Origin of the sequence: Verrucosispora sp. WMMA2044, assembly GCF_027497155.1 — a bacterium.
Lineage (GTDB): Bacteria > Actinomycetota > Actinomycetes > Mycobacteriales > Micromonosporaceae > Micromonospora > Micromonospora palythoicola.
In genome coordinates, this window is sequence record NZ_CP114913.1 from 4477471 (window position 1) to 4535141 (window position 57671).

General features: G+C 71.5%; 52 protein-coding genes, 1 tRNA gene and 1 other RNA gene (2 of these 54 only partly in view). 19 read left to right on the forward strand and 35 right to left on the reverse strand.

The window, feature by feature from the left end; all coding sequences use genetic code 11:
• The 4 genes from mgrA to O3597_RS20330 all read left to right on the forward strand — a co-directional run.
• Positions 1-698, forward strand: the 3' portion of a protein-coding gene (gene mgrA, locus O3597_RS20315; protein WP_281602087.1) for an L-glyceraldehyde 3-phosphate reductase. Its footprint begins 298 nt before the window's first position; 698 of the gene's 996 nt are visible here — the last part of the coding sequence; the start codon falls outside the window, past its left edge; the stop codon is at positions 696-698.
• Between the two features lie 61 nt (positions 699-759).
• The gene (locus O3597_RS20320) at positions 760-1761 is read left to right on the forward strand and encodes a 2-hydroxyacid dehydrogenase (protein WP_281602088.1); all 1002 of its coding nucleotides are present in this window, start codon (positions 760-762) and stop codon (positions 1759-1761) included.
• Between the two features lie 195 nt (positions 1762-1956).
• Positions 1957-3012, forward strand: a complete 1056-nt coding sequence (locus O3597_RS20325) for a trypsin-like serine protease (protein WP_281602089.1) — start codon at positions 1957-1959, stop codon at positions 3010-3012.
• Between the two features lie 111 nt (positions 3013-3123).
• Positions 3124-3522: a carboxypeptidase-like regulatory domain-containing protein gene (locus tag O3597_RS20330; RefSeq protein ID WP_281602090.1), complete on the forward strand. Its 399-nt coding sequence runs from the start codon at positions 3124-3126 to the stop codon at positions 3520-3522.
• Positions 3523-3582: 60 nt separating this feature from the next.
• Here O3597_RS20330 and O3597_RS20335 read toward each other — a convergent pair whose 3' ends face one another.
• On the reverse strand, positions 3583-4236 hold the full coding sequence (locus O3597_RS20335) for a hypothetical protein (RefSeq protein ID WP_281602091.1): 654 nt from the start codon (positions 4234-4236) through the stop codon (positions 3583-3585).
• 287 nt (positions 4237-4523) lie between these two features.
• On the opposite strand from O3597_RS20335, the gene O3597_RS20340 reads away from it, so the two are divergent.
• Positions 4524-8453: a ThuA domain-containing protein gene (locus tag O3597_RS20340; protein WP_281602092.1), complete on the forward strand. Its 3930-nt coding sequence runs from the start codon at positions 4524-4526 to the stop codon at positions 8451-8453.
• A gap of 93 nt (positions 8454-8546) precedes the next feature.
• On the opposite strand, the gene O3597_RS20345 is transcribed toward O3597_RS20340, so the two are convergent.
• Positions 8547-8619 (reverse strand) — tRNA-Ala (locus O3597_RS20345).
• Positions 8620-8709: 90 nt separating this feature from the next.
• Positions 8710-9300 carry a YqgE/AlgH family protein gene (locus tag O3597_RS20350; protein WP_164449939.1) on the reverse strand — a complete coding sequence of 197 codons (591 nt, stop codon included), beginning with the start codon at positions 9298-9300 and terminating at the stop codon, positions 8710-8712.
• Positions 9301-9524: 224 nt separating this feature from the next.
• On the opposite strand from O3597_RS20350, the gene mdlC reads away from it, so the two are divergent.
• The gene (mdlC, locus tag O3597_RS20355; protein WP_281602093.1) at positions 9525-11120 is read left to right on the forward strand and encodes a benzoylformate decarboxylase; all 1596 of its coding nucleotides are present in this window, start codon (positions 9525-9527) and stop codon (positions 11118-11120) included.
• A gap of 72 nt (positions 11121-11192) precedes the next feature.
• On the opposite strand, the gene O3597_RS20360 is transcribed toward mdlC, so the two are convergent.
• From O3597_RS20360 to pruA, 8 genes are all read right to left on the reverse strand, one after another.
• Positions 11193-12140: a hypothetical protein gene (locus tag O3597_RS20360; RefSeq protein WP_281602094.1), complete on the reverse strand. Its 948-nt coding sequence runs from the start codon at positions 12138-12140 to the stop codon at positions 11193-11195.
• 90 nt (positions 12141-12230) lie between these two features.
• Positions 12231-12606: a transfer-messenger RNA gene (ssrA, locus tag O3597_RS20365) on the reverse strand.
• Between the two features lie 105 nt (positions 12607-12711).
• Positions 12712-13191: an SsrA-binding protein SmpB gene (gene smpB, locus O3597_RS20370; RefSeq protein WP_164449937.1), complete on the reverse strand. Its 480-nt coding sequence runs from the start codon at positions 13189-13191 to the stop codon at positions 12712-12714.
• Between the two features lie 131 nt (positions 13192-13322).
• Positions 13323-14198, reverse strand: a complete 876-nt coding sequence (gene ftsX / locus O3597_RS20375) for a permease-like cell division protein FtsX (protein WP_164449936.1) — start codon at positions 14196-14198, stop codon at positions 13323-13325.
• A 67-nt stretch (positions 14199-14265) separates the two neighbouring features.
• Positions 14266-14946 carry a cell division ATP-binding protein FtsE gene (gene ftsE, locus O3597_RS20380; RefSeq protein ID WP_093406596.1) on the reverse strand — a complete coding sequence of 227 codons (681 nt, stop codon included), beginning with the start codon at positions 14944-14946 and terminating at the stop codon, positions 14266-14268.
• Between the two features lie 118 nt (positions 14947-15064).
• Positions 15065-16186, reverse strand: a complete 1122-nt coding sequence (prfB, locus tag O3597_RS20385) for a peptide chain release factor 2 (RefSeq protein WP_164449935.1) — start codon at positions 16184-16186, stop codon at positions 15065-15067.
• A gap of 151 nt (positions 16187-16337) precedes the next feature.
• On the reverse strand, positions 16338-16853 hold the full coding sequence (locus O3597_RS20390; protein ID WP_164449934.1) for a PadR family transcriptional regulator: 516 nt from the start codon (positions 16851-16853) through the stop codon (positions 16338-16340).
• Positions 16854-17064: 211 nt separating this feature from the next.
• On the reverse strand, positions 17065-18696 hold the full coding sequence (gene pruA, locus O3597_RS20395) for an L-glutamate gamma-semialdehyde dehydrogenase (RefSeq protein WP_281602095.1): 1632 nt from the start codon (positions 18694-18696) through the stop codon (positions 17065-17067).
• Positions 18697-18982: 286 nt separating this feature from the next.
• Between pruA and O3597_RS20400 the strand changes: the two genes are divergently transcribed.
• Positions 18983-20026, forward strand: coding sequence for a hypothetical protein (locus tag O3597_RS20400; RefSeq protein WP_281602096.1), 1044 nt, complete (start codon positions 18983-18985; stop codon positions 20024-20026).
• A 26-nt stretch (positions 20027-20052) separates the two neighbouring features.
• Here O3597_RS20400 and O3597_RS20405 read toward each other — a convergent pair whose 3' ends face one another.
• Positions 20053-20571, reverse strand: coding sequence for a hypothetical protein (locus tag O3597_RS20405; RefSeq protein ID WP_164449931.1), 519 nt, complete (start codon positions 20569-20571; stop codon positions 20053-20055).
• A 210-nt stretch (positions 20572-20781) separates the two neighbouring features.
• Between O3597_RS20405 and O3597_RS20410 the strand changes: the two genes are divergently transcribed.
• Together O3597_RS20410 and O3597_RS20415 are read left to right on the forward strand one after the other, a co-directional pair.
• A complete protein-coding gene (locus O3597_RS20410) occupies positions 20782-21015 on the forward strand; it encodes a helix-turn-helix domain-containing protein (RefSeq protein ID WP_099847443.1) in 234 nt (77 codons plus the stop codon).
• A gap of 102 nt (positions 21016-21117) precedes the next feature.
• Complete coding sequence (locus O3597_RS20415; protein ID WP_281602097.1) at positions 21118-21798, forward strand: Rv3235 family protein; 681 nt, start codon at positions 21118-21120, stop codon at positions 21796-21798.
• A gap of 142 nt (positions 21799-21940) precedes the next feature.
• On the opposite strand, the gene secA is transcribed toward O3597_RS20415, so the two are convergent.
• Complete coding sequence (secA, locus tag O3597_RS20420; RefSeq protein ID WP_281602098.1) at positions 21941-24868, reverse strand: preprotein translocase subunit SecA; 2928 nt, start codon at positions 24866-24868, stop codon at positions 21941-21943.
• Positions 24869-25037: 169 nt separating this feature from the next.
• Here secA and O3597_RS20425 point away from each other — a divergent pair, with 169 nt between their 5' ends.
• Together O3597_RS20425 and O3597_RS20430 are read left to right on the forward strand one after the other, a co-directional pair.
• Positions 25038-26183: a GNAT family N-acetyltransferase gene (locus O3597_RS20425; protein WP_164449929.1), complete on the forward strand. Its 1146-nt coding sequence runs from the start codon at positions 25038-25040 to the stop codon at positions 26181-26183.
• On the forward strand, positions 26180-27349 hold the full coding sequence (locus tag O3597_RS20430) for a GNAT family N-acetyltransferase (RefSeq protein WP_281602099.1): 1170 nt from the start codon (positions 26180-26182) through the stop codon (positions 27347-27349). The genes O3597_RS20425 and O3597_RS20430 overlap by 4 nt, the downstream gene beginning before the upstream one ends.
• 87 nt (positions 27350-27436) lie before the next feature.
• On the opposite strand, the gene raiA is transcribed toward O3597_RS20430, so the two are convergent.
• The 5 genes from raiA to mtrA form a co-directional block, all read right to left on the reverse strand.
• Complete coding sequence (gene raiA, locus O3597_RS20435; protein ID WP_281602100.1) at positions 27437-28087, reverse strand: ribosome-associated translation inhibitor RaiA; 651 nt, start codon at positions 28085-28087, stop codon at positions 27437-27439.
• Between the two features lie 248 nt (positions 28088-28335).
• Complete coding sequence (locus O3597_RS20440) at positions 28336-28998, reverse strand: ComF family protein (protein ID WP_281604599.1); 663 nt, start codon at positions 28996-28998, stop codon at positions 28336-28338.
• 41 nt (positions 28999-29039) lie between these two features.
• Complete coding sequence (locus O3597_RS20445) at positions 29040-30839, reverse strand: LpqB family beta-propeller domain-containing protein (protein WP_281602101.1); 1800 nt, start codon at positions 30837-30839, stop codon at positions 29040-29042.
• Positions 30836-32605: an MtrAB system histidine kinase MtrB gene (mtrB, locus tag O3597_RS20450; protein WP_281602102.1), complete on the reverse strand. Its 1770-nt coding sequence runs from the start codon at positions 32603-32605 to the stop codon at positions 30836-30838. The genes O3597_RS20445 and mtrB overlap by 4 nt, the downstream gene beginning before the upstream one ends.
• 13 nt (positions 32606-32618) lie before the next feature.
• Positions 32619-33308 (reverse strand): MtrAB system response regulator MtrA, encoded by a 690-nt coding sequence (gene mtrA / locus O3597_RS20455; protein ID WP_164449927.1) that lies wholly within the window; start codon positions 33306-33308, stop codon positions 32619-32621.
• A 208-nt stretch (positions 33309-33516) separates the two neighbouring features.
• On the opposite strand from mtrA, the gene O3597_RS20460 reads away from it, so the two are divergent.
• Genes O3597_RS20460 through O3597_RS20480 form a run of 5 tightly spaced genes read left to right on the forward strand, consistent with a single transcriptional unit; the run spans position 33517 to position 38597 of the window.
• Complete coding sequence (locus O3597_RS20460) at positions 33517-34359, forward strand: hypothetical protein (RefSeq protein ID WP_281602103.1); 843 nt, start codon at positions 33517-33519, stop codon at positions 34357-34359.
• The gene (locus tag O3597_RS20465; RefSeq protein WP_281602104.1) at positions 34356-34931 is read left to right on the forward strand and encodes a DUF4129 domain-containing protein; all 576 of its coding nucleotides are present in this window, start codon (positions 34356-34358) and stop codon (positions 34929-34931) included. Before O3597_RS20460 ends, O3597_RS20465 begins: the two co-directional genes overlap by 4 nt.
• Positions 34928-36307 (forward strand): DUF4350 domain-containing protein, encoded by a 1380-nt coding sequence (locus tag O3597_RS20470; RefSeq protein WP_281602105.1) that lies wholly within the window; start codon positions 34928-34930, stop codon positions 36305-36307. The genes O3597_RS20465 and O3597_RS20470 overlap by 4 nt, the downstream gene beginning before the upstream one ends.
• On the forward strand, positions 36304-37290 hold the full coding sequence (locus tag O3597_RS20475) for a MoxR family ATPase (RefSeq protein WP_281602106.1): 987 nt from the start codon (positions 36304-36306) through the stop codon (positions 37288-37290). Before O3597_RS20470 ends, O3597_RS20475 begins: the two co-directional genes overlap by 4 nt.
• Positions 37287-38597: a DUF58 domain-containing protein gene (locus O3597_RS20480; RefSeq protein ID WP_281602107.1), complete on the forward strand. Its 1311-nt coding sequence runs from the start codon at positions 37287-37289 to the stop codon at positions 38595-38597. The genes O3597_RS20475 and O3597_RS20480 overlap by 4 nt, the downstream gene beginning before the upstream one ends.
• Before the next feature lie 51 nt (positions 38598-38648).
• Here the strand turns inward: O3597_RS20480 and O3597_RS20485 are convergent, their stop codons facing one another.
• Entirely contained in the window at positions 38649-39674 is a 1026-nt protein-coding gene (locus O3597_RS20485) for a stage II sporulation protein M (protein WP_281602108.1), read from the reverse strand.
• 41 nt (positions 39675-39715) lie between these two features.
• On the opposite strand from O3597_RS20485, the gene O3597_RS20490 reads away from it, so the two are divergent.
• Entirely contained in the window at positions 39716-40609 is an 894-nt protein-coding gene (locus O3597_RS20490; RefSeq protein ID WP_281602109.1) for an RDD family protein, read from the forward strand.
• Entirely contained in the window at positions 40606-40758 is a 153-nt protein-coding gene (locus O3597_RS20495) for a hypothetical protein (protein ID WP_166458139.1), read from the forward strand. Before O3597_RS20490 ends, O3597_RS20495 begins: the two co-directional genes overlap by 4 nt.
• 130 nt (positions 40759-40888) lie before the next feature.
• On the opposite strand, the gene ahcY is transcribed toward O3597_RS20495, so the two are convergent.
• The 8 genes from ahcY to O3597_RS20535 form a co-directional block, all read right to left on the reverse strand.
• Complete coding sequence (gene ahcY / locus O3597_RS20500) at positions 40889-42388, reverse strand: adenosylhomocysteinase (RefSeq protein WP_281602110.1); 1500 nt, start codon at positions 42386-42388, stop codon at positions 40889-40891.
• Between the two features lie 292 nt (positions 42389-42680).
• Positions 42681-43838 carry a mannose-6-phosphate isomerase, class I gene (gene manA / locus O3597_RS20505; protein ID WP_281602111.1) on the reverse strand — a complete coding sequence of 386 codons (1158 nt, stop codon included), beginning with the start codon at positions 43836-43838 and terminating at the stop codon, positions 42681-42683.
• A 3-nt stretch (positions 43839-43841) separates the two neighbouring features.
• Entirely contained in the window at positions 43842-44795 is a 954-nt protein-coding gene (locus tag O3597_RS20510; protein ID WP_164446019.1) for a cation diffusion facilitator family transporter, read from the reverse strand.
• Positions 44792-45988 carry an SIS domain-containing protein gene (locus O3597_RS20515; protein ID WP_099847458.1) on the reverse strand — a complete coding sequence of 399 codons (1197 nt, stop codon included), beginning with the start codon at positions 45986-45988 and terminating at the stop codon, positions 44792-44794. The genes O3597_RS20510 and O3597_RS20515 overlap by 4 nt, the downstream gene beginning before the upstream one ends.
• Positions 45985-46167 (reverse strand): Trm112 family protein, encoded by a 183-nt coding sequence (locus O3597_RS20520; RefSeq protein WP_164446020.1) that lies wholly within the window; start codon positions 46165-46167, stop codon positions 45985-45987. The genes O3597_RS20515 and O3597_RS20520 overlap by 4 nt, the downstream gene beginning before the upstream one ends.
• A gap of 62 nt (positions 46168-46229) precedes the next feature.
• Positions 46230-47609, reverse strand: coding sequence for a phosphomannomutase/phosphoglucomutase (locus O3597_RS20525; RefSeq protein ID WP_281602112.1), 1380 nt, complete (start codon positions 47607-47609; stop codon positions 46230-46232).
• 69 nt (positions 47610-47678) lie between these two features.
• Entirely contained in the window at positions 47679-48848 is a 1170-nt protein-coding gene (locus tag O3597_RS20530) for a hypothetical protein (RefSeq protein ID WP_281602113.1), read from the reverse strand.
• 123 nt (positions 48849-48971) lie between these two features.
• Positions 48972-49199, reverse strand: coding sequence for a hypothetical protein (locus O3597_RS20535; RefSeq protein WP_164446022.1), 228 nt, complete (start codon positions 49197-49199; stop codon positions 48972-48974).
• 146 nt (positions 49200-49345) lie between these two features.
• Here O3597_RS20535 and O3597_RS20540 point away from each other — a divergent pair, with 146 nt between their 5' ends.
• A complete protein-coding gene (locus O3597_RS20540) occupies positions 49346-50557 on the forward strand; it encodes an SUKH-3 domain-containing protein (RefSeq protein ID WP_281602114.1) in 1212 nt (403 codons plus the stop codon).
• Between the two features lie 80 nt (positions 50558-50637).
• Here the strand turns inward: O3597_RS20540 and O3597_RS20545 are convergent, their stop codons facing one another.
• From O3597_RS20545 to O3597_RS20580, 8 genes are all read right to left on the reverse strand, one after another.
• Entirely contained in the window at positions 50638-51321 is a 684-nt protein-coding gene (locus O3597_RS20545; RefSeq protein ID WP_281602115.1) for a hypothetical protein, read from the reverse strand.
• 119 nt (positions 51322-51440) lie between these two features.
• Positions 51441-52076: a M15 family metallopeptidase gene (locus tag O3597_RS20550; protein WP_281602116.1), complete on the reverse strand. Its 636-nt coding sequence runs from the start codon at positions 52074-52076 to the stop codon at positions 51441-51443.
• Positions 52073-53197 carry a D-alanine--D-alanine ligase family protein gene (locus tag O3597_RS20555; protein ID WP_281602117.1) on the reverse strand — a complete coding sequence of 375 codons (1125 nt, stop codon included), beginning with the start codon at positions 53195-53197 and terminating at the stop codon, positions 52073-52075. The genes O3597_RS20550 and O3597_RS20555 overlap by 4 nt, the downstream gene beginning before the upstream one ends.
• On the reverse strand, positions 53194-54282 hold the full coding sequence (locus O3597_RS20560) for a pyridoxal-phosphate dependent enzyme (protein ID WP_281602118.1): 1089 nt from the start codon (positions 54280-54282) through the stop codon (positions 53194-53196). Before O3597_RS20560 ends, O3597_RS20555 begins: the two co-directional genes overlap by 4 nt.
• Before the next feature lie 20 nt (positions 54283-54302).
• On the reverse strand, positions 54303-55271 hold the full coding sequence (locus O3597_RS20565) for an acyltransferase (protein ID WP_281602119.1): 969 nt from the start codon (positions 55269-55271) through the stop codon (positions 54303-54305).
• Between the two features lie 370 nt (positions 55272-55641).
• Positions 55642-56700: a HAMP domain-containing sensor histidine kinase gene (locus O3597_RS20570; RefSeq protein ID WP_164446028.1), complete on the reverse strand. Its 1059-nt coding sequence runs from the start codon at positions 56698-56700 to the stop codon at positions 55642-55644.
• Positions 56697-57362 (reverse strand): response regulator transcription factor, encoded by a 666-nt coding sequence (locus O3597_RS20575; RefSeq protein ID WP_281602120.1) that lies wholly within the window; start codon positions 57360-57362, stop codon positions 56697-56699. The genes O3597_RS20570 and O3597_RS20575 overlap by 4 nt, the downstream gene beginning before the upstream one ends.
• 240 nt (positions 57363-57602) lie before the next feature.
• Positions 57603-57671 carry the 3' portion of a type IV toxin-antitoxin system AbiEi family antitoxin domain-containing protein gene (locus O3597_RS20580; protein ID WP_164446030.1) on the reverse strand. Its footprint extends 786 nt past the window's final position, so 69 of the gene's 855 nt are visible here — the last part of the coding sequence; its start codon lies beyond the right edge, outside the window; the stop codon is at positions 57603-57605.

A 57671-nucleotide genomic window follows, 5' to 3' on the forward strand; every position in this document is an offset into this window, starting at 1 on the left:
CCGGCTACCTGATGTGGCCGGGCCCGTACGGCGAGTGGGGTTCCCGCAAGAACCTGATCGCCTCGCTCGACCAGTCGCTGCGCCGGCTCGGCCTGGACTACGTCGACATCTTCTACAGCCACCGGTACGACCCGGACACGCCGCTGGAGGAGACGATGGGCGCTCTCGACGCCGCCGTCCGCTCCGGCAAGGCCCTCTACGTCGGCATCTCCAACTACACCTCCGAGCAGACCGAGCGGGCCGCGGCGATCCTGCGCGACCTGGGCACGCCGCTGCTGATCAATCAGCCCGCGTACTCGATGTTCAACCGGTGGACCGAGCAGGACGGGCTGCTCGACACGTTGGAGCGGGTCGGTGCCGGCTGCATCGCCTACAGCCCGCTGGCCCAGGGACTGCTCACCGACCGCTACCTCGACGGCATCCCGACCGACTCCCGGGTGCGCACCAGCGTCTTCCTCAACGAGAGCGACGTGAGTGAGCAGCGGCTGGCCACCATCCGTGGACTGGCCGCCATCGCCGAGCGCCGGGGCCAGTCCCTCGCCCAGCTCGCGCTCGCCTGGGCGCTGCGCGACCCCCGGATGACCAGTCTCATCATCGGCGCCAGCAGCGTTTCCCAGTTGGAGGCGAACATCGCGGCCGTGGACAACCTCGACCTGACCGCCGAGGAGCTGGCCGACATCGACGCCCAGTTGAGCTGACGGGCCGAGGACCCTGCCCCCGGTCGGTGTCCGGCTCTAGCGTGAAGGGTGGAGGTGGGCCATGCGAGTGACAGTGTTCAGCACCAAGCCGTACGACCGGACGTTCCTCAGCGAGGCGAACGCCGCAGCCGGTCACGAGTTGACCTTCCTGGAACCTCGGCTCACCGCGCAGACCGCCCGGCTGGCCGAGGGGTCGGACGCGGTCTGTGCCTTCGTCAACGACGACCTCTGTGCCGAGGCGCTCGGCCAGCTCGCCGACGTCGGCGTCCGGGTGGTGGCGTTGCGCTCGGCCGGCTTCAACAACGTCGACGTGGTCGCCGCCCGCAAACTGGGGCTGACCGTGGTGCGGGTGCCGGAGTACTCACCGCACGCGGTGGCCGAGCACACCGCCGGCCTGATCCTCTCGCTGAATCGTAAGATCCACCGCGCCTACAACCGGGTACGCGAACACAACTTCGCCCTCGCCGGCCTGCTCGGCTTCGACCTGCACGGCCGTACGGTCGGCATCGTCGGCACCGGGCGGATCGGCGTCTGCGTCGCCCAGATCATGGCGGGTTTCGGTTGCCGGGTGCTGGCCAGCGACCCGTACCCGAACGAGGCGGCCGTCGCCGCCGGGGTGGAGTACGTCCCGCTGGAGCGGTTGCTCACCGAATCGCACATCGTCACCCTGCACTGCCCGCTCACCCCGGACACCCGGCACCTGATCGACGCCGACCGGATCGCCCTGCTCCGCGAGGGCGTCATGCTCATCAACACCGGCCGGGGGGCGCTGGTGGACACCCGGGCCGTGATCGACGGGCTCAAGAGCGGCCGGATCGGCTACCTCGGCCTCGACGTGTACGAGGAGGAGAGCGAGCTGTTCTTCGAGGACCGCTCCGAACGGGTCCTCGGCGACGACGACTTCGCCCGACTCACCACCTTCCCCAACGTGCTGATCACCGGTCATCAGGCGTTCTTCACCGAGGACGGCCTGCACAACATCGCCGAGACCACCCTCACCAACCTGACCACCGTGCAGAACGAGGGCCCCGACGCCGTCCCCGCCCCGGCCCGGGTCTGCTGACCCCATCCAACGCGCGAACCTCGCACTTCCGGTCGCCGAGATGCCGTGATCGGCGTGGCGACGCGCCGACACATTGAGTGATCTGTCCGAAACTAACCGTTGAGCTGTCGATGGACAGACACACACGAGAGTGGATCAAACTGGTCGATATAGCTTGCCCATCGGAAGCGTCCAGCTTCGATGAGGAGGGCTCTCGTGACGTCCGTACCGACCAGCAGAACCCGACCGGGGATCATCCTCGCGATCGGGATCACCACCGTCCTGGCGGCGGCGCTCGCCGCCGCGCCGGCCACCGCCGCGCCGACCGCCGAGGCTCCGACCACCGCCGCCCGCACCGAGGCGCACGGCGCGATCGCCGACTCGGGCGCCGTACCCGCCGCCGCCGCGCTGCCCGCGGCGCAGCGTGGCCTCGACGGCGTACGGGGTTCCGGCACCTCCGCATCGGTCGGCACCGGCAAGGCCGGGCCGGGCGGCAGCCGCTTCGACGTCGGCGCTCGCCCGGTCGCGTCCGACGGCGACTCGATCGGCATCCAGAGCGTCATCGGCACCGACAACCGGGTCCGGGTCGACCCGACCACCGTCTTCCCGTCCAGCGCCATCGTCCAGATCGTCCGCACCACCAACGGCACCACCTGGGGCTGCACCGGCTGGCTCTACGGTCCGAGCATCATCGCCACCGCCGGGCACTGCGTGCACCCGGGTGGCGGCCAGAACGGCGGCGGTGGCAACAACTTCTACCCGCGCGGAGACTTCCAGATCATCCCGGGCCGCAACGGGACGTCCACGCCGTACGGCACCTGCACCGCCACCCAACTGCTGTCGGTCAACGGCTGGACCCAGAACGGCGACGAGACGTACGACTACGGAGCCATCCGGCTGAGCTGCGCCGCCGGCAACAGCACCGGCTGGTTCGGCATGTGGTGGCAGAGCGCCTCGCTCACCGGCACCGCGACCACCGTCAGCGGTTACCCGTGCGACAAGACCTTCGGCCAGCAGTGGCGGCACGCCGGGCAGACCGTCACGGCAACCCACACCCGGCAGGTGTTCTACCAGAACGACACCTTCGGTTGCCAGAGCGGCAGCCCGGTCTACCAGACCCGGGCCGCCGGCAGTTCCTGGTGCGTCGGGCAGTGCGTGATGGCGATCCACGCGTACGGCCTGCACGGTTCCTCGCCCCACTCCACGAACAACCACGGCACCCGGATCACCGAGAGCGTCTTCAACAACCTGATCACCTGGCGTGACAGCTGACCCGAGTCACCCGTGCGGGTGGGTGTGCGTCCTGCCGCCCACCCGTACGGAACCGACGGCATTCCGAACACGTCCCAGCTACTGTCCGTCATCACACGTGAGGGGGCAGTCATGAGCAGGACGCGTCTCGGGGTGCTCGCTCTCCTGATCGCCGCGCCGTTGCTGATCGGGGCGAGTCTGCTGGTCTTCGGCGGCGACGACCCGGTCTCCGACGACGGGCCGCCACCGCCGCCGGGCAGCACCAGCCCGGCCGGAACCGTGACCGGCACCGTCACCACCCCGGCGGGCGAACCGGTACGCCAAGCGCCCGTGCAGGTCACCGCCCTCGACGAACCGGCTCCGGCGATCCCCGAGATCGGCGTGCTTACCGGCGACACCGGCCGGTACGAGTGGCGACTTCCACCCGGCCGCTACGAGATCACAGTCAGCGTTGGCGAGCAGCACAGCACTACGCAGACCACGACCGTGACCGCCGGCCAGGTCACCCGACTCGACTTCACCCTTCCCTGAAACAGCGTCCAGCGTGGCCCGAGCACCCGCCCGGTTGCTTCGGGCACCAGGCCAAAGCGGTCAGGGGTAGAGACTGGGCGTCAGGCAGCTGGCGAAGATCAGTGCGAGCACCCAGTCGAGGTTCGACGGCAGGCACAACCGGACCAGAAAGCCCGGCCGCCGCCGGACCGGGCGCGGATCACGACGGCGGGGCGGCCCGAGGTGGCGATCCAGGTCCGGTCTGAAGTACTGCGACAGCGCGCACTTGAGGGCACTCACCAGAAACATTCCCAGCGCGAACATGCCCACCGTCACGGCGACCGTCATGACTGCCTCGTGCCCGGGATTGCTGGCGGTGGGATCCGATCGAAGCAGCGACGCGACGATGTACACCGCCAGCGGGACCATGCTCAGCCCGAACCACGCCTCGAAGCGGAAGAGGTTCGCCATCTCGGCGTCCCCACCGGAGGGCGGCCAGTCCCGGGCATGGCCGCGCACCTCCTCCACCGTCCAGACAAACCGCTTGTCGCGGTTGGCCAGACGCACCAGCAGCGGCGCGACCAGGACCACAAGCGGCCGCCCCAGATCCCGCAACTGCCGGCGCGCCGGCCCACGCTCGTGCGTGAGATTGTCATCCATCAGCCCAGCAACCAGCCACCCGGCACCTTGAGATTCTGGCCCCTCGCCGTGGCGCGGGGCGGCCCCGCCGGCCCTGCGCGACACCGCAGCGGCCACGTCGTCCGATCCGACAGATTCTCAGCCGTTCCGTCAACCAATCCGAGCAGGCGAGCGGCCCGGTTGGCAACCTCGAACCGCCCACGACGGGCTGAGCTGCCGAGATAACGCTCTCACGAATCGGGCTGGAGTGCTTGACGCGCCGTTCGAGCAACCGCAACGATGTATGCACATGCCTCACGCTCGCACCGGCGACGGCGCGTTGAGCGGGCCACGAGCATGCTCGGCACACCACCTTCACCCCCACCAGGCGTGATCGGCGCACGCCGTCCTCGAAAGGACCCACCGTGCGCAGATCTCTGCGATCGTGGCTCGGCGCCGTAGTGAGCGCGATCCTCGTGGCGGGCGGCATCGTCGTCGCGCCCCCTGCGGCCAGTGCCGCACCGTTCACCGTGCTGGTCTTCAGCAAGACCGCCGGATTCCGGCACGGATCCATCGTCCCCGGCATCGCCGCCATCCAGCAGCTCGGCGCGGCGAACGGGTTCACCGTCGAGACCACCGAGGACGGAGCCCAGTTCACCGACGCCAACCTGGACCGCTTCGCCGCGGTGATCTGGCTGTCCACCACCGGTGACGTACTCAACGCCAGCCAGCAGGCCGCGTTCGAGCGGTACATCCAGGGCGGTGGCGGATACGTGGGCGTGCACGCCGCCGCCGACACCGAGTACGAGTGGCCCTGGTACGGCGGGCTCGTCGGGGCGTACTTCGCCTCGCACCCAGCCAACCAGACCGCGACCATCAAGGTCGCCGACCAGGTGCACCCGTCCACCGCCGCGCTGCCGCAGCGCTGGAACCGGTTGGACGAGTGGTACAACTACCGCACCAACCCCCGGGGCAGCGTGCACGTGCTGGCCACCCTGGACGAGAGCACCTACAGCGGCGGTGGCAACGGGTACGACCACCCGATCTCCTGGTGCCACAACTACTCCGGCGGCCGGGCCTGGTACACCGGCCTCGGGCACACCGACGAGTCGTACGCCGAGCCGAACTTCCGTACCCACCTGCTCGGCGGCATCCTGAGCGCGGCCGGCGCGGCCGAGGCCGACTGCGGCGCTACCGTGACCAGCAACTTCCAACAGGTCGAGCTGGCGAAGGGTGCGGCCGAGACGGGCGAGCCGATGAGCCTCACCGTGCTGCCGGACCGGGGCGTGTTCCACACCTCCCGCAACGGCGTCATCCGGCACACCGACGCGGCCGGCAACACCAAGGTCGCCGCCACGCTGCCGGTCTACACCGGCGACGAGGAAGGCCTGCAGGGCATCAAGGCCGACCCGAACTTCGCCACCAACCGCTGGGTGTACGTGTTCTACGCGCCACCGCTGGACACCCCCGGCGGCGGGGCGCCGACCACCGGTACGCCGGCGGACTTCGCCCGGTGGAACGGCGTCAACCGGCTGTCCCGGTTCACCGCCAACGCGGACAACACCATCAACCTGGCCAGCGAGACACTGATCCTGGACGTGCCGACCAGTCGTGGCATGTGCTGCCACGTCGGCGGCGACATGGACTTCGACGCGGCCGGCAACCTGTACCTGTCCACCGGTGACGACACCAACCCGTTCGAGTCGAGCGGCTTCACCCCGATCGACGAGCGGGCCGGCCGCAACCCGGCCTTCGACGCCCAGCGCACCGCGGGCAACACCAACGACCTGCGCGGCAAGGTGCTGCGGATCAGGCCGAGCGCAGCCGGCGGGTACACCATCCCGGCCGGGAACATGTTCGCGCCGGGCACCGCGCGGACCCGCCCGGAGATCTACGCGATGGGCTTCCGCAACCCGTTCCGGATGAGCGTGGACAAGGAGACCGGCGTCGTCTACCTGGGTGACTACGGTCCGGACGCGGGCACCGCCGACCCCAACCGGGGCCCGGCGGGCAACGTGGAGTTCGCCCGGATCGACCGGCCCGGCTTCTACGGCTGGCCGTACTGCACCGCCCGCAACGACGCGTACAACGACTACACCTTCCCGTCCGGTCCGTCCGGCCCGAAGTTCGACTGCGCCAACGGGCCGGTGAACAACTCGCCCAACAACACCGGTCTCACTCAGCTGCCGCCGGCCATCCCGGCCTGGCTGCCGTACGGCGGTTCCGGGTCCCCGCCGGAGTTCACCGGTGGCGGTCTGTCCCCGATGGGCGGCCCGGTGTACCGGTTCGACCCGGACAGCACCTCGGACGTGGCCTTTCCGGAGTACTACGACGGGACGTACTTCGCCGGCGAATTCGGCCGCCGCTGGATCAAGAACATCAAGCTCGACCCGGCCGGCCAGCCGCTGAAGATCAACCCGTTCCCGTGGACCGGCACCCAGGTCATGGACATGGAGTTCGGCCCGGACGGCGCGCTCTACGTGCTCGACTACGGCACCGGCTGGTTCAACGGCGACGCCAACTCGGCCCTCTACCGGATCGAGTACGCCCGCGAGGGCAGAGCCCCACGCGCGGTGGTCTCGGCCACCCCGACCAGCGGCGTCGCACCGCTGACCGTGCGGTTCTCGTCGGCCGGCACGCTCGACCCGGACGGCGACCCGTTCACCTACGCCTGGGACTTCGACAACAACGGCACCACCGACTCGACCGCGACGACCCCGACGTTCACCTACACCGCGAACGGCACCTTCAGACCGACCCTGACCGTCCGGGACAGCACCGGCAAGGTCGGTACCGCGAGCACCGTCATCACGGTCGGCAACAGCGCCCCGGTGGTCACCGTGAACATGCCGCTGAACGGCTCCACCTTCACCTTCGGCGATGCCGTACCGTTCAGCGTCACGGTCACCGACGCGCAGGACGGCCCGATCGACTGCGCCCGGGTGAAGGTGAACTACGTCCTCGGTCACGACTCACACGGCCACCAGATCAGCAGCGTGCAGGGCTGCTCCGGGGTCATCCAGACCTCGGTTGACGGCGAGCACGACACCGCGGCGAACATCTTCGGCATCATCGACGCCGAGTACACCGACCTTGGTGGCGCCGGTCAGCCACCGCTCACCACGCACACCCAGGCCGTGCTCCAGCCCCGGGTGCGTCAGGCCGAGCACTTCGGCGACTCGTCCGGCATCCAGGTCGTCACGCCGGGCAGCGCGAACGGCGGCGCGGCGATCGGGTACGTCGACAACAACGACTGGATCTCGTTCCACCCGTACAACCTCACCGGCATCCAGTCGTTCAGCGCCCGGGTCGGTGCCCCGGCGGGCGGCGGTGGCACCCTCGAACTGCGGGTCGACTCCCCCACCGGACCGCTTGTCGGCCAGGCGACGGTGGTACCGACCGGCGGGTACGCCACCTTCGCCACGGTCACCGGCGGGATCACCGCCCCGACCGGTACCCGCACCCTGTTCCTGGTCTTCAAGGGCACCGGACCGTACTTCGACATCGACGAGTTCACCCTCTCGACCGGCCCCGGCGGCGGCCCCGGACCCGGCCCGGACCCGGGCACCAACCTGGCCCGGAGCAAGCCGGCCCGCGCCTCCAGCATGCAGGACGCCTTCGTCGCCGCCAACGCGTTCGACGGCGCTCTCGGCACCAGGTGGGCCAGCGCGTTCAGCGACCCGCAGTGGATCGACGTGGACCTCGGTGCCACGTACAACATCAACCGGGTCAAGCTGACCTGGGAGGCGGCGTACGGCAGCGGGTACCAGATCCAGACCTCGCCGGACGGGGTCAACTTCACCACCATCCGCACCGTGACCGGCGGCGACGGTGGCGTGGACGACCTCACCGGCCTGACCGGCTCCGGCCGGTACGTCCGGCTCACCGGCACCACCCGGGGCACCGGCTGGGGCTACTCCCTGTTCGAGTTCGAGGTGTACGGCGGCACCAGCGGGCCGCCGCCGGGCACCAACCTGCTGTTGAACAAGCCGACGCTGACGTCCAGCAGCGAGGGAGCCGGCATGTCCGGCGCCCAGGCGGTGGACGGCAGCCTCACCACCCGCTGGTCGTCGGCGTTCGCCGACCCGCAGTGGATCCGGGTCGACCTCGGCAGCCCGACCGCCATCGGCCGGGTCAAGCTGAGCTGGGAGGCGGCGTACAGCAGTTCGTACCGCATCCAGACCTCCAACGATGGCACCACCTGGGTCGACGTGAAGACGGTGACCGGGGCCGATGGCGGGGTGGACGAGCACACCGCACTCGGTGCCAATGGCCGCTACCTGCGGATCTACGGCACCGCCCGGGGCACCGCGTGGGGTCACTCGCTCTGGGAACTGGAGGCGTACGCCAGCTGAATCGCACCACCACCGACGTGGCGATGCCCCCGTCCAACCCGGACGGGGGCATTCACGTCGAACAACCACCGGTTCGCACAGTGGTGCGGTCGGTGGAGCCGAGGGGACTCGAACCCCTGACCCCCACACTGCCAGTGTGGTGCGCTACCAGCTGCGCCACGGCCCCTTGTCGTCGCACCCGGTCCCCCGGGCACTGGGAGAACTATACACACGCCCGTCGGCATGGTCATCTCGCGGGGGTGCCCGCCGACGCCGGTCAGTTCAGCGCAACGTCGGGCGGGAAGTGCGCGACCGCGGCCATCATGCCGCCCTGGCGGCGCAGCACCATCGGCCAGAGATCATCAGGTCGGTCGACGAACGCGTCACCGGGCAGCGCGTCGAGCACGAACCAGGACCCGTCCTCGATCTCCTGCTCCAGTTGGCCGGTGCCCCAGCCCGCGTAGCCGGCGAAGACCCTGATGCTCTGCACGTTCTCCCGTAGCCGTTGCGGGTCCACCGACAGGTCGAGCGTGCCCACCGCGCCGGAGACCTGGTGGAAGCCTTTGAGGCGGCGCACCGGCGACCGCAGCCGGGCCAGGCAGATCGCGGAGTCGGGCTGCACGGGGCCGCCCTCGAACAGCACCGCCGGGTGGCGAGCCAGGTCACCCCAGTCGCGCAGCACGTCCGCCACCGGCACCTCGGTGGCCCGGTTCAGCACCACCCCGAGCGCGCCGCCGGGCTCGTGCGCGACAAGCAACACGACGGTACGGTCGAAGTTCGGGTCCTTCAGCGCCGGTGTCGCCACCAGCAGCTTCCCGGTCATCGACTCCGTCGCCTGCCCGCCGATCGCCTGCCCCTCTCCCTGCATCACGCCTACCCGTCAGTCCTGCACGGGGAGGCGCAACCGGTGACACTCGTCGACGGTTAGCCCAACCGGTGACATCCGCGCTGTCATCGCCATGCCTGGCACCATAGCTTGCGCCCCCGATCCAGGCGAAGGTCTGACGGTCGGGTGATCGACAGACGGTCGGCTGGGCCGGGCCATGGCGAAATGCCCTTTGCTCCCGAGTCACCCCGATACATTCAGAAGCGATGGCAACGGTCCGCGACACCACCTACGACCTGCTCCGGGCCCTGGGCATGACCACCGTCTTCGGTAACCCCGGCTCCACCGAGGAGCCGTTCCTGCACGCCTTCCCGGACGACTTCCACTACGTGCTCGCGCTGCACGAGGCGTCGGCGGTGGGCATGGCCGACGGCTACGCGCAGGTCACCGGGGCACCGGCACACGTCAACCTGCACACGGCACCGGGCACCGGCAACGCCATGGGCAACATCGTCACCGCCTGGCACAACCGGACCCCGTTGATCGTCACCGCCGGACAGCAGACCCGGGAGATGCTGCTGCTCGAACCCCGCCTGACCGCCCGCCATCCCACCGAACTGCCCCAGCCCTACGTCAAGTGGGCCCACGAGCCGGTCCGGGCCCAGGACGTCCCCGCGGCGCTCATGCGGGCGTACGCGACCGCGATCCAACCACCGACCGGGCCCGTCTTCCTCTCGCTGCCGCTCGACGACTGGGCCCAGCCCGCCGACCCGCCGCCGCAGACCCGCACGGTGGCCACCCGGTTCGCTCCCGATCCCGAGCGGCTACGTCAGTTCGCCTCGGCACTGGCGACGAGTCGGTCACCGGCCCTGGTGTTCGGGGCCGCCGTGGACCGGGCCGGTGCCTGGGAGGCCGGGGTCGCCCTCGCGGAGCGGCTGATCGCCCCGGTCTGGTCGGCGCCCGCACCCGAGCGGACCGCCTTCCCGGAGAATCATCCGCACTTCCGGGGCGTGCTGCCCTTCGCGATCGGTCCGTTGGCCGAGCAGCTCCGGGGGTACGACACCGTGCTGGTGGTCGGTGCCCCGGTGTTCCGGTACTACCCGCACGTGCCCGGTGAGACGCTGCCGGACGGTGCCCGGCTGCTGCATGTCACCGACGATCCCGAGGAGGCGGCCCGGGCCCCGGTCGGTGACAGCCTCCTCGGCGACGCCGGGCTCACCCTCGCCGCGCTGGCCGACCTGATGCCACCGGCCGACCGGCCACCACCGCCCACCCGGCCCGTGCCGGCGCCGGTGGAGGACTCGTCTCCGCTCAGCGCCGACGGACTCTTCGCCGCGTTGGCCCGGCACTGGCCCACCGATGGGGTGCTGGTGCAGGAGTCTCCGTCGAACCTGTCGGCGCTGCGTCGCCGCCTGCGGTTCGACACTCCCGGGTCGTACTTCACGATGGCCAGCGGTGGTCTCGGCTACGGCCTGCCGGCGGCCGTCGGCATCGCGCTGGCGCAGCGGGACACCGGCCGCCACCGCCCGGTGATCGCGGTGATCGGCGACGGTTCGTTCCACTACTCGGTCCAGGCGCTCTGGACCGCCAGCCAGTTGCGGTTGCCGTTGGTCGTCGTCGTGCCGGTCAACCAGCAGTACGCGATCCTCAAGGCGTTCGCGGAACTCAAGCAGACGCCGGGCGTACCCGGGCTGGACCTGCCCGGCATCGACGTCACGGCGATAGCCCGCGGCTACGGGTGTGCCACCACCGTCGTCGACGATCCGGACCAGCTCGGCGAGGCACTGGCCACAGCGTTGCGGGCCGACGGGCCGACGGTGCTGCCGGTGCCGATCCGCACCGACGTGCCGCCGATCCTCTGAACCGGGTGACAGACGAGACAGGCGGGCGCCGGCCGATGTCGCCCCGGGACCGGACGGCGTCGGCCGGCGCGGTCAGCCGACGGTGAAGCGCAGTGGCGTCGCGCTCACCACGTCGAGGACCGGTCGATCCGCCAACGGCTCCCGCAACGTCACCGTGACCGGCTCCAGCCTGAGCATGTCGTCGCAGACGCCGGTGCTCCGCACCACCGTGCCGCCGACCACGACCACATGATCGTGCTCCTGCACCAGTGGGGTGATCCCGGTGTCGCAGCTACCGACACCGAGCCGGAAGGTCAACGTCGTACCGTCGGCGGACTCGACGTCCTGCGCGCTGACCAGGTCCTGCGGTGCGGGCGCGGACGGCACGACCGGCTCGGGCAGGGCGCCCACGGCGTCGGGTGCCACCGCGAGCCGGGCCACCACGGCGTCGATCTCCTCAACGGTGAACAGCCAGGCCGGCACCCGCGCCTCACCCCGGCTGGTGTGCACCGGCGCGGCACCCAGCTCGACGCCGGTGACGGTGAGCGGGATGCAGGCGGCCTGCGGGCCGCTGCTCACCGGGGCGTCCGGCCCGTCCGGCGGGTTGGCCGGCGGCGGTGTGCCGGGGTCCTTCGGCCGCCCGGGACAGGGCGGCGGATCGCCCTGGTCGATCTGCCGATACGCCTCGGCGGCGCTGACCAGTGGTACGTGGAGTTCCCCGTCCGGGAAGCGGACGGCACCGTCGGCTGGCCGCCCCGGCGGCAACGGCACCTGCTGCCGGTACCAGCCGGCGTGGAAGGCGAGCTTGGTGTCCTCGGTGAACGCGGGCTCGCCGACGAGCACCGTGGGCTCCTGGAGCGGCACGTAGCCGGTGGCCCACGCCGCACCCGGGCGCCACGCCTGCGCGACCGCCGTCGCACGCTGCTCGAACGCCTCGTGCCGGTCGCTCGGGATTCCCGGGCCGGTCGGTTCGGTGCCTGGACGGGCGCAACCGGCCATCATCAGCAGTGGCAGGCCCAACAGGGCGAGGACTCGGCGCATACCGTTCCGACGGCCCAGCACGGTGGCTGGTTCCCTGGCCGGAACAACGACTGCGCGCCCCGGTCAGGGTGACCGGGGCGCGCAGTCAGGTGGTGGAGGTGCCGGGAATCGAACCCGGGTCCTTCGCCGCCTTGTCAGGGCTTCTCCGAGCGCAGCTCGCTGTGCCTCTACTCGGCCCCTCCGATCACGCGAGCGAGTCGGTGTGACGGGCCCAGTCGCTGATTGATCTCGCCGCACGGACCCCGCGACCGGGTCCGGTTGGCCAGCCTTCTAGCTGATGCCGGCTAACTGGGTCGAAGGCGCTCCCAGGCCGACAGACTTGCTACTCGCCTCAGGCGGCGAGAGCGAAGTCAGCGCGATTGTTCTTGGCGCTTATTGGTTTCCGACGAACGATTCTCGAGACGACGTCGGCTTCCTCGGCTCGCTTCCCCTGCCGCAACGTACGAAGTCGAAACCAGTCACCCCCTCGACAGGCCGCCGATCTCCGGCGGCTCCGACAAGCGTAACGCCTGCCGCAACCGGATTCATCCCGAGCCCGGAGCGGCGCACCGGGCGGAATAAACCGGACAAATCAGTCGGCCATCCCCTTGCCGCGCCGACCCACCGCGCGCTGGATCTCCCGGTCGGCGTCCCGCTTGGCGAGGTCCTGGCGCTTGTCGTACGCCTTCTTACCCTTCGCCAAGCCGATCTCCACCTTGGCCCAGCCGTCGGAGAAGTAGACCTGAAGCGGCACCAGGGTCAGCCCGCTCTCCCGGAGCTTGCCGATCAGCCGGTCGATCTCCAGCCGCTTGAGCAGCAGTTTGCGGGTGCGCCGGGGCTCGTGGTTGGTCCAGGTGCCCTGCGTGTACTCGGGGATGTGCATGCTGTGCAGATAGAGCTCGCCGTCCCGTTCCTGCGCGAACGCGTCGACAAGCGAGGCCCGTCCGGCCCGCAACGACTTCACTTCGGTGCCGGTCAGCGCCATGCCCGCCTCGTACGTGTCGAGGATGGCGTAGTCGTGCCGCGCCTTCTTGTTGGAGGCGACGACCTTACGCCCCTTCTCCCGTGGCATCGCCGCGCCACCTCCCTTTCGTTGCCGCCCGTGACCGACCTGGCCGGCCGCCGAGCGAAGATCATGCTACCCGAACGACAAGGGCCCTCCCGCGCCGTTTATTCCGGCGTGGAAGGGCCCTCGGGCGACAACTAGACCCGCAGGTAGAAGCGCAGGGTGACCCAGGCGGTGACCGCGCTGATCAGGCCACCGACGCCAGCCATCACCGGGAAGGTCAGGAACACCTCGCCCCAGCTCACCGGTGCGAAGAGCCCTTGTAGGGCGCTGAGCGCACCGTCGAAGAGGAATATCTTGAGGGCGATCAGGGCGCCGAGGCCCAGGATCGAGCCGATCAGGCCGGCGACCACCGCCTCCAGCACGAACGGCGCCTGGATGAACCAGTTCGACGCGCCGACCAGCTTCATGACCGCAACCTCACGCCGCTTGCTGTACGCGGCGACCTGAATGGTGTTGGCGACCAGCAGCAGCGCGGCGACCGCCATCGCGATCGCGGCGACGAGCGCGATGTTCTGCCCGGCGGTGAAGAGGTTGAAGATCTTGTCGAGCACCTGACTCTGGTCGACGACCTGGTCGACGCCCTCGACCGCCGTGTACTGGTCGGAGATGGTCTTGTACTCCTCCGGGTTGACCAGCTTGAGCCGGTACGACTCCGGAAGCTGGTCGGCCTTGACCGCGCTGAGCAGGTCCGGCGAGTCCCGGAACATCTCCTGGAAGCGCTGGAAGGCCTCGTCCTTGTTGACGTACGTGACCTGTGAGACCAGCGGGTCGGACTCCAGCTGCGTGGCGATCGCGCTGCGCTGCTCTTCCGTCACCTCGGCGTCCAGGAAGATCGAGACCTCGATGTTCTCGAAGTACAGCTGCTTCATGTCGGCGACCTTGGTGTAGATCAGGCCGCTGGCACCGAGCATGGTCAACGAGACCGCCATCGTGATGATCATCGCGACGGTCATGGTCACGTTGCGCCACAGTCCGACCAGTACCTCGGACATGACGTATTTCATCCGCATCGGGATTTCCTCCGGCTCTCCGGCGTGAGGTGTTCGTCGTCAGATCGGGGTGCGGTGGGTAGGGCCGTCACCCGTAGACGCCGCGGGCCTGGTCGCGAACGATACGGCCGCTCTCGATCTCGATGACGCGACGGCGCATCTGGTTCACGATGTTGGAGTCGTGCGTGACCATCACGACGGTGGTGCCGGTGCGGTTGATCCGGTCCAGCAGGCGCATGATCTCGATGGAGGTGTCCGGGTCCAGGTTTCCGGTCGGCTCGTCCGCCAGCAGGATCAGCGGCCGGTTCACGAACGCCCGGGCCACCGCCACGCGCTGCTGCTCACCACCGGAGAGCTCGTGCGGGTAGCGGTGCTCCTTGCCGCCGAGGCCGACCAGTTCCAGCACCTCCGGCACGACCCGGCGGGCCACCGCCTTGGTCTTGCCGATCACCTCCAGCGCGAAGGCCACGTTCTCGTACGCGGTGCGGTTGGGCAGCAGCCGGAAGTCCTGGAAGACGCAGCCGATCGAACGGCGGAAGTGCGGGCGCTTCCAGGACCGCATCGACGTGACGTCCTTGCCGTTGACGACGACGCGTCCCTTGTTGGGGACCACCTCGTGCAGCAGCATCTTGACGATGGTGGACTTGCCGGAGCCGGATGGGCCGATGAAGAAGACGAACTCGCCCTTGTCGATCGACACGGACACGTTGTCGAGCGAAGGCCGCGACGCCTTCGGGTACGTCTTCGTCACTTGCTCAAGCTGAATCACGGGTGGTGAGTCTACGCCGTGTAACTGTCGTGCCAAGTCCCACGCCCCGCCGTTGCGGGGCAAGTCATCAAATCAGCACGTCAGGTGGAGATCGACGGCGCGCTCCGCCCACGATCGATCACGCACGGTCGCCGGCCAGTTGCTGCTGCTTGCGCCACCGGATGCCCGCCTCGATGAAGGAGTCGAGATCACCGTCGAAGACCGATCCCGGGTTGCCGGTCTCCTGCTCGGTACGCAGATCCTTCACCATCTGATAGGGATGCAGCACGTACGAACGCATCTGGTCGCCCCACGACCCGGCGGCGTCGGTCTTGAGCCCCTGAAGCTTGGCCTGTTCCTCCTGGCGCTTGCGCTCCAGCAGCCGGGCCTGGAGCACCCGCAGCGCGGAGGCCTTGTTCTGCAACTGCGACTTCTCGTTCTGACAGGTCACCACGATGCCGGTCGGGATGTGGGTGATCCGTACGGCCGAGTCGGTGGTGTTGACGCTCTGCCCGCCCGGGCCCGAGGAGCGGTAGACGTCGACCCGCATCTCGTTCTCGGGGATGTCGATGTGGTCGGTCTGCTCGACCACCGGCAGCACCTCGACCCCGGCGAAGCTGGTCTGCCGCCGCCCCTGGTTGTCGAACGGGCTGATCCGCACCAGCCGGTGGGTGCCGGACTCCACGCTGAGCGTGCCATAGGCGTACGGGACCTTGACCGTGAAGGTGGCCGATTTCAGGCCGGCCTCCTCGGCGTACGAGGTCTCGTAGACCTCGGTCGGGTAGCCGTGCCGCTCGGCCCAGCGGAGGTACATCCGCAGCAGCATCTCGGCGAAGTCGGCCGCGTCCACGCCGCCGGCACCGGCCCGGATGGCCACCAGCGCCTCCCGGGAGTCGTACTCACCGGACAGCAGCGTGCGGACCTCCATCTCCTGGATGGCCTTGGTCAGCCCGGTGATCTCGGACTCGACCTCGGTGAGCACCCCCGAGTCGGATTCCGCCTCGGCGAGTTCCAGCAGGACGTGCGCGTCGTCCAGCCGCGACCGCAGGCTGCCGAGCTTGTCGATCTCGCCGTTGACGTACGACAGCTGCGAGGTCACCTGCTGGGCACGGGCCTGGTCGTCCCAGAGATCCGGGGCGGACGCCTCCTGCTCCAGGCGGGCCTTGTCCGCGCGGAGACGGTCGAGGTCGAGCACCGCCTCGATGTTGCGCAGGGTGGCGTCGAGTTCCTTGAGCTGTTCGGCGAAGTCGGCAGCGGTCACGACAGACAAGGGTACTGCGCGGACGAGGAGTGAGCTTGCGAGCCCCGCAGTCCGGGCCAAACAAACCCTGCGCGGACGAGGAGTGAGCTTGCGAGCCCCGCACTCCGCGCCAAACAAACCCGCGGACGAGGAGGCGAGCCCGGCATCCGCCTCAGCCGGCAGCGGCGCTCTTGAGCCAGGACAGGGCGGCACGGTGGTACGCCACGGCGAACTCCAGCGCGCTGGCGTCGTACGTGTCGCCTTCCTTCTTGGCGTTCTTGACCTGCTCGCGGACTCGGGCCAGCGCGTCGGTGTGGTACTCGTTGGCTGCGGCCTGGAGGTTCTTGAGCTGGTTCGGGGAGTGCAGGTTCCCGAAGGCGATGCGCAGGGCGATCGGGTTGCGGATGGTGTCCCGCCCCGGATCCTCGGCGAGCCATCGGGAAAATGTCCGTTTTCCGGCTGCGGTGATCGCGTACGGCTGACTCATCCGCGGGCCGGGTTTACCCAATCGGACGAAACCCCGCTCGGCCAGCACCGGCAGCTCGCGGTAGACCTGGCTTCGGGTCATCGACCAGTACGGCGCCAGCCGGCGCTCGGCGGCGGCCATCAACTGGCCACCTGTCATGGGGCCCTCATGGAGCAGCCCGAGCAGGGCCGCCGCCGTGGGGTTCACTCCGGATTCCGCCATGCCCCTTACGCTGCCACTTTGCCGGGCCAGCGTCCAGGATTTCCCCTTTTCGCCACCGATTGGGGTTTCCTATGTGCACTGTCGGCGCGCGACGGTCCACCGAAGCCGGCCACCTGCCGCCTCCGGTCGTCCTCGACCGGCGACCGGAGGCGCGTACGGAAGGGCCCTCTCCCACACACGAGGCGTCGGTTGAGGGCCCTTCGTTACATCGTCAGCCCATGTGGGGATAGGTGTGGTCGGTCGGGGGGACGAAGGTTTCCTTGATCGTCCGGGGGGACGTCCAGCGGACCAGGTTGTGCCAGGATCCGGCCTTGTCGTTGGTGCCGCTGGCCCGGGCACCGCCGAACGGCTGCTGCCCGACCACGGCACCGGTCGGCTTGTCGTTGATGTAGAAGTTGCCGGCCGCGTACCGCATCTTCTCGGCCACCGCGTCGACCACCCGCCGGTCGGTGGCGAAGATCGACCCGGTGAGCGCGTACGGGGCGATGGCCTCGGCCTGCGTGACCACCTCGTCGAAGCGGGCGTCGTCGAAGACGTGCACGCCGAGGATCGGACCGAAGTACTCGGTGGTGAAGGTCTCGTGTGCCGCGTCTTCGCATTCGAAGATCGTCGGGCGGACGAACCAGCCGACGGAGTCGTCGGCGGTGCCGCCGGCGATGATCCGGCAGCTGGCGTCGGAGGAGATCAGGTCCAGTGCGGCGGTGTGCCGGGAGTACGCCTTGTCGTCGATGACCGCACCGCCGAAGTTGCGGAAGTCGGTGACGTCGCCGTAGGCCAGCCCGTCGGCGGTCGCGGCCAGCCGGTCGCGCAGGCCGCCGCCCTCCCAGAGCGAGCGCGGGACGTACGCGCGGGAGGCGGCCGAGCACTTCTGCCCCTGGTACTCGAAGGCACCCCGGATCAGCGCCGTGTGCAAGGCGTCGACGTCGGCACTGGAGTGCGCGACCACGAAGTCCTTGCCCCCGGTCTCGCCGACCAGCCTCGGGTATCCCCGGTAGCCGGCGATGTTCTCCCCGACGGTGCGCCACAGGTGCTGGAAGACCTTGGTGGACCCGGTGAAGTGGATGCCGGCGAGGTCGGGATCGGCCAGCACCACGTCGGAGACCTCCTCGCCCCGGCCGGTCACCATGTTGATCACACCGGGCGGCAGGCCGGCCGCCTCGAACAGGCGCATGGTGAAGTGTGCGGCGAACTGCTGGGTCGGGCCCGGCTTCCACACCACCGTGTTGCCGAGCAGGGCCGGCGCCGAGGGCAGGTTCCCGGCGATGGCGGTGAAATTGAACGGGGTGACCGCGTAGACGAATCCCTCAAGCGGCCGGTGGTCGAAGCGGTTCCACACACCCGGCGACGACATCGGCTGCTCGGCCAGCAGGTTGCGGGCGAAGTGCACGTTGAACCGCAGGAAGTCGATGAACTCACAGGCCGAGTCGATCTCGGCCTGGACGGCGGTCTTCGACTGGCCGAGCATGGTGGCCGCGTTGAGGGTGTCCCGCCACGGCCCGGAGAGCAGTTCGGCGGCGCGTAGGAAGATCGCGACGCGCTCCTCGAAGGGCAACGTGCGCCAGCCAGGTGCGGCGTCCTTGGCGGCCTTGACCGCCGCTCGCGCGTCGTCGTGGGTGGCGTGACCGGTGACCCCGAGTACGTGCGCGTGCCGGTGCGGCTGCACCACCTGGATCGGCTCGCCGCCGGCCATCCGCTGTTCGCCCGCGATGGTCATCGGCAGGTCGATGCGCTCGGCGGCCAGCTCGGTGAGCCGCCGCTGGAGACGTTCTCGGTCGGTGCTGCCCGGCTCGTAGCTACGCACCGGCTCGTTACGTGGCTCGGGTACGGAGAACACGGCGTCCATCAGGGCTCCTGGCGATCTCGGCGGCGATGGCGAAACCGGCCCCGCGCTGGCGGGACCCGTGCCAATCCTCCCACGGCCAGCATCGGTCGATGACACCCCGGGCGCGCGTGGACCATTGATCACGAGGTGTTTCACGTTCACCGGAACCGATTCGTTCCCCCTTGCGAAACCTGACCGAAGAAATGCAGGCCGTGCGGGCTTGGGGCGCACCCGCGTCCCGGCCGCGTACGCTGGGTTGCCGGTGACGGTTGCGGCCCGGTCGGGCCCGGCGGCGAAGGGAAGACGATTGAGCAACGAGCCCGGTGGGCCGACCGCCGCTCAGCCCGACCAGTCCGACGCCGTCGATCCGGAACCGAGCGACCGGACCGCGGCCACCGACCCGGACCTCGGCGAGCACTCCGACGCCGCCGACCCACGCGCGGGCGACGACGTCGGCCGCCCGGCACCCGCACCGGCAACGACGGTGCTGGCGTTGCTGGCGACCGGCTGGCTGGCCGCGATGCTCTGGTCGACCCGGGAGGCGATCAGCTCGGCGACGGCCGGGGTGACCGCGGTGAGCCTGTCCGCCTTCGCGCTGCCCGGCGTGATCTCGGCCGCACTGGTGGCCGGGGCCGCCGTCGGGCTGGCCGCCGGCGAGCCGGTGGCCCGCCGGACCGAGCGGGTGACCCTGCGCTTCGCGGTGGCGATCGGCGCCGGGCTGCTGGTCGGGCTGCTCGCCGCACTCGCGATCGATCTCACCTACGCGGGTGACGTCACCACCCGCACGATCGCCGGCACCACGGCCGCCGCGGCCGTCATCGGTGGCGCGCTCGCCGGGGCCCGCGACGGTGCCGTGGTGGGTGCCGTAGCCGCCGCCGCACTGGGCACCCTGGTCTTCGTGGTGGCCTTCAGCGTGGCCCGGGACCCGCTGTTCAACCTCTTCGGTGCCGGCGACAGCCAGCAGTCGCTTGTCGACGCGGCCAGTTGGGTCTCCCGGACCGAGTCCCTGCTGGCCGGGCTCGTCGCCGGGGGGTTGGCCTTCGGCTACCTCACCTGGGCCCGGCGACGAGCCGTACGGGACGGTGGGGCGGCTGGACCGCGCTGGCCAGCGTACCTGGTGGCGGGTGCCGGGCCCGGGCTCCTGCTGCTGCTCACCGAGGTGATCATCCGGATCGGTGGGCGTTCGCTCATCGACCTGGCCGCCGCGCTCAGCGAGGCGGACGCGGTCGCGCAGACCTCACTCGGTACGTCACGGGTGGACAACGCCATCTGGGTGCTGTTCGTCGGCGCGCTGACCGCCGTGGTCAGTTTCGGCCGCACGCTCGGCGCTCCCGCCGACGACGAGGCGTAGCCGACGACCGGTGACCCGGACCGCGGTCAGCCTTCCGTGGTGGTGGCGCGCAGCAGCGACTCCAGTTCGCTGGGGTCGTACCACTCCAGCTCGTGGTCCTCGGCACCGTCGACGGTGAACTGGGCGTCCGGGTCACCGGCCAACGCCTCCAGCACCACCTCGACGGCGGCGGCCACGTCGTCCGCGGCGTCCACCCCGTCCACGTGCACGGCCGCGACGGCCGCGACCGGCACCGGGGCGAGCAACTCCACCACGCTGGAGCCGAGTTCACCGTCGCCCCGACCGATCGCCGTCGCGGGCAGGTCCGCCGAGACCACCACCCGTCGGCGCGGCGCGGCCGGGTCGTGCCGGATCAGTTGCAGCGCGTCCTGGGCGGCGCGGGTGAAGGCGACGTACTCCAACTCCTCCTCGTCGCCTTCGGCGTACCACTCGCGCAGCGTCGGGGTCACCGCGTGCGCCTGCGTCGCGGCGAGGCCGTGCTCCGGCAGCCTGGTCAGCATCGGCACGGTCGCCGGCACATAGACCCGGACAAGCTTGTCGGTCACCGTGGTCTCCCCGCTCTGCTCCGTCCGGCGGCGACACCGCCGGTTCGGCGTACGGTCCTGCCCGTTCGCCCTGACCGTCATACACCTCGTGGCGCCTCCGTGGAAGTTCCGGCGACGGGCCGGTGTGTCCCGCCGGGCGGGCGACGGATTGGTCGGCGGTCGGCCGCCGGTGGCAAACTGAGGCGAACGACGTCAACCAGGGGAGTTTCGGTGGAACCGAGGTTCCTGCTGCTGTCCGACGTGGCCACCGAGCTGAACGTGTCGGATTCGCAGGTCTACCACATGGTACGCAGCGGCGAGCTGCCCGCGATCAAGATCGGCGGCCGGGGACAGTGGCGGGTGGAACGGGCCCGCCTGGAGGAGTACATCGAGCGCAAGTACGCCGAGACCGCCGAGTGGGTGCGCGGGAACCCGTTGGCGGAACGCGATCCCGAGGAGCGGTAGGAGCTGCCACGGCATTGACCGTGGGCTCTGCCGTGCCCGACAATCGAAGCTGTCGAAGGCAAACGAAGGCAAACGTAAGCTTTGCTGGTTGGAGGCACCGCGATGACCGACCTCCGGCGACCCGGGCCGGCGCGCCCGCCCGTGCGGCTGCGACCGGCGCCCGCCTTCGAGCCGCCGTCCGTCGACGAGGACGCCGCCGGTTGGCCCCGCCCGGCCGACGGCCAGCTCGCACTCGACCTGTTCGCCACCGGCCGCCAGTGGCCCCGCAGCCGTAACCCCGAGGGGCAGCAGTTGCCGCAGGGGGCCGCGCGCCCCGGCAGCCGACCGGTCAACCCGGGCATGCCGTGGTCGGGCGAGGCCGGGCGGCCCGCCGGTCCGGGTGCCGCCTGGTCCGGCCGCGAGCCGGCCCGGCAGCTACCTCCCGAGGCACTGACCACGGCCACGCCCGGGGCCACCCGGGTTGCCCACCGCTTCGTCGCCACCTGCCTGGAGGTGTTCAACGGGTTCCGGCCGCCGGTGCAGCTACGTCGTCAACTCGATCCGGCTCGGGTCGCGGTGCTGCTGCCCGAGCTCGCCCGGGCCACCGCTCGCGGGGCTCCGACCCGGCGGCGATCGCCGCGCCCGGGGGTGCGGCTGCGCCGGCTGCGCGTCTGCGAGCCTCGCCCCACCGCAATCGAGGCCGCCGCCGTGCTCACCGGTGCCGGCGGTCGTAGCTGGGCGATGGCGCTCCGCCTGGAGCAACGCTGCGGCAACTGGTTCTGCACCGACCTGCGGGTGCTCTGACCGGCGCGCCCACGACCCGACGTCCACGGACGGGAGCCCGGACGAGATCGCGCCCGGATCTCGAGCGGATGGCCGTGTCCGCGCGGGGCGGTGGCCACCCGATCCGGGATCGGGCGCGATCTTCCGGAGTCGGGCCGGATCCCTAGCCGGCCGAGGTGCCGCCGGGCGCACCGTGGCAGCGCTTGTACTTGCGACCCGAGCCACAGGGGCACGGCGCGTTGCGGGACGGTCCGTTGCTGGCGGTCGCCTGCCCCGGTGCGGGCTGGCGGGAGTTGCCGACCGGGACCGCCGGACCACGCAGGCCACCGGCTGGACGCTGCGGCGCGGCAGGTGCCGTCCGCCCCGGCGCCGCCGGGGCGGCCTGGTCCGGGCGGCCGATGCCGAGCGCGGGAGCCCGCTGCTCCTCACGCTGCACCGCGATGCCACCGGAGCCGGCCTCACCGTCGATGGTCGGCGCGGAGTACTGAAGCCCCTGCTGCTGCGGCGCACGACCCAGGCCCTTGGCCCGGATCTCCACCGGCTTGTCCAGCAGCTGGACCTCCTCGGCCTCCGGCTCCGGCTCGTTGACCTGCACCTCGAGGTTGTAGAGGAAGCCGACCGTCTCCTCCTTGATGCCGTCCATCATGGTGGCGAACATGTCGAAGCCCTCACGCTGGTATTCGACCACCGGGTCGCGCTGGGCGTACGCCCGCAGCGTGATGCCCTCCTGGAGGTAGTCCATCTCGTAGAGGTGCTCACGCCACTTGCGGTCGATGACCTGGAGCAGCACCATCCGCTCCAGCTGTCGGGTGCCCTCGGCGCCGAGCTGCTCCTCCCGCCGGTCGTACGCGGCGTTCGCGTCCTCCTTCAGCCGGGCGAGCAGGAAGTCGGCGTCGATGCTGGCCCGCGACCCACCGGCCTCCTCCTCCAGCTCCTCGATGGTGATGCCCACCGGGTAGAGCTGCTTGAGGCTGGACCACAACTGCTCAAGATCCCAATCCTCGGCGTAGCCGTCCGAGGTGGCCCCCCGCACGTACGCCTCGACGGTGTCGTCGATCATGTTGCGCACCTGTTCGGAGAGATCCTCACCGTTGAGTACGCGCAGTCGCTCGGCGTAGATCACCTGGCGCTGCTTGTTCATGACCTCGTCGTACTTGAGGACGTTCTTCCGGATCTCGGCGTTCTGCCCCTCGATCTGGGTCTGGGCACTCTTGATCTGGCGGGTGACCATCTTCGACTCGATGGGCACGTCCTCCGGGATGTTGAAGCGGTCCATGACCGCCTCCACCGCACCGGAGCGGAACCGCTTCATCAGCTCGTCCTGCAGGGACAGGTAGAACCGCGACTCGCCCGGGTCACCCTGCCGGCCGGACCGGCCACGCAGCTGGTTGTCGATCCGCCGGGACTCGTGCCGTTCGGTGCCCAGCACGTAGAGCCCACCGGCGGCGGCGACCTCCTCGGCCTCCGCGTCGCAGGCCTGCTTCCACTTCGGCAGCACCTCTTCGAGGGCCTTGTCGTACTCCTCGGCGTTCTCCAGCGGATCCAGTCCACGCTGGCGCAGCTCGTTGGCCGCGAGGAACTCGGGGTTGCCGCCGAGCAGGATGTCGGTGCCCCGGCCGGCCATGTTGGTGGCCACCGTGACCGCGCCCTTGCGACCCGCCTGCGCGACGATCTCCGCTTCCCGGGCGTGGAACTTCGCGTTCAGCACCGAGTGCGGGATGCCCCGGCGGGTCAGCAGCCGGGCCAGGATCTCGGAATTCTCCACCGAGACCGTGCCGACGAGCACCGGCTGACCTGCCTGGTGCCGCTCGGCGATGTCCTCGATCACCGCGTTGAACTTGGCCTGCTCGGTCTTGTAGATGACGTCGGCGCGGTCCTCGCGGATCATCGGCCGGTGGGTCGGGATGGTCACCACGCCGACCTTGTAGACCTTGTTGAACTCGCCCGCCTCGGTCTGTGCCGTACCGGTCATGCCGGCGAGCTTGTCGTAGAGGCGGAAGTAGTTCTGCAGGGTGATGGTGGCCAGGGTCTGGTTCTCCTGCTTGATCTCCACCCCCTCCTTGGCCTCGATCGCCTGGTGCATGCCCTCGTTGTAGCGGCGACCGTGCAGGATGCGACCGGTGAACTCGTCGACGATCAGGACCTCGCCGTCGCTGACGATGTAGTCCTTGTCGCGCTTGTACAGCTCCTTGGCCTTGATCGCGTTGTTCAGGTAGCCGACCAGCGGAGTGTTCACCGACTCGTAGAGGTTGTCGATGCCGAGCCGGTCCTCGACCTTCGCCACGCCCCGCTCGGTGACCGCGATGGTGCGCTTGGAGTAGTCGACCTCGTAGTCACCCGCGCCGTCCTTGCCCGCCTGGAGACGGGCCACCACCGCGGCGAACTCGCCGTACCAGCGGGCGGAGTGTTCGGCCGGGCCGGAGATGATCAGCGGGGTACGGGCCTCGTCGATCAGGATCGAGTCGACCTCGTCGACCACGGCGAAGTTGTGGCCGCGCTGGACCAGCTCCTCCTTCGACCAGGCCATGTTGTCGCGCAGGTAGTCGAAACCGAACTCGTTGTTCGTGCCGTAGGTGATGTCGCACTCGTACGCCGCGCGGTGCTCGGCGGCCGGACGGTTGGGCAGCACCACACCGACGCTCAGGCCGAGGAACTCGTGCACCCGGCCCATCCAGGCGGCGTCGCGCTGGGCCAGGTAGTCGTTCACCGTGACCACGTGCACGCCCTTGCCGGACAGCGCGTTGAGATAGACCGGCATCACCGAGGTCAGGGTCTTGCCCTCACCGGTCTTCATCTCGGCGATGTTGCCGAAATGCAACGCCGCGCCACCCATCACCTGCACGTCGTACGGCCGCTGACCGAGCACCCGGGCCGCCGCCTCCCGGCAGACCGCGAACGCCTCGGGCAGCAGGTCGTCCAGGGTCTCGCCGTCGGCGAGACGCTCCCTGAACTGCTCGGTCATGTCGCGCAGCTCATCGTCGGTGAGGTTGACGTAGTCGTCCTCGATCGAGTTGACGGCGGCGGCGATCGCCTTGAGGCGGCGCACCATGCGCCCCTCGCCCGCACGGAGGACCTTTTCCAGAATCGACACGGATCAACGCTCCCCTAGACAGTCTCGAACCATCGTAGGCGTTCCATCGGGCGGATGGTCACTGGTGGCGGTGGTCCGCCGCCGTGAAACCGACATAACACTCTCCGCTCTCGTTCGCGTCCCGGTTATCCGGTTACGCCGTGCGCGAACGATCCGGCACGATGACCCGGTGGAGCCCGTGGAGATCACCGAGGACGGTCTGCTGCTCCGGCCGTGGCGGGAGTCCGACGCCGACGCCGTGCACCGCGCCTGCCAGGATCCGGACATCCAACGCTGGACCACCGTACCTCGCCCGTACCGGCACGAACATGCGCAGAGCTTCGTCGCGGACCGCGCCCGTCAGTGGGAACTCGGCACCGGGGCGGCCTTCGCGGTCTGCGACGCCGCCAGCGGCGAGGTGCTCGGTGCCTGCGGGCTGAACACCATCGACCGCAGGCACGAACTCAGCGAGATCGGGTACTGGACCGCACCGTGGGCGCGTGGCCAGCGCGTCGCCGTGCGGGCCGTGCGGGCCGTCGCCCGGTGGTCCTTCGACGAGTTGAAGCTGCGCCGGCTGCTCTGGGGCGCACGGGTGGGCAACCACGCCTCCCGGCTGGTCGCCCTGCGCTGCGGCGTACGGATCGAGGGGCGGCTGCGGGCCGCCGACCCGGTGGGCGGCGCCCACGAGTGGTTCGGCACTCTGCTGCCCGGTGACGTACCAGCGCCCGGCGAGGTCGGCCCGGCCGGTCCGGGCACCCTGGACGCGCGTCGTGCCGCCGTCTTCGGTCAGCCGCAACCGACCCTGTTCGCCACCGCCGGCACGCACGAGCTGAGCCTGCGCCCGATGGAGGAGCGCGACCTCGACGCGATCGTCACCACCTGCCGGGACCCGGACACGCTGCGCTGGACGACCGTGCCGGAGGGGTACACGCGCGCGGACGCCGAGGATTTCCTGCGGTTCGTCCAGGGCACCTGGGCCGCCGGTACCAGCGCCAACTTCGTCCTCACCGACGCCGCGGACCGGTACGCCGGCTCGATCGACCTGCGGCTGTCACCGACCGACCCGCTGCTGGCCGACGTCGGCTTCATGACCGCGCCACCGGCCCGGGGGCGGGGTTACCAGCCGGCGGCGTTGGCGGCCCTGTGTGCCTGGGGTTTCACCACCCTCGGACTGGCCCGAATCGAATGGCGGGCCAACGTCGGCAACGTCGCCTCCCGGCGAGCCGCCGAGAAGGCCGGTTTCGCGATGGAGGGCACCGCCCGAGGAGCCCTCCACCACCGCGGTAACCGGGTCGACGCCTGGGTCGGTGCCCTGCTCGCGGAGGACCTGTCATGAGCGCAGCGCAGCGAAGGGCCGGCATGGGCGAGCAGCCGCGAGCGAATCATCAGTACAGCGAGCAGCGGATCGAGGCGTACGGGGTGCGGCTACGGCCGTTCCGCCTCGACGACGTCGAGGATGTCGCGGCCGGCTGCGCCGACCCGCTCACCCAGCGCTTCCTCGACGGGCTGCCCGACCCGTACACCGAGGCCGACGCACGGTGGTGGATCACGCAGGGTGCTCCGGCCGCCTTCGCCAGCGGTGGTGCCGCCTACGCCGTGGCCGACCCGACGACCGACCGGCTGCTCGGCACCGTGGGCCTGAGCAACCCGGTGCCGCAGCGGGGCCAGGCGGAGATCGGCTACTGGGTGGCACCGTGGGCGCGCGGTCGAGGGGTGGCCACCGCCGCCACCCGTGCCCTGTCCGAGCACGCCTTCGCCGGCGGCACCGCCCGCCTGGAGCTGCTCACCCGCCCGGAGAACGCCATCAGCCAGCGGGTCGCGCTGGCCGTCGGTTTCCGACCCGAGGGGGTACGCCGCTCCGCGACGCCCGCCCGGGGCGGCGACCGGCGGGACCTGACCGTGTGGGTGCGCCTCGCCGGCGACCCGCCCGGCCCGTCGGAGCGTCCACTGCCGGACCTGCCCGACGGCCGGCTCACCGACGGGGTGGTCGTGCTGCGCCGGCTCGGGCCGGACGACACCGAGCAGACCTACCGCCTGCACAGCGATCCGGAGGTGGCGGCCAGCCGGGTTCCCCCGGGAGCGCCAGCCCGGGAGGAGATCGAACGGCGGTGCGCTGGCGCGGAGGGGCAGTGGCTGGTCGGGACCGCCGCCGCGATGACCATCCTCGACGGTGCGTCCGGTGACTTCGTCGGCAACTGCACGCTCAACCACGACCAGCCCGCCAGCGGCCAGGCGATGATCGGCTACAGCCTGCTGTCGCAATGGCGCGGACGCGGCTACGCCACCCGCGCCGTACGGCTGCTCGCCCGGTGGGGGTTCGACCACGTCGGCCTGTCCCGGTTGTGGGCCGGCACCCTGCCCGAGAACGCCGCCTCCCAGCGGGTACTGGACAAGGCTGGCTTCCGGCGGGAGGGGCTGCTGCGCGGCCGACTGCCCGGCGCGGCCGGCAGCCGGGTCGACTCCACGGTCTACGGCCTGCTACCGACGGATCCGATCGGCTGACGAGGGCCGGTGGTGCGGGCGGGCGGCCCAGGCCGACACCGCGCCGGCCGCCCGGGTCGGTGATGCCGACCCGGGCCGCCGTGACGGTCAGATGTCCAGCGAGATGATGCCGTAGTCGTAGGCGTGCCGCCGGTAGACCACACTCGGCCGGCCGGATTCCTTGTCCTGGAAGAGATAGAAGTCGTGGCCCACCAGTTCCATCTGGAACAGGGCGTCGTCGATGGTCATCGGCTCGGCGGGGTGCACCTTCTCCCGGGCGATGTGCCACGGCTGGTCGTCGGCGTACTCCTCCTCGGGCCGCTCGGCCACCGCGGTGGCGCTGCTGGTCTGCGCGGCGGCGCTGCTGGTCTCCACGGGGGCGGACAGCGCGGGGAGGTCGGTCACCGGCAGGCCGGCGGTCGCGGCGGCGACCGAGAGCGGCGCGTGCCGGCCACGGTGTACCCGACGCCGGTCGGCCGCGCGCCGCAGCCGGGAGTCGAGCTTGGCGATCGCCGAGTCCAGCGCGCTGTAGAAGTCGCTGGTGCAGGCCTCGGCCCGGATCACCGGGCCACGGGAATAGCAGGTGATCTCCACCCGCTGGCAGTGATCGGCCTGGCGCGGATTGCGCTCGTGGAACAGTTCGACATCGACACGAATGAGCTTGTGGTCGTAGCGTTCGATCTTCGCAAGCTTGTCTGCTACGTGCACCCGGTAATGGTCCGGCACTTCGACGTTACGGCCCTTGACCACGATGTCCACGTGACCTCCCTCGTTCGGACGGTCTTCGATCCGGAAATCCGGTCGCGCCCGGGGGACGGCCCCATTCGGCGTCGACCGGTCAATGCGGCTACGCCTCCTCTCACCGCCGGGGGCGGGTGGGATGGCCTTCCTACCCCCGACAGCCAAACGCTAACTCCTGTTAGCCCGACAGTCACCCCCGGTCGCCAAGACCGGCCCGAGAATTTCCACACCTCGTACACGAAGGGGTGAAACGGAAACACGATCGGTCACTGCTGGTGCCTTTTCCGTGTCGCGGCCAGCACCGCCGCGCCGTACGGCGACAGCCCGCGCACGGTCAGCACCCGACTGACCGCCGCGAGGGTCGCTCCGGTGGTGACGATGTCGTCCAGCAGAACCACTGCCGACCCGGCAACCGCCGGACCGCGGCCCGAGCGGGCCCGGAAGGCCGACGTGGCCGCCGCCGCGCGCCCGGCGCTGTCCAGCGTCACCGAGTCCGGTCGGGGTCCGGCGCGTACCGCGTGGTGCACCCGCACCGGCCAGCCCGCGGCCCGCAACCGGCGGGCGCAGTGCCGGGTCAACCGGCTGAGATGATCTCCGTAGCGGGCCCGGGCCGCCGTCGGGGTGTCCGGCACCGGCACCAGCAGCACCGGGCCCACCGCACCGACCGCCGCGGCGACGACCTCGGCGAGCAGCGCACCGAGTGGCCGGGCCAGACCGTGCCGGCCGTGATCCTTGTACGCCAGCAGCGTCTCCCGCAGCGGCCCGCCGTACTCGCCCAGGGCATGGCAGGGCGGCAGATCCGGCGGGGCCGGGACCGGCCGCACCGGAGCCGGGCGCAGCGCCCGCAGCGCGGTGACGCAGTCCGGGCAGACCCCCTGCCGCAACGCCGGTCGGCGTTGCCGGCAGCCGGCGCACTCGGTGGGCAGCACCAGGTCGGCCAGGTCAGCCCAGAGCCCTCCGGTCACGGCACTCAGTACAGGAAGACGGGTGCGGTCGGGTTGCCCGGACGCACACCCGCCGGCGGCGGGGTCACGTCCTGGACCTGGTCCCGGTTGATCCGGTCGAACGGGTTGCTGCGGTACGCGACCCCGTTCGCCTCGTACATGAACGAGCCGGCCAGCGGGGATCGCTCGGCGATTGCGGGGTACGCGGCGAGGTGGTCGACCTGGCTGCCGGTGTCCTCCCGCAGCGGGGTCTCCAGGGCACCGTCAACGCTCACGTCGTAGATCGCCGGACGCCCGGCCGAGCCGGCCACCAGCAGGAGGTTCGCCGCCGACCAGTCCACCGCGGTGGCGTCGCTCAGCGAGCTGACCAACCGCCGGGCCGGGCCCACGGTGGGCACCCCACCCTCCCAGTTGATCGCGGCGACGTGCAGCGTGCCGTCGACGATCAGCGCGAGCCGGTGCCCGTCCAGGGCGGCCGCCACCGCGGTGACCCGGCCCGGCAGGCCGAGCTGGACCTGCCGTGTCGTCGCCTGGTTGTCGAAGCGGTAGAGCCGGCCGTCGGCCACCACCAGGCCGGCCGGCCGGGCACCGTCGCTGCGGATCCAGACCGGGCGGCTCATGGCGGCGTACCTGCTGGTGCCGGTGGTGAGGGTCTCCACCACGCCACCACCGCGGCCGACGGCCAGTCGCTGCCGCCCGTCCGCACCGGCCACCACCACGGCGACCAGGACGTCGTTGTCGATGCGACGCAGCCCGGCGGAGACGATGTCGTGGTTCACCTCGGGTGCCAGCGGCACCGAGCCGGCGGCCTCGCCGGCCACGGTCAGCGAGTGGATGGCCCCCTCGTAGACGCAGTACCGCCGGGCGTTGACCTCGACCGGGTCCAGTGGATTCAGCCTGCGCTGCTCCGCGAGGTCGACGACCTTGCGGGACTGGTTGAGGATCTTCACCTCGACGGTTCCGTGCAACTCCCGCAGGGACCACGCCAACTGGGTGGCGAGCTGCTCCAGTCGCTGCTCGTCGGCGCCCGGCATGTCGAGGTTGACCTCCCACCGGCCGTCCGAGCCGGTGGCATTGTTGATCATTTCGGTACGGTCGGGCAGGCCGGCGACACCGATCCGCAGCCAGTCCGAGGGGCCGGCGGTCAACCACCGGATGACCTCGCTCACCCGCCGCTCCGGCGGCACGGCCGAGGAGAGGTACCGCTGGTCGGGCACGAGCTGGGTGCGGCCGGAGTTCCAGAAGTAGATCGCCTCCGCCTGGTAGTACCGGCGCAGCGCGTCGTCGCTGAGCAGCAGCACGTTCGGCGGGTCACTGACGTAGTACCCGGCGTCGTCCTCTCCGGTCGGACCGGCGCTCACCAGCCGGAACTCGTACGTCGACTCGGTGGCCACCGGCGGCACCAGCATCCCGTTGGCCCGCAGCAGGCCGACCTGCTGCACGCTGATGGTCACCTTCATGCTGTCCACGTCCGGTTCGATCACCGGATCGTCGGTGAGCCGTACCACCGACAGCGCCACCTCGCTGCCCTGCTTGTCCGGCAGCCCGTCGCGTTCGGAAGTCGCGATGAACCGCGTGACCCGCTCGTACGCCCGGTCGGGCTCGCCGGCCGCCGCGGCCAGGAAGTTGCGCACGAACGCCTCGGCGTCGCTACCGCTGGCCTCCCGCGTCGGCGGTTCGGTGCCGCGGCCCAGCGACCAGTTCGTCTCCGCGGCTGGCCCACGCTGCTCGATCTGCACCGCGCTGCGGTCCGGGATTCCGCAGCCGGCGGCAACGCCCAGCACCAGGACGCCACCGAGGGCCCCGGTCAGCAACCGTCGCCTCACGAGCCCACCTCCGCGCGCCGCTGCTCGGCCGACGGCGACGCGTCGGGAGCCGGGCCGATGGCCAGCGTGCCGGCCGGGCCCGGCCCGATGGCCAGCAGTCCACCTGCGGGCGCGCCGCCGAACGGCAGCGTGGCGTCGGCCGGTACCAGCCGCAGCGGCGAGGTGGTCAGCCGGTCACCGGCACGCGCCGGCAGGGTGAGCCGGAACTGGGCGCCCTGTCCCGGTGCGCCCCACGCCTCCAGCCAACCGCCGTGCAGTCGGGCGTCCTCCAGGCTGATCGACAGGCCCAGGCCGGTCCCCCCGGTCTGCCGCGCCCGCGACGGGTCGGCCCGCCAGAACCGGTTGAAGACCAGCTTCTCCTCGCCCGGCTTGAGCCCGACTCCGTGGTCACGCACGGTCAGTGCGACGGCTGTGTCGTCCACGCCCAGCGTGATCCGCACCGGCCGACCCTCGCCGTGCTCGACAGCGTTGCCGACCAGGTTGCGCAGCACCCGCTCGACCCGTCGCGGGTCGATCTCGGCGATCACCGGGGCGGCCGGGACGTTCAGTTCGATGGCCACCCCTACCCGCTCGGCCAGCCCGGTCAGCCGGTCGGCCACCCGGTGGACCACCGGCACCAGGTCGGTCGGCTCGGCGTCGAGCACCGCGAAACCCGCGTCGAACCGGCTGATCTCCAGCAGGTCGGTCAGCAGTTCCTCGAAGCGGTCCAGCTCGGCCTGGAGCAGCTCGGCGCTGCGCGCCACCGCCGGATCGAACTCGTCGCGTTCGGCGAAGATCAGGTCAGCGGCCATCCGTACCGTGGTCAGCGGGGTCCGCAGTTCGTGCGACACGTCGGAGGTGAACCGGCGTTGCAGTCGGGACATCTCCTCCAGCCGCAGGATCTGCCGTTGCAGGTTGGTGGCCATCTGGTTGAACGAGGCCGCGAGCAGCGCCAGGTCGTCCTCACCGTTGACGGCCATCCGCTGGTCGAGCAGGCCGGCCGAGAGTCGCTGGGCGGTCCGGGCGGCGACCCGTACCGGGATCACCACCAGGCGGGTCACCAGCGCGGCGAGCAGGCCGAGCAGCAGCACCAGGGCGACTCCGGTGGCCACCACGGTGGCCCGCGCCTGTGCGGCGGTGGTGTCCTGCAGGGTCAGCGGCACGAAGTAGTACAGCTCCACCTGACCGAACCGGGTCGGCACCGGCGAGCCGTAGACGAGGTACTTCGTCTCGGCGTCCCCGGTGAGCCGGCCGGTACGGATCTGGTTGGCCACGTTGCCGTCGGCCACCGCGGCGCGCAGCTCGGGGCTGATCAGCGGCCGGACGTTCGCCGACGGTGAGGTGCGCGGCTCGATCACACCGGGCCAGTTGTCCGCGGTGAGGGCCACCACCACGCCGCTGTTCTGCTGGGGGTCGCCACCGGCCAGGTAGTTGACCGTGCCGTCGATCGTCTCCTGGAGCTGAGCCTCCTGGGGCTGGCTGTAGAGGCTGAACTGCTTGGCCGCGTACTCCGCGCCGTTGAGCAGCCGCAACTGGACGTCGGTCTTGGCGTTGTCCAGCAGAATGCTCGTGATCTTGTCAGCGATCAGGTAGGCGAAGCCCCCGACCAGCAGGCTGGACGTCACCAACGTGATGGTCACCACCCGCACCTGCAACGAGCGGCGCCAGGTCTGGCGCAGCCGCGCCAGTGATCGGGCCAGTCGGCCCCTCACTCCACGCCACAACTCCCACCCGGCGCCCTGCCGGCGGGAGGTCGGATCGAGATCGGGGATCGGGGAGGTGGCCACAGTGCGACCAAGGCTATCCGGTACCCGCCTTGTAGCCCACGCCGCGAACGGTGAGGATGATTTCGGGTCGCTCCGGATCCGGCTCGATCTTGGCACGTAGTCGCTGCACGTGCACGTTGACCAGCCGGGTGTCCGCCGCGTGCCGGTAGCCCCAGACCTGCTCCAGCAGCACCTCCCGGGTGAAGACCTGACGCGGTTTGCGGGCGAGCGCGACCAGCAGGTCGAACTCCAGCGGCGTCAGCTTCACCTCCTCGCCGTTGCGGCTGACGGTGTGCGCCGGCACGTCGATGGCGATCTGGTTGCCGGGCGGGCCGATGGTGAGCAGCTCCGGCGCGGCGTCCTCGCCCCGGCGCAGCCGCGCCCGCATGCGGGCCACCAGCTCCTTCGGCTTGAACGGCTTGACCACGTAGTCGTCGGCACCGGACTCCAGACCGAGGACGACGTCGACCGTGTCGCTTTTGGCGGTCAACATCACGATCGGCACTCCGGACTCGCCCCGGATCGCCCGCGCCACGTCGATACCGCTCATTCCGGGCAGCATCAGGTCAAGCAGGACGATATCGGGCCGACTGTCACGGAACGCGGCCAATGCCCGTTCCCCGTCCGCCACGAACGAGGGCATGAAGCCTTCGCTGCGCAGCACGATGCCGAGCATCTCGGCGAGCGCGGGGTCGTCGTCGACCACCAGTACCCGGGCTCTCATGGGGTTAATGGTTCCATCCCGTCAGTTCGGTGGGCTCGGCGTCACCCGCACGCTACTGCCGTCAGGTGGCCCGTGCCCAGCACCGCTCGGTTGTACCGCCCGCACGTGCCACCCCGGGGGCGGGTCTGCACCCAGGGCGACCGCGCGTGTCAACATGATCCCCGGGTGCGCCGCAGCGCGCCACCATCACCGCCTCCCAGGAGTACGCGTGCCCGACACAGGCCCGACCGTCGTACTCCCCGGCCGCCCGCTGACCACCGGCGAGCTGCTCGACTCCGCGGTGCTGCTGCTCCGCGGCCAGGCGCCGGTCCTGCTTCCCGTCGCCGCCGTGCTGGCCGCCGCCGAACAGCTCGTGCTGCTGCCCCTGCGGACCGCCGTGGGTGCCACCGCGCCGCTGTGGTGGGTGTCCGACACGAACGAGCTCGACACCTTCTGGTTCCTGCTCACCCTGGGCGCGGCGACCGAAGCGATGATCATTCTGCTGCTCGGCAACCCGGCCGCCCGCGCCGCCGCCCGGGCGCTGGTCGGTCGCCGGTCCACCGTCGCCGAGGCGTGGGGCTCCGGTGGCCGCTGGGGCGCCACCGTCCTGCTCTGTGCCGCGGTCGGCGCGCTCATGCTGCTGGCGTCCCTGCTCGGCCCCGCCTGGTTCGTCGGATTCGCCCTGCTGGGGGCGGTGGCGCCGGCACTTGTGGTCGACCGGGTCGCGCCGGTACGCGCGATCAACCGCTCCGCCGCGCTCGCGGTGCGGCTGGGCGGGCGGGCCGCCGCGCTGCGGGTACTGGGCTATCTCGTCTGGTGGATCATCCGGGTCGGGCTCGGCTGGGGGACGTTCACCGGCCTGACCACGCTCGGCCTGACCACCGAGGGCTGGACCGGTGCCATGGCGATGCTGGTCTGGGCGGCCGTGAACGCGGTCGCCTACGCCGCGCTGGCCTGCCTGGACGCGGTCCTGCACCTGGAGACCCGGATCCGCACCGAGGGCCTGGACATCCGGCTCTCCCACGCGCCCGGCGCAGCGCGTACCACGGAACTGCTGGCGGTCGGCAAATGAGCTTCAGCCGGTGGTGGACCGAGACCATCGCCGCTCTCGGCGACCACCTGCCGCTGCCGTTGGCCGCGCTGCTGCTGGTGTTGGTCACGGCGCTCACCGCGGCGGCCTGGTACACCTTCCCCGGCTGGCTGCCCCGCCGACTGCCCCGGCCGCGCCGACGCCGACGTACCGGCGGCGGTAGCGGAAAGCCGGGGCCCGCGCCGCCGGCAACCGTCGCCGCACCGCCACCCGCTGGTCCGGTCGGCACCACCCGGGTGGCCGACCGGCTGGCCGCCGAGGGCCGCTACGACGAGGCGGTCCGCGAACGGCTGCGCGTCATGCTCCACCAGCTCACCGACCGGCACGTGGTGCAGGTCCGGCCCGGCATGACCGTCGCCGAGGTGGTCACCGACGCAGCCGACAGACATCCACCGGCCGGGCCGCCGCTGACCGCCGCCGCCGGCATCTTCTCGGAGGTGTGGTACGCGCAACGCCCGGCCACCGCCGAACACGATCACCGGATGCGTGACCATGTCGCTCGGCTGGGAGAACTGCTCGCCGAGGCCCCGCCCAGGAAGGATGACGACCGGTGAGCACACGGGGCCGCCGCCACCGGATCATCCTTCCGCTGCTGATGGGGGTGCTGCTGATCGCCGTCACCCTGGTCACCCGGGAGATCGACCAGCCGGACCAGACCGACCGGGGCTTCCTTTCCCCGGTGGCGTCCGGTGACCACGGTGGCAGCCGGCTCGCCGCGAGCCTGGGCGAGCGCGGGGTGCTGGTGCAGCGGGAGACCGACACGCTCCGGGCGTTGCTGGCCACCCGGCCCGGCCCGGCCACGCTGTTCGTCCCGGCACCCGAGCTGCTGCACCCGCGCACTGTCAGCTACCTGGGCCTGCTGCCCGGTGGCACCCGGCTGGTGCTGGTCGACCCGCCCAGGCGGGTGCTGGCCGCCGCTGGGCTGCCGCTGCGACCGGCGGGGCGGCGGTGGGCGACCCAGGCCGTGTCACCGCACGGCGTCGACCGTCCCTGCCCACTGGCCGAGGTCTCGCCCGCCGCCACCGCCGCCGTCGCCCGCCAGCGGTACGCACCGACCGGCCCTCCCGACAGTGTCGATCTCTGCTACGGCAGCGGCCTGGCCCGCCTGCCCGGAGCCGCCGAGAGCGTGGTGGTGGGTGCCAGCGACCCGTTCCGCAACGGCCGGATCGACGAATGGGACAACCTCGCCTTCGCCACCGGACTGCTCGCCACCTCCGGCCGGGTGGTCTGGCTCGACCTGGATGGCCCGGCACCGCCGCCACCGGAACCCAGCCCCGCACCGACCCGGCCACTGCCGGACCGCGACACCGACCTCGATGAGCGCGGTGACCAGGAGGACCTCACCAGCGGCGGCGACGGCGAGACGGCACCGGGCGGCCGTCCGGACGGTGAGGCGTCCGGTCCTGACGGACGGGGCTCCGCCGGAGAGCCCAACCCGCTCTGGTCGGCCTTCCCCGCGTGGTTCTGGGCGCTGCTGCTGCAACTCGGCCTGGCGGCCCTGCTCGTCGCCATCGGCCGGGCCCGGCGTCTCGGCCCGCCCACGCCGGAGCCGCTGCCGGTGTCCGTGCCCGCCGCCGAGACGGTTCTCGGCCGGGGACGGCTCTACCAGCGGGCACGCGCCCGGGAGAGCACCGCCCGAGTGCTCCGGACCGCAACGCTCGTCCGACTGGCCCGACGCGTGCACCTGCCCGCCGGAGCACCACCGACCACTCTCGCCGCCACGGTCGCCGCCGGCACCGGTGACCGGCCCGACGCCATCCACGAGCTGCTCTACGGCGACACGCCGCAGACCGACCGGGACCTGCTGGAGCTGGCCGGTGACCTGGACCGCGTGGCGCGTGCCGGCGAGTCCAACCCCGCGCAGCCCGTCACCGACCCGCCGGCCCAGCCTCGGCTGCCGAAGCCCCGATCCGAAGGAGACCCCCGGTGACCCGACCCGCGACGACCGTGGACCCGCTCGCCGCCGATCCCAGCCGGGCCGCGCTGCACCGGCTCCGCGCCGAGGTGGCCAAGGCGGTCGTGGGGCAGGAGGGTGTGGTCACCGGGCTGATCGTCGCGCTGCTCTGCCGGGGTCACGTGCTGCTGGAGGGGGTGCCCGGGGTCGCCAAGACGCTGCTGGTGCGAACCATGGCCGCCGCGCTGGACCTGAGCTCGCGGCGGGTGCAGTTCACCCCCGACCTGATGCCCGGCGACGTCACCGGTTCGATGGTCTTCGACGCGCGGACCGCGGCGTTCACCTTTCGCGAGGGGCCCGTCTTCACGAACCTGCTGCTCGCCGACGAGATCAACCGCACCCCGCCGAAGACCCAGTCGGCACTGCTGGAGGTGATGGAGGAGCGGCAGGTCACCGTCGAGGGCGAGCAGCGGGTACTGCCCGATCCGTTCATCGTCGCCGCCACCCAGAATCCGGTCGAGTACGAGGGCACCTACCCGCTGCCGGAGGCCCAGCTGGACAGGTTCCTGCTCAAGCTCACCGTGCCGCTGCCCAGCCGGGACGAGGAGCTGGGTGTGCTCCGGGCCCACCACGGCGGTTTCGATCCCCGGGATCTGACCGCCGCCGGCGTACGCCCGGTGGCGGACGCGGCCGACCTCACCGCCGCGCGCACGGCGGTGGGTCGGGTGCACGTTGCCGAACCGCTGCTCGGCTACGTCGTCGACCTGTGCCGGGCCACCCGCGCCACCCCGGCGCTGGAGCTGGGCGCCTCGCCGCGCGGTGCGACGGCCCTGCTCGGCACCGCGAAGGCGTGGGCCTGGCTGAACGGACGCGATCACGTGGTGCCCGACGACGTCAAGGCGATGGCGCGACCGACCCTGCGACACCGGCTGCGCCTGCGGCCGGAGGCCGAACTCGAGGGTGTCGGGGTGGACCCGGTCCTGGACACGGTGCTGGCCACCGTGCCGACTCCGCGATGACCTGGCGGGTGGCGGCGCTGCTGGCGGCCGGGGCGCTGACCCTGCCGTGGTGGCCGGCACCCTTCGTCGGGGTGGCGGTGATGGTCGGTGTGGTGCTGCTGCTGGTCGGGCTCGACCTCGCGCTCGCCGCGCCGCTGCGGGCGCTGACCGCCGAACGGACCGGTGAGCGGGCCGTACGGCTCGGTGGCACCGCCACGGTCACTCTGTACCTGCGCAACGGCTCCCGCCGGCCGCTGCGGGCCCGGGTACGTGACGCCTGGGTGCCGTCGGCCGGGGCCCGGCCGGAGGTGCCGCCGACCCGGGTGGTGCGGGCCGCACCCGGTGCGGTGCTCGCGCTGCCCACCCAGCTCACCCCCACCCGCCGGGGCGACCGACCCGCCGTGGCCCTGACCGTCCGCTCGCTCGGGCCGCTCGGGTTGGCGTTCCGGCAGCGGGGTGGCCGGCCCGCCACGCCACCGTGGACGGTACGGGTGCTACCCCGCTTCGACTCGCGCCGGCACCTGCCGGAACGGCTGTCGCGGCTACGCGTCATCGACGGCACCCAACTCGGCCGGGGACGCGGACCGGGAACCGAGTTCGACGCGTTGCGGGAGTACGTGTCCGGCGACGACGTGCGCTCCATCGACTGGCGAGCCAGCGCCCGGCGGGCCGAGGTGCTGGTGCGTACCTGGCGTCCGGAGCGGGACCGGCGGCTGATCTGCGTGTTGGACACCGGGCGCACCTCGGCGGTACGGGTGGGCGACGAGCCACGGCTGGACGCCTCGATCGAGGCGGCGCTGCTGCTCAGCGCGTTGGCCGCACGGGCGGGTGACCGGGTGGACGTGCTCGCGGCGGATGCCGCGACCCGGGCCTCGGTGGGTGGTGCCGAACGGCCGGGGCAGTGGAGCCGGCTGGCGCATGCGTTGGCCCCGCTGCAACCCGCGCTGGTGGAGACCGATTTCCGGCTGATCGCGGGCGAGTTGCTCCGGCGGCACCGCCCGCGCAGCCTGGTGGTGCTGCTCACCGCCCTGGAACCCGGCGCGCTCGGTGAGGGCCTGTTGCCGGTGCTGCCCCGGCTGGCCGCCCGGCACCGGGTGGTGGTGGCCGCCGCCCGGGACCCGGTGCTGACCCAGCTCACCGTCGCACCCCCGCGACGTCCGGCGGACGCCTACGCCGCAGCCGCCGCCTGGCGCACGCTCGCCGAGCGCGACCGCCTCACCCAGGCGCTCACCCGTCACAACGTCACAGTGGTGGACGCCCCCGCCACTCACCTGGCCCCCGCCCTGGCCGACACCTACCTGACCCTGAAATCCCAAGCCAAACTCTGACCTCTCCCTCCCCCTCCCCCCACCCCCGCCGACACCGCGTTGATCATGAGGTTAGCGGCGAAGTTGATCTCCAATATTGCCGCTAACCTCATGATCAACGCGGGTGTTCCGGGGGTCCGGGTGTTCCGGGGGGTGGGTGGGGGTGGTGGTGCGGGGGCCGAGGATGAGGGTGTAGGCGAGGAAGCCGAGGAAGGCGGTGGCGCCTATGGCGATGCGGAGGGGCGCTGGCAGGGGGGCAGGGGTGATGAAGGCCTCGATCAGCGCCGCGACGGCGAAGAGAGCGACCAGGCCCACGGCGACCAGCACGCCGTCGCGTCCCGCCCGGGCCACCGCCTGCCCACGGGTCAACTGCTCCGGTGGTGCGATCCACGCCCACCCGATGCGCAGCCCGACCCCGGCGGCGACGAACACCCCGGTCAGCTCCAGCAGGCCGTGCGGGGTGATCAGGCCGAAGAAGACGTCCGCTCGGCCGTAGGAGACCATCACCCCACCGACCACGCCGATGTTCATCGCGTTCTGCCACAGCAGGTAGCCGACGGGCACGATCAACACCCCCGCCGCCAGGCACTTCGCCGCAAGCCAGGCGTTGTGCGTCCACAGATGGAAGGCGAACGTCGGCGCGGAGAACTCCGTGTAGTAGCCGGCGAAGCCGGACTCGACCAGGTTGGCGGCCTCGTCGTCGCCGATGAACGCCGCCGCCGTCTCCGGGTTGTCCGCCACGAACCACATCAGGGTGAAGGTGAGCAGGGTGAAGGCGGTCGCCACCGCACACCACCACGGCGCCGCCCGCCAGATCGCACCGGGCAGGCCGGCCAGCAGAAATCGTCGTACGGCCGTCCAGGACGGTCGGGGCCGACCGGTGAGCCGCGCCCGTGCCCGGAGCACCAGCTGGGACAGCTCGCTGACCAGTGCCGGGTCCGGCGAGCGGCTACGCAGCACCGACAGTTGGGTGGTGGCCCGCTGATAGAGCGCGACCAGCTCGTCGACCTCGGCCGCGTCGAGCCGTCGCTGACCACAGAGCTGGTTCAGCCGACGCCACTGCCCGCCGTGCTCCGCGACGTACGCGTCGACATCCACCGGCCACCTCCGACCGCGCGATCATAGTGTTCACTGTCGGGATGAGCACAGCGGCACGAGCGTGGACCATCCCGGGCTGGGGTGACGCCGGGCTGGTCAGCGGCGAGGCGGTCGAGCTGGACGTGCGGGCCGCGCGAATCGGCTCCCGGGCGCTCGCCCTGCTGATCGACGTGCTCGTGCAACTGGTCGCCGGGCTGCTGCTCGCCGCGCTGACCGGGCTGCTCCTGGCCGCCCTGCCGTACGGGGTGCTCGACGCGGCGATGGAACGCGCCCTGCTCACCATCGGGCTGGTCCTGCTGCTGGTCGGCTATCCGGTGCTCTGCGAACGGTTCAACGACGGCCGCACGCCGGGCAAGGCGGCAGTCGGCTTGCGGGTGGTCAGCCTCGACGGCGCCCCCGTCGGGTTCCGGCAGTCGCTGACCCGGGCACTGGTCGGGGTCGCCGTGGAGTGGCCGGGCCTGGTGCTGCCGCTGCTGTCCTGGGCGGTCGGGCTGACCGTGATGCTCAGCGACGCCCGTGGCCGACGACTGGGCGACCTGGCGGCGGGCACCCTGGTGGTGCACACCCGGACCGCGACGAGATGGCGTTCGGTCCCGGCGATGGTGCCGGAACTGGCCGGCTGGGCGTACTCGGTGGACCTGAGCCGGTTGGACGCGGAGCTGGCGCTGGCCGTGCGGCAGTACCTGGCCCGGGCCCACGGGTTCAGCGAGCCGGCGCGCGGCGAGCTGGCCCGGCTGCTGTGGTGGCAGGTCGCCGCGGTGACCGGCCCGCCACCACCGGCCGGGTGGCCGGCGGTGACCTACCTGGCCGCCGTCATCGCCGAGCGGCATCGACGGGCCCGTCGCCTGCTCGCCGGCGAACGCGCGCTCACCGAGGCGTTGTGGCCGCAGTTGCCGAGCGCACCGTCCGACGATCGACCTGGGAGGTCAGGATGAGGGCTTTCGTGCCGTGGCTGGCGGTGCTCGCGGTGGTGCTGCTGCTCAGCGCGCTGCGGCTGCGCACCCTCGCGGCGCTGGTCTCGGTGGCCTGGCTGGTCTGGTGTGTCTGGACCTGGGTCCGCCCCACCCGCCACCGTCCGCGCTGACTGCGCCTACCCGCCGGGGCCATAGGCCAGGCCGGCCGGCCACCGGCCACGCCCGTCGGTGCGGCACCGCGACCGCAGGGCCACCTCCGGGGCCGGCCATGGCGGTCGGCTCCGGAGGTGACGTCGGTGCTCAGTAGCGGTAGTGGTCCGGCTTGAACGGGCCTTCCACGGCGACGCCGAGGTAGGCGGCCTGTTCCTTGGACAGCGTGGTCAGCTTGGCGCCGAGGGCGTCCAGGTGCAGCCGGGCGACCTTCTCGTCGAGGTGCTTGGGCAGCACGTACACGCCGATCGGGTACTCGTCGGTCTTGGTGTACAGCTCGATCTGGGCGATCGTCTGGTTGGCGAACGAGTTGGACATGACGAAGCTGGGGTGGCCGGTGGCGTTGCCCAGGTTCAGCAGGCGACCCTCGGAGAGCACGATGATCGCGTGACCGTCGTCGAAGCGCCAGAGGTCGACCTGCGGCTTGATGTTCTCCCGGGTGACATCCGGGCGCTTGGCCAGACCGGCCATGTCGATCTCGTTGTCGAAGTGGCCGATGTTGCCGACGATGGCCTGGTGCTTCATCCGGGCCATGTGCTCGTTGGTGATGACGTCGTAGCAGCCGGTGGCGGTGATGAAGATGTCGGCGGTGGCGACCACGTCGTCCAACGTGGCGACCTGGTAGCCGTCCATCGCCGCCTGGAGCGCGCAGATCGGGTCGACCTCGGTCACCACGACCCGGGCGCCCTGGCCGCGCAGCGACTCGGCGCAGCCCTTGCCCACGTCGCCGTAGCCGAGTACGACGGCCATCTTGCCGCCGATGAGCGTGTCGGTGGCCCGGTTGATGCCGTCGATCAGCGAGTGGCGGCAGCCGTACTTGTTGTCGAACTTGCTCTTGGTCACCGAGTCGTTGACGTTGATCGCCGGAAAGAGCAGCGTGCCGGCGCGGTGCATCTCGTAGAGCCGGTGCACGCCGGTGGTGGTCTCCTCGGTGACGCCCTTGATACCGGCGGCGATCCGCGTCCACCGCTGACCGCTCGCGGCCAGCGAACGGTGCAGCAGGCCGAGGATGACCGCGTACTCCTCGGAGTCGGCGGACTCAACCGGCGGCACGGCCCCGGCCTTCTCGAACTCGGCACCCTTGTGCACGAGCAGCGTAGCGTCGCCACCGTCGTCCAGGATCATGTTCGGGCCGTCCCCGTCGGGCCAGTCGAGCACCTGCTCGGTGCACCACCAGTACTCCTCCAGGCTCTCGCCCTTCCACGCGTACACCGGCACACCGGACGGGGCGTCGACGGTGCCCTCCGGACCGACCACGACCGCGGCGGCGGCGTGGTCCTGGGTGGAGAAGATGTTGCACGACGCCCAGCGGACCTGCGCGCCGAGGGCCACCAGGGTCTCGATCAGCACGGCGGTCTGGATCGTCATGTGCAGCGACCCGGTGATCCGCGCTCCGGCGAGCGGCTGCGCGTCGGCGAACTCGCGCCGGATCGCCATCAGACCGGGCATCTCGTGCTCAGCCAGACGGATCTCCTTACGCCCGAACTCGGCGAGCGACAGATCCGCCACCTTGAAGTCGCCCTCGGCGACAGTACGCGGCCGGGCCTCGGACGACGTGCCGCTTGCGGACGCCGGGAGGGTGCTGGTCATAAAAGCTCCTGTCGGACGATGGTGCTGCGCAACCTCCCACCTTACGCGCGTTGCCGACGCGCGGTCGGGGTGGTGACAGACAGCGCACAGGGCGGCCGGTGTGGACGTGTGCCGTCCATCTCCGCCCGCCCCGTGCATCCCCCCGGTTTGGTTCCCCCGCGCGTTCTCGGACCATCGTCGCGATAACGCTACGCACCCATAGAGTCACACTGAGCGAGAGCCGAGTCAAGCCATTTCGGGAAATTCGGACTTGTCAGTCGACGGCTGATAGCCCGCCGAGCGCAGGGAAGGTTCAGACCTGCCCGGTCGAGGCGATGTACGTCTCACCCACACCGGTGACCGTGAGTGAACCACCCGCAGCCGGGCCGACCGCCGCCTGACCGGACCCGAGGGTCACCGGTGCCACACCGTCGGTCACCGTGACCCGGCCACCGGTGCACAGCACCACCCGGGGGCCCGGCACCGCCAACGTCACCTCGCGTCGGCCGCCACCGACGCTCACCCGGTGCAACGCGAAGTCGTCCACCGGCACCGGCCAGGTCACCACCCCGTCGGCGACCTCCTGCGCTGCGACCACCGGCCGGTCGAGCACCTCGAACCGGAGTACCCGCAGCAGTTCGGCCACGTCCACGTGCTTCGGGGTCAACCCGCCCCGCAGCACGTTGTCGCTGGCGGCCATCACCTCCACGCCGGTACCCCGCAGGTACGCGTGCAGGTTCCCGGCCGGCATCCAGATCGCCTCACCGGCCGTCAGCCGCACCCGGTTGAGCAGCAACGCCACCAGCACTCCCGGATCCGCCGGGTACGCCTCGGCCAACCGGGTCACCAGGTCCGCGTCCGGGCCCGGCGCCGTCCGGGCCGCCGCCACCAGCCCGGCACGCTCCGCCGTCGGCCACTCCAGCAGCCGGCGTACGGCCTCGGCCAGCCCCACCGGCCCGGCGGCCAACGCGTCGAGCACCGGCCGCAACTCCGGTACGCCCAGTGCGGCGAGCGCCCGTGCCGAGGCGGCCGGGTCCCGGAACCCGCACAGCGCCTCCATCGGCCCGAGCGCCACCAGCAGCTCCGGCTTGTGGAACGGGTCGACGTAGTTGCGGTGCCCGCCGGAGCGGGCCTGCTCGGCGGCGTGACCCACCCGCGCCTGCTCGGCGTCCGGATGGGCCTGGAGACTCAGCGGAGCCGCTGCGGCCAGCACCTTGAGCAGGAACGGCAGTCGAAGCCCGAACCGGTCGAGCACCTGCCGGCCGAGCCACTGGACCGGCTCGGCGGCGAGCACCTCGGTGAGCGGCATCCGCCCGCCGTCGCGCTCGACGGCGGCCGGCGCGCCCGGATGCGCGCCGAGCCACAGCTCCGCCTCGGGCGTCGCGCTCGGCACCGGCCGCCCCTGGAGTTCGGCGATCGCCGAGCGGGAGCCCCAGGCGTAGTCCTTGATCGGCCCGTGCAGCGGTTCCACCGGTCAGCTCTCAGCGCGTCCGGACGCCGTGGCGGGACCGACGGTGGTCCGGTAGATGTCCGGCTCGAGGTAGATGACCCGGGCGACCGGCACGGCGGCCCGGATCCGCTCCTCCACCGCGTCGATGCCCTGGGCCACCTCCTCGGCGCTCTCGCACCGCGACACCGCGATCTTCGCGGCCACCATCAGCTCCTCCGGACCGAGGTACAGCGTCTTCATGTGGATGATCCGCTCCACCTCCGGGCCGGCGGTGACCGCCCGCTCGATGGCCGAGACGTCCGCCGGCTCCGCCCCCTCCCCCAGCAGCAGGCTCTTGGTCTCCACGGCCAACACGATCGCGATGGTCACCAGCAGCAGGCCGATCATCGCGGTGCCGGCCGCGTCCCACCGGCCGTTGCCGGTGGCCAGGGTCATGCCCACGCCGAACAGGGCGAAGACCAGACCGACAAGCGCGCCGAGATCCTCCAGCAGCACCACCGGCAGCTCCGGCGCCTTCGACCGGCGGATGAACCTGGTCCAGGACTCACGGCCCCGGACCAGGTTCGACTCCCGGACGGCGGTACGGAAGGAGAACGACTCCATCACGATCGCCGCGAGCAGCACGGTCACCGGCACCCAGTGCCAGCTGGTGATGCCGTGCGGGTCGGACCACTTGTGCCACGCCTCGTAGAGGGCGAACAGACCGCCCAGGCTGAACAGCACGATCGAGACGATGAACGCGTAGACGTAGCGCTCCCGGCCGTAGCCGAAGGGATGTTGCGGGGTGGCGGCCCGCCGGGCCCGTTTGCCACCGAGCAGCAGCAGAGCCTGGTTGCCCGAGTCGGCGACCGAGTGGATGGACTCGGCGAGCATCGACGACGAACTCGTCAACAGGTAGGCCACGAACTTCGTCACGGCGATACCGACGTTGGCGAGCAGCGCGGCGATGATCGCCTTGGTGCCACCCTGCGTGCTCACTGGTTGGCCAGTTCCTTCATCTCGGTGATTGCCGGCACCGCCATCGGGTCCAGGCCATGCGCCAGGGCCAGGTAGATCGACGCGAAGTCCGGCACCGCCACCAGCGAGGCCAGCCGCTCCAGCGCCGAGCCGCCCTCGGCGGTGACCACGTCGCACCGCACGCCCCGCCGCTCGGCGAGGGTCTGCACCGCGTCCGCGCGCCGCTCCTCGACGGCGAGCGGCTCGTCGGCGTCGTCCTCGGCGTTCAGGCCACCGTCGCGCAGCAGCACCAGCCGCAGTCGGGTGCCCTCACCGTCCGACTCGTCGGGATCGGCGAAGATGTCCCGCTCTCCCTCGGCCAGCCCCCCGAAAACTCCGTCGAGCAGCCCGACCCGGCCACGACCCGCCTCACCGAGCGCACCGGTGACCACCGGGTACCGGGCGTTGGCCGACAGGGTGTCGCCGAAGCGGCGGGCGGCGACCGCCGCCAGCGGCGACGAGCCCCACACGATCGGGATCGACCCGGCCAGCCCGAGGGCGAGGGACTTCGCCGGGTTGACGAACGACTCCGCGGTCGGGCGACTGCGGTCGGCGTCGGCGTCCAGCCGGGCCGCCGTCTCCGCCAGGTCCGCCTCGTTGACCTTGACCAGGCCGAGGGCCCGGGCGGCGAGCAGCACCGGCACGGTCAGCCCCCAGAGGCTGGCTCGGGCGGGTGCCCGCCGGGGCACCGGGATGAACGGGGCGCGGGCCCGCTCGGCGACCGAGTGCAGTTGCGAGTCCGCCGGACCCACCGCGACCAGCCGGGCACCCCGCCGGTGGGCCGCCTCGGCCGCGCCCAGCGCCTCCGGGCTGCGGCCGGAGGCACTGACCGCGATCACCACGTCGGCCGCGCCGACCCAGCCCGGTACGCCGGCGAGGCGGTGCGCGATGACCGGTACCGGGCACCGCGGCCCGGCGACCGTGGCCAGCACGTCGCCGGTGCGTCCGGCGGTGCCGATGCCGGCGATCACGACCGCCCGGGGACGTCCGTCGTCGGCGAGTACGGAGAGATTGGCCTCGGCGGCCAGGGCAGCCGACTCGCGCACCTGCGCGCCCGCCGAGGCGGTGTGTCGCAGCATGCCGCCCGGGTCGCGCTCGGCGAGGGCCTGCGGGTCGTCGAGCAGTCGTTCGTCGGCATTGCGGTGTCCGCTGACGCCGGCCGTTCCGTCGATCACGATCCCTCCGCGGGGACGCGCGCCTCGTCCAGCAGCAGCACCGGCACGTCATCGCGGACCTCGAAGATCCGGCCACACTCGGTGCACGTCAGCGTCTGGGCCGGCGCGTCGTAGGTCAGCGGGGCATGGTGTGTGTCCGGGCAGGCGAGGATTTCCAGCAACTGCGGGTCGAGGGCCACTGCGCGGCTCCTTCCACGTGTGCGGCTTCACCGGTCGGGGGTGCCGACCGGCGCGAGCGATCTTATCGGCGAACCCGGTCGAGCACCTCGTCGCGCAGCGCGGTCATCCGCTCGGCGGTCGGTGCCTCGACGTTGAGCCGCAGCAGCGGCTCGGTGTTCGAGGCGCGCAGGTTGAACCACGCCCCGTCGGCAAAGCGCAGGGTGAGACCGTCCATCTCGTCGGCCTCGGCGTCCGGGTACGCGGCACGCACCTCGGCCACCTTGGCCGCCTGGTCCGCCACCGTCGAGTTGATTTCACCCGAGGCGACGTACCGCTCGTACTCGGCGGCCAGCGTGGACAGCGGCAGCGGCTGCTCGCCGAGCGCCGCCAAAGTGTGCATCGCGGCCAGCATCCCGGTGTCGGCGAACCAGAAGTCCCGGAAGTAGTAGTGCGCCGAGTGCTCCCCGCCGAAGACCGCGTTGGTGCGCGCCATCTCGGCCTTGATGAAGGAGTGACCCACTCGGGCCACCACCGGCTCACCGCCGTGCTCCCGAATGATCTCCGGCACCGCGCTGGAGGTGATCAGGTTGTGGATCACCGTCGATCCGGGGTGCTTGGCCAACTCCCGAGCCGCCACCAATGCGGTGATCGCCGACGGGGAGACCGGCTCGCCGCGCTCGTCGACCACGAAGCAGCGGTCGGCGTCCCCGTCGAACGCCAGGCCGATGTCCGCGCCGTGCGCCACCACCGCGCGCTGCAGGTCGACCAGGTTGGCCGGGTCCAGCGGGTTGGCCTCGTGGTTGGGGAACGTGCCGTCCAGCTCGAAGTACAGCGGCACGATCCGCAGCGGCAGAGCCGGCAGGGCGGCGTCGCCGAGCACACTCGGCACGGTGTGCCCGCCCATCCCGTTGCCGGCGTCGACCACCACGGTCAACGGCCGGATCCCGGAGAGGTCCACGAGCGTGCGCAGGTGTGCCGCGTAGTTGGGGAGCAGGTCGCGCCGCTGTGTCGGTGCGGTCGGCTCGCCGAGCGGCTCGTCCTTGTCGAGCAGGGCCTGGGCCCGGTCGCGGACCTCGGCCAGCCCGCTGTCCTGCCCGACCGGGCGCGCACCGGCGTGACAGAGCTTGATGCCGTTGTACTGAGCCGGGTTGTGGCTGGCGGTGAACATCGCCCCGGGCAGCCCCAGCGCACCGGAGGCGTAGTAGACCATGTCGGTCGAGGCGAGCCCGATCTCGATGACCGGCCGGCCCTCGGCGCGTACCCCGGTGGCGAAGGCGGCGGCCAGCCCGGGCCCCGAGGCCCGCATGTCGTGCCCGATCAGCACCGCCTGGCCCGGGTCACCGGCGGCGTCGAGCATCTGGGCGAAGGCGACGCCGAGCGCGCCGGCGACACGCTCGTCCCACTGGTCCGGCACCGTCCCACGGACGTCGTACGCCTTCACGATCCGGGACAGATCAGACACCGGTTCCACTCCTCGCCTGCGGGCCGTCAACGAACCTGAGCGTATCGGAGCGGAGGGACCCACCCCGGCTCAGCCGCCGAGCCCGCGCCCGTACTCCGGTTCGTCGCCCTTGCCGGCCCCCGGTGAACCGTCCGGATGCCCGGGCACCCTGCCCTGGCCGGGCTCGACCGGCGGCACGGCGATCGGCCCGGTCGGCCGGCCTGCGGGCGGAGCGGCCGGCGGACCGTCGCTCGGGTCGGCCGGTCGGGCACCGTACAGACCGCCGGTCGGGCGGGGTGCCGGGGCGCCGCCGTAGACCCGAGGCGTGGCGGGCCGACCCGCCCCGTACGGCTGGGCGGGCGGGACCGGCGGCACGGTGCCCGGCCCCGGCGGGACCGGTGCGACCGGTGCGACCGGTGCGACCGGTGCGACACCCTGACCGCCGCCGGAACGGTAGGTGGTGCCGCCCGGACTACGCGGCGGCAGGGTCTCGAATCCGTCGGCCGGTCGCCCACGGTCCTTGCGATCCTTCCGGGAGCGGTAGATCAACAGACCGATGAGCAGCGCACCGGCGGCGACCATGGCGATGCCGAAGTACATCACCGGCGACCCGCCGGAGGACTCGCTCTCGGTCTGGCTGAGGTCGTCGGTCGTCTCGGCGGCCAGCGCCACGCTGGGCGTGGCCTCGGCGGTCGGCTCCTCGGCCGCCTCCGTGCTCGGCGACGGCGACGGCGTGGGCGACGGGGAGGACGACGCCGGGGCGCGCCCCCCGACCACCCGCGACGACGCGGCGGCTCGACCCAGCACGGCGCCCCGCGCCGTGGTCGCCTCGCCGGTCACCACCAGCCGGCCACCGGGGGCCGTCGCGGCGAAGGCGACCCGGTACCGCATCGCCACACCCTTGCCCTTGCAGAGTTCGTCCCGAGCCGGGGCGACCGGTTCGGTGGTGACCAGCCCCGCCGCACCCGAGACACCCACCGGCACCCAGCGACCGCCCACGTTGGCCTGCACCGCCACCTGGTCGGCCCGTACGCCGGGCAGGCTCAGCCCGAGCGCGGTGCGCACCCGCACGCACCCGTCGGTGCGCTTGCGTACCTCGACGGTCACCCCCGCGGCGGAACGACCCGCGGTGAAGCTGCCCGCCGAACGCACCCGCACCCGGTCCTCGTCGGCGTGCGCGGGAGCGCCACCGAGCGCCACCAGGGCGCCCAGGAACACGCAGACCGCCGCGATCCGCGCCGTGTGCCGACGTACCGACATGATCAACCACCGTTCCTCCCCCGACGGGGGAACGCCGGTCAGGCTACTACCGGGGCCCGACCTCGGCCGGCCATCGAGCACCCCGCATGTGCGCCGCACCACGTCCCGGCAGCCGTCGGGCGGTCAGGCCGGGCGGTCCGGACCCTTCTTCGGGCCGTGCTCGCCGCCTCCACCTCCGGCGCCTCCGCCCGTCGCACCAAGAGCCAGGGCGAACGCCACGCCGATGGCGACTCCGAAGCCGATGCCGGCGGCACCGTCCAGGGCCGCCACACCGATCACCAGGCCGAGCAGAATTCCTGCCGGCCAGGCCCAGAGCCGTCGGTCACCGTCCTGCTTCTCCGGCGCTGCCATCTCACGAGCGTATTGCTCACGTCCGGGGCCCGCATCAGGGCAGCCCCCACGCCGTTCGGCGCGGCAGGACGACCACTCACCTCACGGTCGGTAGGCTCTACCGCACACAGCGCCACGCAACGATGGAGTCCGATAGGTTACCGCGTGTGATCGACCGCGAACAGGCCGAGCAGCTCGCCGCGGTATGGGCCCGCCGCGACTCGGTGCGCCTGGGGCACGAGTGCCGGCCCGCGGTCACCGAGTTCGACCTCGGCTACGTCATCACCTCCACAGTTTCCGCACAGGTCACGCCGTTTGCCGGCGACCTACCCACCACTGTGGTCGACAAGCGGACCGGCGAGGTGAGCACCTGGCCAAGGGTTTCGCCGGACGTGGTGGCCCGGCTCTACCGGCGCAGCCGGGCCACCGGCCGGCCAGCCCCGCGCACCGTGGACCCGGCCGGCCAGTTGCTGCGCGAGATCCGCCGGTCGCCGGCGCCGACCACGACCACGCGCCTCGGCGTCGAAGGCCGGACTTTCACCGCACAGGGCGTCAAGGGTGACGTGGAACTCAACCATCACCCGCTGGTCCGGGCGTACCTCGACAGCCAGCCCGCCGGTCATCTGGTGCGCGGCGCGACCCGGCACGCGGAGTTCGTCGCGGTTTCCGACCTCCTGTACGAGTACGACCACCGCCGCAACGCCGAGGGCATCACCGCCCTGAGCATGGGTGACGCGAAGGAACTGCTGACATCCGCCCGGATCGAGGTGTGCCAGGTACGCGAGCCGGGCGATCCGCACGGTGGGCCAGCCGAGCGGCCCTGCGACTCCTGCCTGAACATGCTCGTGGAGTTCAACGTCCTGACCGACGCCGAACGGGCCCACACCACGCCCTCGGTCCCGGAACCGGCCTCCGCCGCGGTGCCCGGGCGATTTCCTCCGGAGGTGGCGCAGGCACTGGTCGCCGCCGGCTGGCGGCCGTACTCCCCTGGCGTGGCCACGACCGGCCCCGCGGGTCTAAAGGTCGCCGCGACTGCCGGCCGGGCCCACGGGGACGCCGCCGTCGGCACCCTTCCGCGCCTGCGCAGTCACCGGCGCGGGCCCGGTGAGCAGGTGTGGATCTCACGCTTCGACATCGACCCCCGCCAGGTCGCCCAGACCGCCGAGTCGCTGCGTGACTTCGCGGCGGTCGTCGGCAGCCGGATGTACCCGATCGGCACCGAGAGCCGGCACAGCATCATCGCGGCCGACGAACGGGGCCGGATCTTCGCGCTGGACCAGGCCGGTGAATGGTTTCTCGGGACCGACATCGACGCCGCGCTCACCACCCTGCTGTTCGGCCGCGCCCCGGCCCGGGTACGCGACGACGGCAGTTGGTGACGCCGCCGGCCCGTCGGAGCCCCGGACCGGTCAGCACGGTCGACATGGCGGGCGGCCGGCAACCCGGCCTCGGTCGGACGTCAGCCCAGCACCTCGACGATGTTGTTGCGCACCAGGTTCTTGCCCGGCTCCCGGATCTGCTCCATCGCGGCGGAGTTCAGCAGCACACAGCTGCCCGAGGGACCGGTCACGGTGACCGTGGTCGCCCGGTCGTTGTCCAGGTTGGTCACCCGCAACCGGGTACCGACCGGGAAGCGGTCACTCGTCGCGGCCGGTCCGGCGGCCTCCTCGAAGAAGGTGATCGCTCCCTGGCAGGCGGACCCGGCGACCGGACGGGCCGCCGGCGGTGAGGCCGAGCCCGGTCGGTCGGCGATCACGCCAGGCTGGCCCGCACCCTGCTGCGCGGCGGCGTCGTCGCCGATCCGCTCGACCACGTTGCGTCGGATCACGTTCTTGCCGGGCTCGCGGACGAGTTCCATCGCGGCGGCGTTGAGCAGCACGCAACTGCCCGACGGGCCGACGACGGTCACCTCCACCGATCTGTCGTTGTCCAGGTTCGTCACCCGCAGCCGGGTACCGACGGGGAACTGGTTGCTGGTGGCGGCCGGCCCGCCCGCCTCGGCCGAGAACGTGATCGATCCGGCGCAGACGCTCTGCCGGGTCGGTGCGCTGTCGGCGAACCCGAGTCCGGTGCCGACCGCCACCGTCGCCGCGGCGACCACCGCCACCCCCGCCGCCAGCACGTGCTTCCGCTGCAGCTTCACCTGTTTCTCCCGTCCTCACACCCTTGTGTTCGAGGGCTGGTACGGCCCGGGAGCGCTTTCCAGTTCATCACCGGGACACCTGCCGAAACAAAGCTTCGAGTGAGCCGGCGCCAACACCGTCATACCGGGCCGTAACGGGTACACGGCGCACCGGTCAGCAACGCCCAGTAGCGATCCCCGTACGACCAGTGCCACCACTCGGTCGGGTAGTTCACCAGGCCGGCCCCGCGCAGAGCGGCAGCCATGATCTGCCGGTGCCGGCGGGCGTCGGCGCCGATCGACGACGCGGCGGTGAAGCAGGCGTTGTCGCTCGCCTCCGGAGTGGCGTCCACCGCCGTGCCCATGTCCAGCTCGACGCCGTCCACGGTGCACAACGTGAGATCCACCGCGCCGCCGGTGCTGTGCGGTGCCACCTCCACCGGTGAGACGAACTTGGTGGTCTCCCGGTACAGCCGCTCCGGCGACCAGTCCGGGTGGCTGCGGCGCAACTCCTCCCGGTAGCCGGTGAAGATGTCCAGTTGCGCCTGGTGGGGCCGGTAGCCTTCGACGATCAGCAGGCGCAACCCGTCGGGCAGCGCGCGCTGCGCCGCCAGCAGACGGTCCACCACCGGCCGGCGCAGTCGCGCGTACGCACCGGCCGGATCGGCCGCCCGCGCGTCCAACCGCAGTTCGGGGACCTCACGCAGGTCGACCAACGGCGCACCGTCGTCGGCGCCGTGGACCGCCGCGACCCGCGGATCGCAGAGCAGGATCATCGTCCGGCTCCCCCGCCGGGCCGCTGCGCGTGCCGGGCGAAGGCCAGCGCGACAAGCCGGTCCAGGATCTCCCGGTAGCCGACACCGGCCGCCGCCCACACCTTCGGGTACATCGAGTGAGCGGTGAACCCCGGCATCGTGTTCAACTCGTTGACGTACAACTCGCCGGCGACCTCGTCGAACAGGAAGTCGACCCGGGCCAGGCCCCAGCCACCGATCGCGGCGAACGCCCGCACGGACAGCTCCCGGATCCGCTCGGTCACCTCCGGGGACAGCAGTGCCGGGACGATCATCGGATCGGTGTCGCCGAAGTACTTCTGGCGGTAGTCGAACCAGCCGCCACTGACCCGTACCTCGCCGACCGCTGACGCGTCCGGACGGGTGCCGCCGAGCACACCGCACTCCAACTCCCGGCCGCTGACCCCCTGTTCCACCACGACCACCGTGTCGTGTCGCAGTGCCTCCTCGATCGCCGCCGCCAGATCGTCGCCCTCGGCCACCCGGGAGATGCCGATCGAGGAGCCCATCCGGGCCGGCTTGACGAACACCGGGCGACGCAGGCCCAGCACCAGCTTCTCCGGATCCTCCGTGGTCCGGTAGGTGGTCGCGTCGAAGGAGACGTGCGGGGTGATCGGCACTCCCTCGGCCCGCAACGCCCGCTTCATCGCCACCTTGTCCATGCCGACTGCCGAGGCCAGGATGCCGCACCCGACGTACGGCACGCCCAGGGATTCGAGCACCCCCTGCACCACCCCGTCCTCACCGAACGGACCGTGCAGCACCGGGAAGACCACGTCCAGCTCGGCGTGCACCGCGCCGGGCGCGTCCATCGCGGTCACCACCGCCGTGCCGGAACGCGGCCCGGCCCGTAACTCCACCGCCGGACCGATCACCGTCAGCCGGTCGTCGATCGCCCGCTCGGACGTCGTGCCGGCGAGAAACCCGGACAGCGCCGCGTCCGGCACGAGCCGCAGCCCGCCGGCACGGGTGACGCCGATGGCGACGACGCGGTACCCACCGCCGGCCAGCGCCCGAGCCACGCCGAGCGCGGAGGCGCAGGAGACGTCGTGCTCCGCCGACGGGCCGCCGAACAGAATTCCAATGCGTACGGGCGCACTCACGCCACTGCCACCTCTTCCTCGATTCGGGCGGTCGCCGTCAGTCGGGCGACCAGTTCCGGTTCCACGTTTCCGCCGGTCAGCACCACGCCGATCGTTGGCGGCCGGGCACCGGCCGCCGCCGGCAACCGCTCGGCGGCAGTCAACCGCCGCGTCCCGCCGGACCCGAGCGAGCGCAGCGTTGCGTCGGTGGCGAGCCGTAGCGCGCCGGCCAGGCCCGCTGCTCCCGACGGTTCGGCCAGCACCTTCAGTTCCAGCAGCAGCAGTCGGAAGGCCGCCGCGATCTCGTCGTCGTCGACCCGCACCACGGCACGCAGCCGGTCGCGCAGGACGGCGAAGGGCAGTTCACCCACACAGGACGGCCGAAGTCCGTCAGCGATCGTCGGTGCCGGCGTGACCGCGACGGGTCGACCGGCCGCCAAACTACGGGCGAGTGAGTCGCAGCCACGGGGCTCGACCCCGTACACCTCGATCGGTCGGCCGGTCGCGGCCAGACAGGCACCGGCCGCGCCGCCACCGCCGCCGACCGGCAGCACGAGGGCGTCCAGCGGGGTGCCGGCCCGCTCGGCCTCCTCGATCAGTTCGAGGCTGGCACTGCCCTGCCCGGCGACGACGTCCGGATGGTCGTACGCGTCGACGATCGGGTGGCCGGTCTCGTCACTCACCCGACGGGCCACGGCCAGACGCTCCTCGACCGTCGTACCGGCGAGCACCACCCGCGCGCCCGCCGCCCGGGCCCGGGCCACCTTCGTCGCCGCCGCGTCGACCGGAAGCACCACCGTGGCGGCCAGTGCGAACGTGCGCGCCGCGAGCGCCACCGCCACCGCGTGGTTGCCGGTGCTCTGCGCGACCACCCCCTTGTGTCCGGCCGCTGCCAGCCGGCCCACCGCGAACAGCCCGCCGCGCATCTTGTACGAGCCGCCGACCTGGAGGTTCTCCGCCTTCAGCAGCACCCGGGCACCAGCCAGCCGGTCGATCGCCGGTGCGCTCAGCACCGGGGTACGCACCACCCGGCCGGCCAGCCATCGAGCTGCCTCCGGCACGTCGATCGGGGCCGGGACGGCTCTGGGGGGATCGGTGTGGGACATGTCCTCTCCTTCGAAGTCGATCATTGAGACGCCGTCGGCACGAGCGGTGCCACCGGCCCGGACGCGGACGGTCCCGACGCGCTCGGCCCAGGTGGTTCCGTCGCCGGCGGCACGGGTGGTCGCCGCGTCGGTCGTCGGGCGGGCAGGTCGAACAGCCACGTCGCCCGGATCGCCAGCAGCAGCCGGTGCAGTCCGAGGCTGAGCGCCAGCACGGCGACGGTGACCGACAGTGGGAAGCCGAGGGCCAACGCGAATCGAGCGGGCTCGTCCAGGGCGGCGATCGGCTCGGCGATCAGTCGATGCAGCAGCGCCAGCACCGGCATGTGGAGTACGTAGATCGGCAAGGTCTGGCGGCCGAGGGCGGCGAGCGGCTCGCCGACCGCCGGCTTCCGGGCCAGCCGGACCGCCACGGCGATGCCGAGCAGCACCGCGAGGACGGAGACCAGCGGCGCCACACCGGGCAGCCGGGCGGTGCCGGTCGCCGCCACGGCAGCCAGCGCGACGGCGTACGCCCCCGCGGCCAGCAGCGCCCGTCGGCCGGTGACGGCGTCGGCCCACCGCAGGACGTACCCGCGCAGGTGCAGGCCGGCCAGGAAGAACACCAGGTTCTGGTAGAGACCGGCCCGGTTACCCGGAGTGTCGACAAGCCCCGCCGAGGCGACGGCGCTCAACGTGCCGGCGGCGGCCAGCAACACCGCCGGACGGACCCGTCGCAGCGCCTTCGCCAGGACGAAGTACAGCGCCAGCGCGTACAGGTACCAGAGGTTGGACGGGGTGACCGTCAGCTGGGCCACCAGAGCGCCGAGGTCGCTCGCCCGGTCGGTGGGGAAGTCCGGGGCGAGGGCCAGTACGGCAGTGTGGATCATCAGCCAGGCGCCGTACAGGTAGAGGAAGCGGGCGACCCGGGGCCGGGCGACCGACCGCCAGGGGCGCTGCACGGCGCTCGCCACGAACAGGCCGGAGATGGTGAAGAACAGCGGCATCCGCATCGGCAGCAGCAGTTCGCCCAGGGTTCCCCAGGCCCCGGCACCGGCACGTCGAGCCGCCAGTCGATCTGGAGATAGTCCTTGACGATCACGTGCCAGAGCAGGACCAGCAGGATGCAGTCGCCCTTGGCGACGTCAGCCCAGGCCAACCTGGTCCCGGCCGAGGTCGGCATGGTGCCGCCGGGGGCGGGCCGGTCGAGGGCCGTCTCGACCACGGTGCGTTCCCGGGTGGTCATGGTCTCTCCTCTCCATGCGGGCACGGCGGCGAGTCGGTGCCGGATCGGCCGTTTCGCGGGCACGCTGAAGGTCGGGCTGCCGCGGTGTGCGGCCCCGTACCGTGGGCGCTGGTTCGTTTGCCGGCCTGGCGGCCGGGTCAGGGTGCGGTGGGTAGTTGGACGTCCACCCGGAGTCCGCCGTACTCGGCTGGGCGAGCGGCGATCAGGCCGTCGTGGGCCTGGGTGATCGAGCGGGCGATGGCGAGGCCGAGGCCGGCACCACCGCTGTGGTTCGTCCGGTCCCGGGCCAGGCGGCGGAACGGCTCGAAGAGCCCGGCGACCGCCTCGGCCGGCACCACCTGGCCCGTGTTGACCACGGTCAGGGCCGGGCTGCGACCGACGGTGACGGTGAGCGTGCCGCCCGGTCGGTTGTACTTGATCGCGTTCTCCACCAGGTTGGTCACCAGGCGTTCCAGCAGCACCCGCTCGCCCATCACCAGCCTGGGCTCCAGGTGACTCTGCACCGTCAACCCGGCCTCGGTGATCCGGTCCTGGTACGTGGCCAGTACCCCGGTCACGATGTCGTCGAGTCGCTGCGGGGTACGGGAACGCAACCCCTGGTCGCTCTCACTGAGCGCGAGCAGCCCTTCGATCAGCCGCTCGTTGCGTTCGTTGGTCTCCAGCAACTGCCCGGTCAGCAGCTCAAGTTGTTCACCGGTGAGCGAGCGGGCCATCCCGACCTCGATGAGGGTCCGCTGCACCGCCAACGGCGTACGCAGTTCGTGGGAGGCGTTCGCGGCGAACCGTCGCTGTCCCTCGTAACCGGCGGCGATGCGCTCCATCATCTCGTCGATGGACCGGGCCAGCCGGGCCAGTTCGTCGTTGCCGCGCGGGCGGAGCCGGTGACCGAGATTCTGCGGCCCGACCTGCGCGACCGGCCCGGCCAGATCCCGCACCGGACGCAGGCACCACAGCGCGCCGGCCCAGATCCCGATCACCGCGACCAGGAGTACGGCAAGCGGAGCGAGAGCCAGGACCAGACCCACGAGGTCGTACACCTGACCGCAGAGCACACCCGACCCGGGCAACCCGGTGCCGCAGAACCGCTTGCCCCAGAGCCACACCTGACTCAGTGCCCACGTCGCCAGCCCGGAAGCGGCGTATCCGACGAACAGCGCGAGCACGCCGACCAGCACAATGCGCCAGCGCGGGGTCACCCGGCACCGCCGATGCGGTACCCGGCCCGGGGCACCGTGTGGATGACCTGGGGCTCGCCGAGCTTCCGGCGCAGCGTCATCACGGTGACCCGGACGACGTTCGTGAACGGATCGGCGAACTCGTCCCACGCCTGTTCCAGCAGTTCCTCGGCGCTGACCACCCGACCTTCGGCGCGGAGCAGCACGTGCAGCACCGCGAACTCCTTCGGGCTCAGGCCGACCGGGCGGCCGGCTCGGGTGACCGTGTGCCGGGCCACGTCCAGGACGACGTCGTGCGCCCGCAGCACCGGCGGTACGGCCGGGGCGGAGCGCCGCCCCAGTGCCTGTGCCCGGGCAACCAACTCGGCGAAGGCGAACGGCTTGGTCAGGTAGTCGTCGGCGCCCAGCCTCAGGCCCTCCACCCGGTCGCGGATGCCGGCGGCGGCGGTGAGCAGCAGCACCCGGGTACCGGAGCCGGAGGCCGCCAGGCTGCGGCACACCTCGTCACCGGTATGCCCCGGCATGTCCCGATCCAGCACCGCGACGTCGTACCGGTTCACCCCGACCCATTCCAACGCTCCGTCACCGTCGTAGCAGACGTCCACCGCCATCGAGAGGCGACGCAGCCCCTCCGCGACGGTGTCCGCCAACAACCGCTCGTCGTCCGCCACCAGCACCCGCACGCTTCCGCTCCCCGTAGTCCTCGCTGTCGGGCATACGTTCTCAGGCAGGAGTTAAGGGTTCTGTAAGTGCCCGCCAAACCAATACTCAACGTAACCCCGCCAACCCCGCGCCCACAGCCAAGAACGCGTCGATCATGCAGTTGTGGCACCAGACAAGATGCGACAAAGGCTCTCATACCACCTACCACAACTGCATGATCGGCAAGGTTGGCAAGGGGTACGGGACGGTGGTGGCGAGGGTTACGGGGTTAGCAGGGCGCGAATGGTGGCAGTGATGTGGGTGGGGCGGCGGTAGAGGTCGTGGGCTGT

Excerpts from the sequence above, each read along its gene's own strand:
- O3597_RS20480 (WP_281602107.1), top strand. The coding sequence starts at position 37,287 with ATGACCTGGCGGGTGGCGGCGCTGCTGGCGGCCGGGGCGCTGACCCTG.
- O3597_RS20320 (WP_281602088.1), top strand. The coding sequence starts at position 760 with ATGCGAGTGACAGTGTTCAGCACCAAGCCGTACGACCGGACGTTCCTC.
- O3597_RS20330 (WP_281602090.1), top strand. The coding sequence starts at position 3,124 with ATGAGCAGGACGCGTCTCGGGGTGCTCGCTCTCCTGATCGCCGCGCCG.
- O3597_RS20465 (WP_281602104.1), top strand. The coding sequence starts at position 34,356 with ATGAGCTTCAGCCGGTGGTGGACCGAGACCATCGCCGCTCTCGGCGAC.
- O3597_RS20415 (WP_281602097.1), top strand. The coding sequence starts at position 21,118 with ATGACCGACCTCCGGCGACCCGGGCCGGCGCGCCCGCCCGTGCGGCTG.
- mdlC (WP_281602093.1), top strand. The coding sequence starts at position 9,525 with ATGGCAACGGTCCGCGACACCACCTACGACCTGCTCCGGGCCCTGGGC.
- O3597_RS20360 (WP_281602094.1), bottom strand. The coding sequence starts at position 12,140 with ATGCGCCGAGTCCTCGCCCTGTTGGGCCTGCCACTGCTGATGATGGCC.
- O3597_RS20390 (WP_164449934.1), bottom strand. The coding sequence starts at position 16,853 with ATGGCGGAATCCGGAGTGAACCCCACGGCGGCGGCCCTGCTCGGGCTG.
- ftsX (WP_164449936.1), bottom strand. The coding sequence starts at position 14,198 with ATGCGGATGAAATACGTCATGTCCGAGGTACTGGTCGGACTGTGGCGC.
- O3597_RS20530 (WP_281602113.1), bottom strand. The coding sequence starts at position 48,848 with ATGTCGGTACGTCGGCACACGGCGCGGATCGCGGCGGTCTGCGTGTTC.
- smpB (WP_164449937.1), bottom strand. The coding sequence starts at position 13,191 with ATGCCACGGGAGAAGGGGCGTAAGGTCGTCGCCTCCAACAAGAAGGCG.
- O3597_RS20535 (WP_164446022.1), bottom strand. The coding sequence starts at position 49,199 with ATGGCAGCGCCGGAGAAGCAGGACGGTGACCGACGGCTCTGGGCCTGG.
- O3597_RS20350 (WP_164449939.1), bottom strand. The coding sequence starts at position 9,300 with ATGCAGGGAGAGGGGCAGGCGATCGGCGGGCAGGCGACGGAGTCGATG.
- O3597_RS20430 (WP_281602099.1), top strand. The coding sequence starts at position 26,180 with ATGAGCGCAGCGCAGCGAAGGGCCGGCATGGGCGAGCAGCCGCGAGCG.
- O3597_RS20560 (WP_281602118.1), bottom strand. The coding sequence starts at position 54,282 with ATGTCCCACACCGATCCCCCCAGAGCCGTCCCGGCCCCGATCGACGTG.
- O3597_RS20495 (WP_166458139.1), top strand. The coding sequence starts at position 40,606 with ATGAGGGCTTTCGTGCCGTGGCTGGCGGTGCTCGCGGTGGTGCTGCTG.
- ahcY (WP_281602110.1), bottom strand. The coding sequence starts at position 42,388 with ATGACCAGCACCCTCCCGGCGTCCGCAAGCGGCACGTCGTCCGAGGCC.
- mtrA (WP_164449927.1), bottom strand. The coding sequence starts at position 33,308 with ATGAGAGCCCGGGTACTGGTGGTCGACGACGACCCCGCGCTCGCCGAG.
- pruA (WP_281602095.1), bottom strand. The coding sequence starts at position 18,696 with ATGGACGCCGTGTTCTCCGTACCCGAGCCACGTAACGAGCCGGTGCGT.
- O3597_RS20550 (WP_281602116.1), bottom strand. The coding sequence starts at position 52,076 with ATGATCCTGCTCTGCGATCCGCGGGTCGCGGCGGTCCACGGCGCCGAC.
- O3597_RS20565 (WP_281602119.1), bottom strand. The coding sequence starts at position 55,271 with ATGCGGATGCCGCTGTTCTTCACCATCTCCGGCCTGTTCGTGGCGAGC.
- O3597_RS20490 (WP_281602109.1), top strand. The coding sequence starts at position 39,716 with ATGAGCACAGCGGCACGAGCGTGGACCATCCCGGGCTGGGGTGACGCC.